At 66.6% G+C, this 54,625-nt stretch carries 60 protein-coding genes, 4 tRNA genes and 2 pseudogenes (1 of these 66 cut by a window edge); 35 read left to right on the forward strand and 31 right to left on the reverse strand.

The features are described from left to right. Positions 1-199 precede the first annotated feature (199 nt). Genes hemE through AWC14_RS11970 form a run of 4 tightly spaced genes read left to right on the forward strand, consistent with a single transcriptional unit; the run spans position 200 to position 4,044 of the window. Positions 200-1,249 carry a uroporphyrinogen decarboxylase gene (gene hemE, locus AWC14_RS11955; RefSeq protein ID WP_045381966.1) on the forward strand — a complete coding sequence of 350 codons (1,050 nt, stop codon included), beginning with the start codon at positions 200-202 and terminating at the stop codon, positions 1,247-1,249. Next, positions 1,246-2,595, forward strand: a complete 1,350-nt coding sequence (locus AWC14_RS11960; protein ID WP_057003197.1) for a protoporphyrinogen oxidase — start codon at positions 1,246-1,248, stop codon at positions 2,593-2,595. The genes hemE and AWC14_RS11960 overlap by 4 nt, the downstream gene beginning before the upstream one ends. A 4-nt stretch (positions 2,596-2,599) precedes the next feature. Further along, positions 2,600-3,295, forward strand: coding sequence for a hydrogen peroxide-dependent heme synthase (gene hemQ, locus AWC14_RS11965; RefSeq protein WP_045381961.1), 696 nt, complete (start codon positions 2,600-2,602; stop codon positions 3,293-3,295). Further along, a complete protein-coding gene (locus AWC14_RS11970; RefSeq protein WP_045381958.1) occupies positions 3,292-4,044 on the forward strand; it encodes a class I SAM-dependent methyltransferase in 753 nt (250 codons plus the stop codon). Before hemQ ends, AWC14_RS11970 begins: the two co-directional genes overlap by 4 nt. A 66-nt stretch (positions 4,045-4,110) precedes the next feature. Here the strand turns inward: AWC14_RS11970 and msrB are convergent, their stop codons facing one another. The 4 genes from msrB to AWC14_RS11990 are packed head-to-tail and all read right to left on the reverse strand — an operon-like array spanning position 4,111 to position 8,142. Further along, positions 4,111-4,515, reverse strand: a complete 405-nt coding sequence (gene msrB / locus AWC14_RS11975) for a peptide-methionine (R)-S-oxide reductase MsrB (protein ID WP_045381955.1) — start codon at positions 4,513-4,515, stop codon at positions 4,111-4,113. Further along, the gene (aftC, locus tag AWC14_RS11980) at positions 4,512-5,783 is read right to left on the reverse strand and encodes an arabinofuranan 3-O-arabinosyltransferase (RefSeq protein WP_045381952.1); all 1,272 of its coding nucleotides are present in this window, start codon (positions 5,781-5,783) and stop codon (positions 4,512-4,514) included. The genes msrB and aftC overlap by 4 nt, the downstream gene beginning before the upstream one ends. A 12-nt stretch (positions 5,784-5,795) precedes the next feature. Further along, positions 5,796-7,355 (reverse strand): alpha/beta fold hydrolase, encoded by a 1,560-nt coding sequence (locus tag AWC14_RS11985; protein ID WP_045381949.1) that lies wholly within the window; start codon positions 7,353-7,355, stop codon positions 5,796-5,798. A gap of 16 nt (positions 7,356-7,371) precedes the next feature. After that, positions 7,372-8,142 (reverse strand): pyrimidine reductase family protein, encoded by a 771-nt coding sequence (locus AWC14_RS11990; protein WP_045381946.1) that lies wholly within the window; start codon positions 8,140-8,142, stop codon positions 7,372-7,374. Between AWC14_RS11990 and zapE the strand changes: the two genes are divergently transcribed. Then, entirely contained in the window at positions 8,141-9,196 is a 1,056-nt protein-coding gene (zapE, locus tag AWC14_RS11995) for a cell division protein ZapE (protein ID WP_045381943.1), read from the forward strand. The two genes, AWC14_RS11990 and zapE, sit on opposite strands and share 2 nt — an antisense overlap. On the opposite strand, the gene AWC14_RS29595 is transcribed toward zapE, so the two are convergent. The 3 genes from AWC14_RS29595 to AWC14_RS12005 are packed head-to-tail and all read right to left on the reverse strand — an operon-like array spanning position 9,177 to position 10,916. Next, the gene (locus AWC14_RS29595) at positions 9,177-9,662 is read right to left on the reverse strand and encodes a GNAT family N-acetyltransferase (RefSeq protein ID WP_045381940.1); all 486 of its coding nucleotides are present in this window, start codon (positions 9,660-9,662) and stop codon (positions 9,177-9,179) included. The genes zapE and AWC14_RS29595 overlap by 20 nt on opposite strands. Next, on the reverse strand, positions 9,650-10,156 hold the full coding sequence (locus AWC14_RS29600; protein ID WP_045381937.1) for a hypothetical protein: 507 nt from the start codon (positions 10,154-10,156) through the stop codon (positions 9,650-9,652). Before AWC14_RS29600 ends, AWC14_RS29595 begins: the two co-directional genes overlap by 13 nt. Positions 10,157-10,202: 46 nt before the next feature. Continuing rightward, positions 10,203-10,916, reverse strand: a complete 714-nt coding sequence (locus AWC14_RS12005; protein ID WP_045381934.1) for a Clp protease N-terminal domain-containing protein — start codon at positions 10,914-10,916, stop codon at positions 10,203-10,205. Positions 10,917-10,995: 79 nt separating this feature from the next. Between AWC14_RS12005 and AWC14_RS12010 the strand changes: the two genes are divergently transcribed. Beyond that, positions 10,996-11,358, forward strand: coding sequence for a DUF732 domain-containing protein (locus tag AWC14_RS12010; RefSeq protein ID WP_235215982.1), 363 nt, complete (start codon positions 10,996-10,998; stop codon positions 11,356-11,358). Between the two features lie 51 nt (positions 11,359-11,409). After that, the gene (locus tag AWC14_RS12015) at positions 11,410-12,093 is read left to right on the forward strand and encodes a cupin domain-containing protein (protein ID WP_045381928.1); all 684 of its coding nucleotides are present in this window, start codon (positions 11,410-11,412) and stop codon (positions 12,091-12,093) included. A 9-nt stretch (positions 12,094-12,102) separates the two neighbouring features. On the opposite strand, the gene AWC14_RS12020 is transcribed toward AWC14_RS12015, so the two are convergent. From AWC14_RS12020 to AWC14_RS12070, 10 genes are all read right to left on the reverse strand, one after another. Beyond that, entirely contained in the window at positions 12,103-12,429 is a 327-nt protein-coding gene (locus tag AWC14_RS12020; RefSeq protein ID WP_045381925.1) for a DUF732 domain-containing protein, read from the reverse strand. 645 nt (positions 12,430-13,074) lie between these two features. Further along, positions 13,075-13,299, reverse strand: coding sequence for a DUF4926 domain-containing protein (locus tag AWC14_RS12030; RefSeq protein ID WP_081968225.1), 225 nt, complete (start codon positions 13,297-13,299; stop codon positions 13,075-13,077). 15 nt (positions 13,300-13,314) lie between these two features. Continuing rightward, positions 13,315-14,667 carry a DUF6883 domain-containing protein gene (locus AWC14_RS12035; RefSeq protein WP_142281674.1) on the reverse strand — a complete coding sequence of 451 codons (1,353 nt, stop codon included), beginning with the start codon at positions 14,665-14,667 and terminating at the stop codon, positions 13,315-13,317. Next, positions 14,664-14,951, reverse strand: a complete 288-nt coding sequence (locus tag AWC14_RS12040; protein ID WP_045381919.1) for a WXG100 family type VII secretion target — start codon at positions 14,949-14,951, stop codon at positions 14,664-14,666. The genes AWC14_RS12035 and AWC14_RS12040 overlap by 4 nt, the downstream gene beginning before the upstream one ends. Continuing rightward, positions 14,948-15,250 carry a WXG100 family type VII secretion target gene (locus AWC14_RS12045; RefSeq protein WP_052425637.1) on the reverse strand — a complete coding sequence of 101 codons (303 nt, stop codon included), beginning with the start codon at positions 15,248-15,250 and terminating at the stop codon, positions 14,948-14,950. The genes AWC14_RS12040 and AWC14_RS12045 overlap by 4 nt, the downstream gene beginning before the upstream one ends. 156 nt (positions 15,251-15,406) lie before the next feature. Further along, entirely contained in the window at positions 15,407-17,374 is a 1,968-nt protein-coding gene (locus AWC14_RS12050) for an ATP-dependent nuclease (RefSeq protein ID WP_081968224.1), read from the reverse strand. A gap of 55 nt (positions 17,375-17,429) precedes the next feature. Beyond that, positions 17,430-17,951: a hypothetical protein gene (locus AWC14_RS12055; protein ID WP_142281675.1), complete on the reverse strand. Its 522-nt coding sequence runs from the start codon at positions 17,949-17,951 to the stop codon at positions 17,430-17,432. 216 nt (positions 17,952-18,167) lie between these two features. Next, positions 18,168-18,242, reverse strand: a tRNA-Val gene (locus AWC14_RS12060). 16 nt (positions 18,243-18,258) lie between these two features. After that, positions 18,259-18,332 (reverse strand) — tRNA-Cys (locus tag AWC14_RS12065). A 29-nt stretch (positions 18,333-18,361) separates the two neighbouring features. After that, positions 18,362-18,434 (reverse strand) — tRNA-Gly (locus AWC14_RS12070). 169 nt (positions 18,435-18,603) lie between these two features. Here AWC14_RS12070 and AWC14_RS12075 point away from each other — a divergent pair. The 4 genes from AWC14_RS12075 to AWC14_RS12085 all read left to right on the forward strand — a co-directional run bounded on the left by AWC14_RS12075 (position 18,604) and on the right by AWC14_RS12085 (position 20,390). After that, a tRNA-Val gene (locus AWC14_RS12075) sits at positions 18,604-18,675 on the forward strand. Positions 18,676-18,783: 108 nt separating this feature from the next. Continuing rightward, positions 18,784-18,948 carry a hypothetical protein gene (locus AWC14_RS28695; RefSeq protein ID WP_156419152.1) on the forward strand — a complete coding sequence of 55 codons (165 nt, stop codon included), beginning with the start codon at positions 18,784-18,786 and terminating at the stop codon, positions 18,946-18,948. A 76-nt stretch (positions 18,949-19,024) separates the two neighbouring features. Next, positions 19,025-19,984 (forward strand): WXG100 family type VII secretion target, encoded by a 960-nt coding sequence (locus AWC14_RS29605; protein WP_069601510.1) that lies wholly within the window; start codon positions 19,025-19,027, stop codon positions 19,982-19,984. A 22-nt stretch (positions 19,985-20,006) separates the two neighbouring features. Next, on the forward strand, positions 20,007-20,390 hold the full coding sequence (locus AWC14_RS12085; protein ID WP_052425636.1) for a hypothetical protein: 384 nt from the start codon (positions 20,007-20,009) through the stop codon (positions 20,388-20,390). A gap of 221 nt (positions 20,391-20,611) precedes the next feature. On the opposite strand, the gene AWC14_RS28700 is transcribed toward AWC14_RS12085, so the two are convergent. Further along, entirely contained in the window at positions 20,612-22,390 is a 1,779-nt protein-coding gene (locus AWC14_RS28700) for a DUF7159 family protein (protein ID WP_052425635.1), read from the reverse strand. Positions 22,391-22,524: 134 nt separating this feature from the next. Then, complete coding sequence (locus AWC14_RS12095; RefSeq protein WP_045381911.1) at positions 22,525-23,637, reverse strand: enolase C-terminal domain-like protein; 1,113 nt, start codon at positions 23,635-23,637, stop codon at positions 22,525-22,527. Between the two features lie 44 nt (positions 23,638-23,681). Here AWC14_RS12095 and AWC14_RS12100 point away from each other — a divergent pair, with 44 nt between their 5' ends. Continuing rightward, positions 23,682-25,451 carry a glycoside hydrolase family 15 protein gene (locus AWC14_RS12100; protein WP_045381909.1) on the forward strand — a complete coding sequence of 590 codons (1,770 nt, stop codon included), beginning with the start codon at positions 23,682-23,684 and terminating at the stop codon, positions 25,449-25,451. Between the two features lie 10 nt (positions 25,452-25,461). On the opposite strand, the gene AWC14_RS12105 is transcribed toward AWC14_RS12100, so the two are convergent. Beyond that, positions 25,462-27,414, reverse strand: a complete 1,953-nt coding sequence (locus tag AWC14_RS12105) for a SpoIIE family protein phosphatase (protein WP_045381907.1) — start codon at positions 27,412-27,414, stop codon at positions 25,462-25,464. Between the two features lie 111 nt (positions 27,415-27,525). On the opposite strand from AWC14_RS12105, the gene AWC14_RS12110 reads away from it, so the two are divergent. Genes AWC14_RS12110 through AWC14_RS12120 form a run of 3 tightly spaced genes read left to right on the forward strand, consistent with a single transcriptional unit; the run spans position 27,526 to position 29,812 of the window. Further along, on the forward strand, positions 27,526-28,011 hold the full coding sequence (locus AWC14_RS12110) for a hypothetical protein (protein WP_045381905.1): 486 nt from the start codon (positions 27,526-27,528) through the stop codon (positions 28,009-28,011). Then, positions 28,008-29,498 carry a molybdopterin-dependent oxidoreductase gene (locus AWC14_RS12115; protein ID WP_045382044.1) on the forward strand — a complete coding sequence of 497 codons (1,491 nt, stop codon included), beginning with the start codon at positions 28,008-28,010 and terminating at the stop codon, positions 29,496-29,498. Before AWC14_RS12110 ends, AWC14_RS12115 begins: the two co-directional genes overlap by 4 nt. Further along, positions 29,495-29,812 carry a hypothetical protein gene (locus AWC14_RS12120; RefSeq protein ID WP_045381902.1) on the forward strand — a complete coding sequence of 106 codons (318 nt, stop codon included), beginning with the start codon at positions 29,495-29,497 and terminating at the stop codon, positions 29,810-29,812. The genes AWC14_RS12115 and AWC14_RS12120 overlap by 4 nt, the downstream gene beginning before the upstream one ends. On the opposite strand, the gene AWC14_RS12125 is transcribed toward AWC14_RS12120, so the two are convergent. Continuing rightward, on the reverse strand, positions 29,748-30,116 hold the full coding sequence (locus AWC14_RS12125) for a hypothetical protein (protein WP_045381899.1): 369 nt from the start codon (positions 30,114-30,116) through the stop codon (positions 29,748-29,750). The two genes, AWC14_RS12120 and AWC14_RS12125, sit on opposite strands and share 65 nt — an antisense overlap. A 7-nt stretch (positions 30,117-30,123) precedes the next feature. Next, positions 30,124-31,161: a YncE family protein gene (locus tag AWC14_RS12130; protein WP_045381896.1), complete on the reverse strand. Its 1,038-nt coding sequence runs from the start codon at positions 31,159-31,161 to the stop codon at positions 30,124-30,126. A 127-nt stretch (positions 31,162-31,288) separates the two neighbouring features. Here AWC14_RS12130 and AWC14_RS12135 point away from each other — a divergent pair, with 127 nt between their 5' ends. From AWC14_RS12135 to AWC14_RS12150, 4 genes and pseudogenes are all read left to right on the forward strand, one after another. After that, a complete protein-coding gene (locus AWC14_RS12135) occupies positions 31,289-31,732 on the forward strand; it encodes a hemerythrin domain-containing protein (protein ID WP_045381893.1) in 444 nt (147 codons plus the stop codon). A 19-nt stretch (positions 31,733-31,751) separates the two neighbouring features. Continuing rightward, positions 31,752-32,409, forward strand: a pseudogene (locus tag AWC14_RS12140) (UdgX family uracil-DNA binding protein). 147 nt (positions 32,410-32,556) lie between these two features. Beyond that, complete coding sequence (locus AWC14_RS12145) at positions 32,557-34,365, forward strand: thiamine pyrophosphate-requiring protein (protein WP_045381890.1); 1,809 nt, start codon at positions 32,557-32,559, stop codon at positions 34,363-34,365. Between the two features lie 2 nt (positions 34,366-34,367). Then, a complete protein-coding gene (locus tag AWC14_RS12150) occupies positions 34,368-37,463 on the forward strand; it encodes an FAD-binding and (Fe-S)-binding domain-containing protein (RefSeq protein WP_045381887.1) in 3,096 nt (1,031 codons plus the stop codon). Between the two features lie 4 nt (positions 37,464-37,467). Here the strand turns inward: AWC14_RS12150 and AWC14_RS12155 are convergent, their stop codons facing one another. Next, a complete protein-coding gene (locus AWC14_RS12155; protein WP_045381884.1) occupies positions 37,468-38,832 on the reverse strand; it encodes a 13E12 repeat family protein in 1,365 nt (454 codons plus the stop codon). Between the two features lie 111 nt (positions 38,833-38,943). Further along, positions 38,944-39,954: an SDR family oxidoreductase gene (locus AWC14_RS12160; RefSeq protein ID WP_045381881.1), complete on the reverse strand. Its 1,011-nt coding sequence runs from the start codon at positions 39,952-39,954 to the stop codon at positions 38,944-38,946. An 89-nt stretch (positions 39,955-40,043) separates the two neighbouring features. On the opposite strand from AWC14_RS12160, the gene AWC14_RS12165 reads away from it, so the two are divergent. Genes AWC14_RS12165 through AWC14_RS12175 form a run of 3 tightly spaced genes read left to right on the forward strand, consistent with a single transcriptional unit; the run spans position 40,044 to position 41,456 of the window. After that, positions 40,044-40,361, forward strand: a complete 318-nt coding sequence (locus AWC14_RS12165) for an ArsR/SmtB family transcription factor (protein WP_045381879.1) — start codon at positions 40,044-40,046, stop codon at positions 40,359-40,361. Beyond that, positions 40,351-40,833, forward strand: a complete 483-nt coding sequence (locus AWC14_RS12170) for an SRPBCC family protein (protein ID WP_045381876.1) — start codon at positions 40,351-40,353, stop codon at positions 40,831-40,833. Before AWC14_RS12165 ends, AWC14_RS12170 begins: the two co-directional genes overlap by 11 nt. Then, positions 40,830-41,456 (forward strand): maleylpyruvate isomerase family mycothiol-dependent enzyme, encoded by a 627-nt coding sequence (locus AWC14_RS12175; RefSeq protein WP_045381873.1) that lies wholly within the window; start codon positions 40,830-40,832, stop codon positions 41,454-41,456. Before AWC14_RS12170 ends, AWC14_RS12175 begins: the two co-directional genes overlap by 4 nt. A 12-nt stretch (positions 41,457-41,468) precedes the next feature. Here AWC14_RS12175 and AWC14_RS12180 read toward each other — a convergent pair whose 3' ends face one another. From AWC14_RS12180 to AWC14_RS12195, 4 genes and pseudogenes are all read right to left on the reverse strand, one after another. Continuing rightward, positions 41,469-41,903, reverse strand: coding sequence for an anti-sigma factor antagonist (locus AWC14_RS12180; RefSeq protein WP_045381870.1), 435 nt, complete (start codon positions 41,901-41,903; stop codon positions 41,469-41,471). A 168-nt stretch (positions 41,904-42,071) separates the two neighbouring features. Next, complete coding sequence (locus tag AWC14_RS12185) at positions 42,072-42,728, reverse strand: DedA family protein (protein ID WP_045381867.1); 657 nt, start codon at positions 42,726-42,728, stop codon at positions 42,072-42,074. Beyond that, entirely contained in the window at positions 42,725-43,546 is an 822-nt protein-coding gene (locus AWC14_RS12190) for an HAD family hydrolase (RefSeq protein ID WP_045381865.1), read from the reverse strand. Before AWC14_RS12190 ends, AWC14_RS12185 begins: the two co-directional genes overlap by 4 nt. A gap of 22 nt (positions 43,547-43,568) precedes the next feature. Then, positions 43,569-44,223, reverse strand: a pseudogene (locus AWC14_RS12195) (hypothetical protein). A 314-nt stretch (positions 44,224-44,537) separates the two neighbouring features. Here AWC14_RS12195 and AWC14_RS12200 point away from each other — a divergent pair. Both AWC14_RS12200 and AWC14_RS12205 read left to right on the forward strand, forming a co-directional pair. Next, entirely contained in the window at positions 44,538-45,503 is a 966-nt protein-coding gene (locus AWC14_RS12200) for a Rieske (2Fe-2S) protein (protein ID WP_428838966.1), read from the forward strand. Next, entirely contained in the window at positions 45,500-45,985 is a 486-nt protein-coding gene (locus tag AWC14_RS12205) for a hemerythrin domain-containing protein (protein WP_045381862.1), read from the forward strand. The genes AWC14_RS12200 and AWC14_RS12205 overlap by 4 nt, the downstream gene beginning before the upstream one ends. A 13-nt stretch (positions 45,986-45,998) precedes the next feature. Here the strand turns inward: AWC14_RS12205 and AWC14_RS12210 are convergent, their stop codons facing one another. After that, a complete protein-coding gene (locus tag AWC14_RS12210; protein ID WP_045381860.1) occupies positions 45,999-46,760 on the reverse strand; it encodes a class I SAM-dependent methyltransferase in 762 nt (253 codons plus the stop codon). Between the two features lie 24 nt (positions 46,761-46,784). On the opposite strand from AWC14_RS12210, the gene pcaH reads away from it, so the two are divergent. From pcaH to pcaC, 5 genes are read left to right on the forward strand one after another with little or no spacing between them, the layout of a single operon-like run. After that, the gene (gene pcaH, locus AWC14_RS12215; protein ID WP_045381857.1) at positions 46,785-47,525 is read left to right on the forward strand and encodes a protocatechuate 3,4-dioxygenase subunit beta; all 741 of its coding nucleotides are present in this window, start codon (positions 46,785-46,787) and stop codon (positions 47,523-47,525) included. Next, on the forward strand, positions 47,518-48,045 hold the full coding sequence (gene pcaG, locus AWC14_RS12220; protein ID WP_057003201.1) for a protocatechuate 3,4-dioxygenase subunit alpha: 528 nt from the start codon (positions 47,518-47,520) through the stop codon (positions 48,043-48,045). Before pcaH ends, pcaG begins: the two co-directional genes overlap by 8 nt. Beyond that, complete coding sequence (locus AWC14_RS12225) at positions 48,042-49,262, forward strand: lyase family protein (RefSeq protein ID WP_045381855.1); 1,221 nt, start codon at positions 48,042-48,044, stop codon at positions 49,260-49,262. Before pcaG ends, AWC14_RS12225 begins: the two co-directional genes overlap by 4 nt. Continuing rightward, positions 49,259-50,038: an alpha/beta fold hydrolase gene (locus AWC14_RS12230; protein ID WP_045381852.1), complete on the forward strand. Its 780-nt coding sequence runs from the start codon at positions 49,259-49,261 to the stop codon at positions 50,036-50,038. The genes AWC14_RS12225 and AWC14_RS12230 overlap by 4 nt, the downstream gene beginning before the upstream one ends. A 28-nt stretch (positions 50,039-50,066) precedes the next feature. Then, the gene (pcaC, locus tag AWC14_RS12235; protein WP_045382038.1) at positions 50,067-50,420 is read left to right on the forward strand and encodes a 4-carboxymuconolactone decarboxylase; all 354 of its coding nucleotides are present in this window, start codon (positions 50,067-50,069) and stop codon (positions 50,418-50,420) included. Between the two features lie 73 nt (positions 50,421-50,493). Here pcaC and AWC14_RS12240 read toward each other — a convergent pair whose 3' ends face one another. After that, positions 50,494-51,090, reverse strand: a complete 597-nt coding sequence (locus tag AWC14_RS12240; RefSeq protein ID WP_045381849.1) for a DUF2249 domain-containing protein — start codon at positions 51,088-51,090, stop codon at positions 50,494-50,496. A 54-nt stretch (positions 51,091-51,144) separates the two neighbouring features. On the opposite strand from AWC14_RS12240, the gene fdxA reads away from it, so the two are divergent. Genes fdxA through AWC14_RS12265 form a run of 5 tightly spaced genes read left to right on the forward strand, consistent with a single transcriptional unit; the run spans position 51,145 to position 53,847 of the window. Continuing rightward, entirely contained in the window at positions 51,145-51,483 is a 339-nt protein-coding gene (gene fdxA, locus AWC14_RS12245) for a ferredoxin (protein WP_045381847.1), read from the forward strand. Then, positions 51,480-52,118 (forward strand): helix-turn-helix transcriptional regulator, encoded by a 639-nt coding sequence (locus AWC14_RS12250; protein WP_045381844.1) that lies wholly within the window; start codon positions 51,480-51,482, stop codon positions 52,116-52,118. Before fdxA ends, AWC14_RS12250 begins: the two co-directional genes overlap by 4 nt. Beyond that, positions 52,115-52,540, forward strand: coding sequence for a hypothetical protein (locus tag AWC14_RS12255; protein WP_045381840.1), 426 nt, complete (start codon positions 52,115-52,117; stop codon positions 52,538-52,540). The genes AWC14_RS12250 and AWC14_RS12255 overlap by 4 nt, the downstream gene beginning before the upstream one ends. A gap of 23 nt (positions 52,541-52,563) precedes the next feature. Then, complete coding sequence (locus AWC14_RS12260; RefSeq protein WP_045381837.1) at positions 52,564-52,896, forward strand: cupin domain-containing protein; 333 nt, start codon at positions 52,564-52,566, stop codon at positions 52,894-52,896. Positions 52,897-52,899: 3 nt separating this feature from the next. After that, the gene (locus AWC14_RS12265) at positions 52,900-53,847 is read left to right on the forward strand and encodes an NAD(P)H-dependent flavin oxidoreductase (protein ID WP_045381835.1); all 948 of its coding nucleotides are present in this window, start codon (positions 52,900-52,902) and stop codon (positions 53,845-53,847) included. A 6-nt stretch (positions 53,848-53,853) separates the two neighbouring features. Here the strand turns inward: AWC14_RS12265 and AWC14_RS12270 are convergent, their stop codons facing one another. Further along, a complete protein-coding gene (locus AWC14_RS12270) occupies positions 53,854-54,351 on the reverse strand; it encodes a DUF1990 domain-containing protein (protein ID WP_045382035.1) in 498 nt (165 codons plus the stop codon). Between the two features lie 58 nt (positions 54,352-54,409). Here AWC14_RS12270 and AWC14_RS12275 point away from each other — a divergent pair, with 58 nt between their 5' ends. Next, a protein-coding gene (locus AWC14_RS12275) for an aldo/keto reductase (RefSeq protein ID WP_045381833.1) crosses the window boundary here: on the forward strand, positions 54,410-54,625 show its beginning. Its footprint extends 660 nt past the window's final position; only the first 216 of its 876 coding nucleotides appear in the window; its start codon is at positions 54,410-54,412; its stop codon lies beyond the right edge, outside the window.

Below are 54,625 nucleotides of genomic sequence, written 5' to 3' on the forward strand. Positions count from 1 at the left end.
TGACAACCGCACCTGGCAACCCGAATCACCCCCGATCACCAAGTCGGCGGCTTGACATCTTCATTGAGAGTCCTTTCTGTGGCGACCCGCTGCGCCCGGCTTCGCCGCGCTTGCGATCGCCACGTCCTGCCGTCGGGTCGCGTAGGGCACATTCCCCAAATCGCCGCCGGGCACACGTCGCATGGCAGCATTGAGCCCAATGAGTAACCGTCGCGACCTTCCCGAGTCGCCGTACCTGGCGGCGGCCACGGGGCGCAAACCGCACCGCGTGCCCGTGTGGTTCATGCGACAGGCCGGCCGGTCGCTGCCCGAATACCGGGCGCTGCGTGCGCAGCACAGCATGATGGCGGCGTGTTTCGACGCCGAGCTGATCACCGAGATCACGCTGCAGCCGGTGCGCCGCCACGACGTCGACGCGGCGATCCTGTTCTCCGACATCGTGGTGCCGCTGCGCGGCGCCGGGGTCGACCTGGACATCGTGCCCGACGTCGGGCCGGTGATCGAGACGCCGGTGCGCACGGCCGCCGACATTGCGGCGTTGAAACCCCTTGAGCCGCAACGTGTTCAGCCGGTAGCCGACGCTGTCGGGCTGCTGGTGGCCGCGCTCGGCGACGTGCCGCTGATCGGCTTCGCGGGCGCGCCGTTCACGCTGGCGTCCTACCTCGTCGAGGGCGGCCCGAGCCGCCACCACGCCCGCACCAAGGCGATGATGCTGGCCGAGCCGGACAGCTGGCATGCGCTGATGGAAAAGCTGACCGACCTCACCATCGACTTTTTGCGGGTGCAACTCGACGCCGGGGTGGACGCCGTCCAGGTGTTCGACTCCTGGGCCGGCGCGCTCTCGCTGCCCGACTACCGGCAGTATGTGCAGCCGCACAGCGCGCGGGTGTTCGCCGCGCTGGCTTCCGACGCCGTGCCGATGACGCATTTCGGGGTCGGCACCGCCGAACTGCTGGGCGCGATGTCGGCGTCAGGCGCGACGGTGGTGGGGGTGGACTGGCGAACGTCGCTGGTCGACGCCGCCGCGCGGGTTCAGCCCGGCACGGCGTTGCAGGGCAACCTCGATCCCGCGGTGCTGCTGGCGGGCTGGCCGGTGGTGCAGCGGGCGGCCCGTGCGGTCGTCGACGACGGGCGGCGCGCGGTCGACGCCGGTGCGTCCGGGCACATCTTCAACCTCGGCCACGGGGTGTTGCCGGACACCGACCCCGGGGTGCTGACCGAGCTGGTGTCGCTCGTCCACTCGCTATGACCGCCTCGTATTGCGTTGTCGGCGGGGGGATTTCGGGCTTGACCGCGGCCTACCGGCTGCGGCAGGCGGTCGGTGACGAGGCGACGATCACCCTGTTCGATCCGGCCGACCGGCTCGGCGGGGTGCTGCGCACCGAGACGCTGGCCGGACAGCCGATGGACGTGGGCGCCGAGGCGTTCGTCGTGCGCCGTCCCGAAGTGCCGGCGCTGCTGGCGTCGCTGGGCCTGGCCGGCCGTCAACTGGCGACCACCGGCGCGCGGCCGCTGATCTACAGCGGCGGCCGTCTGCACCCATTGCCGGAGCGGACCGTCGCCGGCATCCCGTCGTCGCCGGCGTCGGTGGCCAGGCTGGTCGACGACGCCACGGTCGCGCGAATCGAAACCGAGCCGCAGCACCTGTTGGACTGGCAACCCGGCAGCGATCCGTCGGTGGCCGAGCTGGTGGGCGAGCGGTTCGGCGAGCAGGTGGTGACCCGGTCGGTGGATCCGCTGCTGGCCGGCGTCTACGCGGGTTCGGCGGCCACGATCGGGCTGCGCTCGGCCGTCCCGGCGGTGGCGACGGCCCTGGACCGCGGCGCCACGAGCCTGACCGATGCCATAGCGCGGGCGCTGCCGCCGTCGACCGGCGGCCCGGTGTTCGGCGCGGTGGACGGCGGCTATCGGGTGCTGGTCGACGAGCTGGTCCGGCGCGCCCAGGTGAACTGGGTGCGGGCCGCGGTGAAGCGGATCGAGCCCGGCTGGGTGGTGCACGACGACACGGGCGCCCGGCGGCGCGCCGACGCCGTCGTGCTGGCTGTCCCGGTACCGCGGCTGGCCGACTTGGTCGAGGGCGTCGCGCCGCGTACCGCGGCCGCCGCGCGCCGGATCGTCAGCGCGTCCTCGGTGCTGGTGGCACTCGCGGTGCGGGCCGCGTTTCCGGAACACTCCGGTGTGCTGGCCGCCACCGGAGAACCGTTGCACGCCAAGGCAATTACGTTGTCGTCGCGCAAGTGGGGGCGCCGCGGCGATCTGGAACTGCTGCGGCTGTCGTTCGGCCGGTTCGGCGACAACCTGGCTGCAAGCGCTTCCGACGACGAGCTGCTGGCCTGGTCGATAGAGGACCTCGAGGCGGTGTTCGGTGTGGCCGCCGAACCGGTGGACGTCTGCGTGCGGCGCTGGATCGACGCGATGCCGCAGTACGGCCCGGGCCATGCCGACGTGGTCGCCGAGCTCCGGGCCGGGTTGCCGCCGACGATGGCGGTGGCGGGCAGCTATCTCGACGGCATCGGGGTGCCGGCCTGTGTCGCGGCGGCCGGCCGAGCCGCGTCGGAGCTGCTGAAGGCCTCGAAAACAGAAGTGGCACCATAGAGCCATGGCCCGCCTGGACTACGACGCCCTCAACTCCACCCTTCGCTACCTGATGTTTTCGGTGTTCTCCGTGCGGCCCGGAGCACTGGGTGACGAGCGGGACTCCGTCGTCGACGAGACCGCCACCTTCCTCAAGCAACAAGAAGAGCGTGGCGTGGTGGTGCGCGGCCTCTACGACGTCGCGGGCATGCGGGCCGACGCCGATTTCATGATCTGGACGCACGCCGAACGCGTCGAGGCGCTGCAGGGCACCTACGAAGATTTCCGTCGCACGACGGCATTGGGTCGGGCATCGACGCCGGTGTGGAGCAGTGTGGCGCTGCATCGGCCGGCCGAGTTCAACAAGAGCCACATCCCGGCGTTTCTGGCGGGCGAGGAACCGGGCGCCTACGTCTGCGTGTATCCCTTTGTGCGGTCCTACGAGTGGTACTTACTGCCCGACGAGGAGCGCCGCCGCATGCTCGCCGAGCACGGGATGGCCGCGCGCGAGTACAAGGACGTCCGCGCCAATACGGTGCCCGCGTTCGCGCTCGGCGACTACGAGTGGATCCTGGCGTTCGAGGCGCCCGAACTGCACCGCATCGTCGACCTGATGCGCGAGCTGCGCGCCACCGATGCGCGTCGGCACACCCGCGAGGAGACACCGTTTTTCACCGGGCCCCGGGTGCCCGTCGAGCAGCTGGTGAACGCCCTGCCATGACGGCCGCCTTCGACCCCCGCGACCCCACCCGGTTCGAAGAGATGTACCGCGACGAGCGGAGGTCGCACGGCTTGCCCACCGCCACCCCGTGGGACATCGGCGGCCCGCAACCGGTGGTCCAGCAACTCGTCGCGCTCGGCGCGATCAAGGGCGAGGTGCTCGACCCGGGCACCGGGCCCGGTCACCACGCCATCTACTACGCCTCCAAGGGCTACGCGGCGACCGGCATCGACGGGTCGGCGGGCGCCATCGAACGCGCCCGGGCGAACGCCCAAAAGGCCGGGGTGTCAGTCAATTTCGAGCTGGCCGACGCCACCAAACTGGACGGGTTCGACGGCCGGTTCGACACGGTGGTCGACTGCGCCTTCTACCACACCTTCAGCACCGAGCCTGAGTTGCAGCGGTCGTATGCCCGGGCCGTGCACCGCGCCACCAAACCGGGCGCGCGGCTGTACATGTTCGAGTTCGGCGAACACAACGTCAACGGCTTCAAAATGCTGCGATCGTTGTCGGAGAACGACTTTCGTGAGGTGCTTCCGGCGGCCGGCTGGGAGATCACGTATCTGGGTCCGACCACCTACCAGGTCAACATCAGCGCCGAGTCCATCGAGATGATGGCGGCGCGCAATCCCGACATGGCCGCCGAGGCGCAGAAGATGCTGGAACGGTTCCGCGCGATGGAGCCGTGGCTGGAGGGCGCCCGGGTGCACGCACCGTTCTGGGAATGCCACGCCACCCGAGTCGACTAGCGCGTCGAGTGTTGGATTGACGCCCGCGTTTCGTGATTTCGCGTGCCTCAAGCCCACATTCGACGGTTAAGAAGGCACCAGCTTCAGGCAGATCGAGTTGATGCAGTAGCGCTGGTCGGTGGGCGTCGGATAGCCCTCGCCTTCGAAGACGTGGCCCAGGTGGCTGTGGCAGTTGGCGCACAACACCTCGGTGCGGCGCATGCCCAGCGAGTCGTCGGGCCGCAGGATCACCGCGTCGGAATTCGCCGGGTCGAAGAACGACGGCCAGCCGCAGTGCGATTCGAACTTCTCGCTGCTGCGGAACAATTCGGCGCCGCAGGCCCGGCATTCATACACGCCCTCGGTCTTGGTGTCGGTGTACTCACCGGTGAACGGCGGCTCGGTGCCGGCCTGGCGCAGCACCGCGAACTCTTCTGGAGTCAGCTTCTGACGCCACTCGTCGTCGGTCAGTTGCACGCGTGGAGCACTCATGCATCCACGCTAGCGCTACTGCACACCGGCTGCTCGGCCGTCAGCCACGCCGGATCGATCCCCTCGTCGAGCCGGTTTTCCTCCTTGGCGTCCAGATAGCGGAAATACAGCACGCAGAAGATCACGATCAGCAGCAGCGACCAGCCGTAGGTGATCTTCAGGTATTCCAGCGGCCGGCCGACATACATCCAGTTGAACAGCAGCCAGCGGTCCATCGTCAAAAAGCCGTAGATGCCCAGCCACGCCGGCCAGTTGCGGATCACCGAGTTCGGCAGCACCACCGTCATCAGGAACGGGAACAGCATCATCGAGTAGTAGCCCTGGGCCAGCGATAGCACCAGCCACGACCACAGCAGCAGCACGCCGGACGACGTCAGCAGCCAAAACCGGGGATCGCGGGCCCGGTAGTAGCGGTACAGCAGCCACAGGCTGCCAATTGCGATCAGCGTGAACAGGATTCGCATGAACAGGATCAGCCAGGTCGGCAGTCCGAAGTACACGCCGTTGCCCAGGATCGAGCTGTTGAAGTAGTCACGCGTGCCCATGATGTAGGGCAGCGTGCGGGTGAAGAAGTCCATCGGATCGCTGACCAGCGGCAGCGCGGCGAGGTTGAACACCGCCGGCACCACCACACCGGCGACCACCGCACGCCACTGCCGGTTGAGCAACGGCAACAGCAGCAGTGGCGCCAGCACGGGCTTGACCACCAACGCCAACCCGATCGCGATCCCGGCCCACCACTGGTTGCCTGTCTTGGCGTCGAGCAGCCACCGGAAGAACAGCACCTCCAGCAGCAGAATGCAGCCGTTGATGTTGGTGAACACCAGCGTGTTGGTCACCGACTCGGTGCAGAATATCGCCAGCAGCAGCGCCGGAGCCGCCACCGAGGTGATCGTGAAGTTGAACATCCGCAGCAACAGATACGCCGCCAAAACAATCGCGACGGTGTTGCAGGCGATGAACAGATACCGAGACTCGGTGAACGGCAGGTACCCGAACGGCGCCATGATCAGCGTGCCGCCGGGCGGGTAGAGGTAGTGCGGGTCGACGTAGTCGAAGTGCTCGTTGTAGATGTCCCAGCCGTGCCGGAAGTTCAGCACCGCCCGGTAGACCGGCTTGAAGTCGTCGGTGATGTTGCCGTTGGTGGTCACCACGACGCTGCGGTGGATGATCGCCAGGATCGCGGCCGGCCACAACACCGACCGCAGGACGGTCGCGACGCTAGGCGCGCTGGTGCGGGGACGAAACAGGGAATCGAGCGCCGTCACCCGCGCAAAATATCAGGCGGGACAGTAGGTGTCGGTATCGGGCAGCTTGCCGCTCTCCAGGTAGCTGGTCAGCGGCGGCACCGCACACGAGGAGTAGATGGCCGCGCCGTGGCCGATGCCCTGCCACATCACCCGCTTGCTGGCCGCACCCGCGTTGATGATGGTGGCGGCCGCCGCGGCGACGCCTTCCGAGCCCACGATCGGGTCGTTTTGCGCACCCAGCAGCAGCGCGTTGACCTTGAGGCTTTTTGGCGGTTGCGGCGGCGAGCTGCTCGGCCAGTGCACGCATTTGACCAAGTTCAGCGCGGCGACGGTGCCGAACTGCGGGTAGAGCTTGGCCCAGGCGACCACCAGCTGACGCACTCGATCCGGCGTCGGGCGGTTGAGCGCGTCGCTGCAGACGTTGACGAACTGTCCGTCTGTGGCGCGGATTGATTCGGCCCGGTTGATCAGGCTCGTCAGCAGGTTGGTGTCACCGGAGCGGGCGTTGGCCAGCGCAGTGGCAAGGTCGTTGGTGGTGCTGACGCGGTCGCCGCTGGGGAAGCCCAGCGCGGTCGAGATGGCGTTGGCGACGGAAGCCACCGAGGCACCGGCGGGGCCGTGGCCGGCGCGGGCGTCGGCCAGCAGCGCGCTGACCGCCCCCTTCGGATCGGGACCCAGCGGGCAGTTCACCGCCGCGCATTGGGCGGCGAATGCGTCCAGGGAGTCCTGCTCGCCCTTGACCCGCTGCTCGGCGGCCGCCTCGGCGCCGACACCCAGCGGGATCGGGGAGTCCAGAATCAGCCGGGACACCTTGTCGGGGTGCGAGCCGGCGTAGGTCAGCGCCACCTGCGCGCCGTTGCCGATGCCGAGCAGCGCCAGCGACGGCACATCCCAGATGCTGCGCAGCCGCTCGATGTCGGTGGCCGAGTGCGTGTTGTCGTAGGCGGAGTCCCCGGGGGCGATGGTGTCGGTGCAGCTGGTGGTGGCGTTCTGGGTGACGTCGGCCAGGTTGGCCACCGGGTCGTCGCCGGCCTCGAACTGCGACTGGTCGCGCATCTCCTGGCGGTCGAACTGGTCGCGGCAATCGACCGGGCTCGACATGCCCATGCCGCGGCGGTCGACGGCGACGATCGGGTGGCCGCGCAGCACGTCGGCGCCCGCACGCGCCAGCCATACCGGCAGTTGCACCGACGACGGCAGATCCGAGCCGGTGGTGAACACCAGCGGACCGGCATCGGACGGCGTCTGCACCGATCGGGCGCGGACCACGCCGATGGTGAGCGTTCCCGCCGAGCCGTTGACGGGGTCCAGGTCGGCGTCGTAGTTCGCGCAGTCGAGTTTGACGCCGGGCGCAGGCGGGACCGCGGCGTCGCCGAAAACCCGGGAGGTGCAGTCATGCCACGACAGGTCGTTTTTCGGCGCGGCGATCGGCGGGGGACCGCCGGACGGATGAGTCGTCGTCGCCTTGCCTTGAGGGTGTGCCCCGGAGTTGGTGGCGAAGCGCGGATTGGCGGCCAGTCCGGGCACACAGCCGGACACCAACGCGGTCACCGCGATCAGGGCCGCGGCGAAGGTGACGGGCCGGCTCATGCGACCACAGTAACGATCAGCTCTTGACATAGCGGGTGTACAGGTAGCCGTCCTCGTCGCTGAGGACGTGGGCGCAGCGCATCGGCGTCTGCACCTGGCCAGGACCGGTCGCGATCCGGCGGGCCTGACCGCCGACCACACACGGCGCAATCGTCAGGCACAGCTCGTCGAGCAGGCCGCGCTCGACGAACGAGCTGAACAGCATCGGGCCGCCCTCGGTCAACACCCGATGCAGGCCGCGGTCGGTCAACGCCGCGAGCATGGTGGCTTCGTCGACGCGGCCCGGGTCGTCACGCGAGCAGTCGATGACCTCGGCGAGCCCGGCCAGCCGACTCTGCGTCTGCTCGGCGGCCGCCGTGCAGGTCAGCACCAGCGGCGGCACCTCGGTGCGGGTGAACACCTGCAACTCGCGGTCCAGGCGGCCCGACTTGGTGACGATCGCCAGCGGCGGGACTTCGCTTTGGCCGCGAGCCTGCCGATGCTGCCGCGAAGTGACGCTCGGGCGAGCGCCGGAGTAGCTCTCGATGCGGACCGTGCCCGCGCCGACGAGGATGACGTCGGCGAGTTCGCGCAGCAGGTTGAACAACGCCCGATCGATGGGACCACCCAGCTGGCCGGTGGTGCCGGCCACGGTGGCGCCGCCGTCGAGGCTGGCGATGAAGTTGGCCCGCACCCACGTCCGCCCGGCCGGGTAGGCGTACAGCTCGGACAGCTCGCCGTCGTCGAGTCGCCGGGCCGAACCCAACAATGTGAGCTGCGTCCCCGACTGTGGTCCCAGGTCGGACATGAGTTTGATTGCAGCACGTCGCTACAGTGCCTGCATGGGCCGGGTGGGACATCTGGTGGATCGGCACCCGAGCGTCTCCCCGGAGCGACTGATCGCCCAGCTGACGCCGCCGCCGACTTTCGCCGACGTCAGCTTCGCGTCGTATCACCCCGACCCGGCGGAGCCCAGCCAGTCCGCCGCCGTCGAGGCCTGCCAACGGTTTTGCGAGCACGCCGTCGAGCGCCGCGCGGGCCGCCGCAAGCTGTTCGGCAAACGCGAGGTGCTGCCCGGTGTCGGGCTCTATCTCGACGGCGGTTTCGGCGTCGGCAAGACGCACCTGCTGGCGTCCGCGTACCGCGCGTTGGGTGATCAGCGCAAGGCGTTCGCGACGTTCATGGAACTGACCCAGCTGGCCGGGGTGTTCGGTTTCGCCGAATGCATTGACCTGCTGGCCGATTACACGCTGGTCTGCATCGACGAGTTCGAGCTGGACGACCCGGGCAACACCACGCTGATCTCGCGAATGCTCTCCCAGCTGGTCGAGCGCGGCGTGTCGCTGGCGGCCACTTCGAACACGCTGCCGGAGCAGCTCGGCGAGGGCCGGTTTGCCGCCCAGGATTTTCTGCGCGAAATCCACACGCTGGCAAGCATTTTCACTGTGGTCCGGATCGACGGCCCGGACTACCGGCACCGCGACCTGCCGCCGGCGCCGGAGCCGCCGAGCGACGAACAGGTCGCCGGCTGGGCGGCGGGAGTCGACGGCGCCACGCTCGACGACTTCGACGCGCTGTGTGCGCATCTGGCCACCATGCACCCGTCGCGCTATCTGGCGTTGATCGAAGGCGTGACTGCAGTTTTCCTCACCGGCGTGCACGGCATCGACGACCAGAACGTGGCGCTGCGGCTGGTGGCTTTGACCGACCGGCTCTACGACGCCGGCATCCCGGTGACGGCGTCGGGGGAGAAGCTGGACCGCATCTTCAGCGAGGAGATGCTCGCCGGCGGATTCCGCAAGAAGTACCTGCGGGCCACGTCGCGGCTGCTGGCGCTGAGCGCTACAGCTCGCGAGCCATGACGTAGTCGTGCTCGACGGCAGCACCCACCCGGAATGTCCTGGTGCCGTCGACCCTAAAGCCGTGCTTGGTGTAAAAGCGCTGCGCGCGTTGGTTTTTCTGGTTGACTCCGAGCCATACGCGGCGGCCGCCCAATCCGGCGGCGGCTCGCAGTACTACGTGCATCAGCGCCGTCGACACCCCGGTGCCGTGATGCTCCGGCAGCACGTACAGCTTGGACAGCTCGACGCCGTCGTCGCCAACGAGCATGGCGTAGCCCACAATTCGCTCACCGCGGCGGGCGACGAGCACCACGCGTTTGGGGTCGGCCAGGTATTCGGCAAAGCGTGCGGCCGAGAGGTTCGCCTCGATGAACGCCGCCATGTCCTCGGCCGTCACCGATGGCGGGCACGCGAGCGGAAAGGTGTGCGCGGCAACCGCGGCGAGCTCGTCGACGTCGGCGGAGTCGGCCGCCGCTACAGGTTCCACTGCGCGAGGTGCACGCCCGTCTTCCTGTCCAGCAAGACGACGTTGGAGACAGGGTCGCGGTAGGCGTCCCAATACACGCCGCCGCGGACGACGGAACCTGCCGGCGCATTGCCCAGCACGACGTCCAGCGCGTCGGGTGCGTCGGAGGGCCGGGGCTTGTACGCGTCGGCGAACGGCGTGACGCCGACGAAGCTGAAGTCGGTCGCCATTTGGGACGGGGTGGGCACCCTGATCGCGTGGATCGCCACGTCGGCGCGTTCGACCGTGCTGTCGGGGAAGCTCTTGACCGGGACGCCGCTGCGCTGATAGCCGAAACCCGGCGGCGGATCGACGGGCTGGACGAAGCTGACCGTGACGTCGGCGATGATCTTGCCGGTGTCCACCCGCAGCGTGTCCCCGATGTGACCGATCGGCGCGTCGCCGGCCGACGCGGGGGGAGCGGCAACAAGCCCGGCGACAACGACGGTGATCAAGGCAACCAGCCAGCGGTGCATGTTCCCTCCTCGGCGACCTTCGCATGATGGCACATCCGCGAAGCGCTCAGTCCGTCTTCCCGGACACCAGGGATTCCAGCACCGCGGTCAGGTCGGCCTCCATCCGGACCTTGTCGATACCTGCACGGTGCAGCGGGCCCGCGCCGTCCTCCAGCTCGAGCAGTGCGAGCAAGAGGTGCTCTGTGCCAATGTAGTTGTGACCCAAGCGAAGTGCTTCGCGGAAGGTCAGCTCGAGCGCCTTGCGGGCCGGGCCGCTGAACGGGATAAGCGACGGCGGATTCTCGACTGCCGGCGGCAAAGTGACACTCGCGCGGACGGATTCGGCGTCGACCTGTTGCGCCGTCAGCAATTTGGTGGCCAGCGCCTCGGGGTCGCTGAGCACGCCCAGCACCAGGTGATCCGGAGTGATTTCCCCGTTGCGGGCCCCGTGCGCGGCATTCTGGGCGGCGACGACGGCGTTGCGCGCCCGGGGTGTGAAGCGCTCGAAACCCTGGTCGGGGTCGAGCGCCCGCGGCACGAAGCGCTTCTGGGCGGCCTGCTTGGTGACGCCCATGCTCTTGCCGATGTCGGTCCAGGAAGCGCCCGAGCGGCGGGCCTGGTCGACGAAGTGGCCGATCAAGTGGTCGGCGACCTCGCCGAGATGTTCGGCCGCCAGCACGGCGTCGCTGAGTTGGTCCAGCACGTCGGTGTGGACTTTCTTGATGGCGTTGATCAGCTCGTCGAGGCGGATCGGATGGGTAACGGATGTCGGGTCGGACATGCCGTCAACTCTAGGTTGACGACAGTGGATTCGTCAACCATGGGTTGACGTTCGCTGTCCGCGGGACAACCTCATCGGTGTGGTTGATGATGGAGCCATGAAGCTTCTACCGGTGCTGGCGGTCGTCGCCGCCATGGTTGGGTTCGCGGCGCCGGCGCATGCCGACCCGAGCGGCGTCGATGCAGACTTTCTCTCTGCGCTCAACAAGGCGGGCATCACTTACGCGAGCGCGGATCAAGCCGTCGAGGCCGGCAAAGCGGCGTGCCAACTGCTGGACCAGGGACAGTCGGACGTAGAAGTCGTCAAGAGGGTGACCGACCTCAATCCGGGATTCACGATCTCCGGTGCGGCCAAGTTCACTGCGATCGCGGCGAGCGCGTACTGCCCGCAATACGTGAATAGCGGCGGTGGCAATCCGAACGGCGGCGGCGACGCCAGTTAGCTTGGGCTAGAACGCCAACGGTCTCATCGGGCGCGAGCCTAGTATCCGTGGATGGCTATTAATCGACGCAAGGTGCTCGGGGGAGCCGGCCTTGCCGGGGCCGCAGCGCTGGGCGGAGCGGGTGTCGACCGCGCTTTGTCCAACAGCCCTTCCGGCTATCCAACAGTGAAGGACGAGCAAATGACCGACGACGCCGCACGCTTTGGTGACCCGCGGATACCGGCCGAGCTGATCACTGATCAATCGCATGTCTTCCGTCTTGGCGCGCTGCCCACCACGGATTTCGACGGGGGCTCGCTGCGCCAAGCGCACGAGGACAACTTCCCGATCCTCAAGGGCCAGCAGGCCAGCGTGGTGTTTGTGACGTTGCAGCCCGGCGGTATTCGTGAGCCGCATTGGCATCCGAGCGCGTGGGAGATCAGCGTGGTTGTCAGCGGTGTAGCTACTTGGACACTGCTTGACCCGCAGGGGCATGACGAGAGTTTTGATGCCCATCCCGGCGACGTGGTATTCGCGCCGCAGGGTTCGTTGCACTACTTCGAGAACAAGGGTCGCGAAGACCTGCACGTGATCATCGTCTTCAATGCCAGCACTCAAGAAGGTAAGGACGACATAGGGATTGGCGCATCGATCAGCAAGCTGCCGCCGCGCGTGCTGTCGGCGGTGTTCGGTGTGCCCGCCGAGACCTTCAACTCGTTCAAGAAGATCGACAAGTCGATCACGATCCTGAAGTAGGGAGCGCAGCTACTTGCTGTCGCCGCTTCCGCCCTGGATGTATTTGGGGCAGTACGCGACGGATGCGAGCGCGATGAACTTGGCCGCGTCCCGCTGTGCGAAACCGGGGTTAGCCTGCTGGAGTTGCGCGACGATGTCCGGCGCGCCTTTGCCGTCGTCGAGCATCCCGCACACCGCTTTGGCGCTCGCGACGGCGCGGTCCGGGCTCTGGTAGGAGATGCCGGCGTTCTTGAGCCCTTCCAGGAAGCCCGCATCGTCGCCGGAAGGTTCCGCGAACGCCGGCGCCGTCGAGCAGATCACCGCGGCAACGGCGGTTAGCGCGAGTAGTGGTCTCATCGGTTGCTCATTGTCGCACCGCGGCGGCGTTGTCGCTCGGCGGGCGATTCGCGGTGGAGGGCCGGGTGCCAAACTGACTAACCCCGATGACTTCGCGGGCTATCCTCGCTCGCGTTACCGAAACGGCGACACCAAGTTGGCGCGTGCTGTCGCTGGCTACGCGTACAGCAAGCAATTGCAAAAATCACCGACAGTTACGTCGAGGCAGCGGGTCTCGCAGACGACCTCGACGAACTCAACTCCCTGCCCAGCGGTGCCGTGCTGAAAACCGCGGTTACAGCCTTGTTCAGCCTGGCCATGCCACCAGAGCTGCGTAAGCTCATCGCAGGAACCTCGGACGCCACAGTGCGCTGGGTCGCCGACGATGAGGGTTCCAACCATCTGCACCCACCGGTCTTCGGCGGTCGCCCCCGGATAGTTCATCGTGATCGAGCAAGGGCGGCAAGGGGGTTGACCCGTTGGGTGGCCCGCCGCCCCGGGTGCCGCGCATGGTGCCTAAGGCGAGGCGTATTACGCGTGCATTTCCGAGGAGTCAACATGCCGCCTGTTGAACGCCTCCGGCGAAATGGACGCGCCTTTGGATGCTGATAGGTCAAACCGCTTTTGCGCCGCTCCTGCGACGCCATCATCGTCAGGTACGTGAGGCTACTTATCTGGACGCCGCACTACTTCTAGGTCATTTTCCGCGACGGTGACCAAGGCCTGGGTGACGCCGTCGGAGTCTGCAAATTCCACTTCATATGCTGGAGGGAGGTCTCTATCCGAATACTTCGTATAGTCCATGACGACGACGCCGCTCGAACCGGCCGGAAGGTTGTGTTCCGGCAGCGGCCGCAGTAACCGAACTACGTCGTACTCTTCGGGTTTCATATCATCTCAGTTCGTTCATCTGCTGGTGGGAATCGCAGTTACCAACCGCACAACGCCATCATTGTTCCGTATCCAAGCGAATGTCACGTCAATAGTCTTTCCATTTGCTCCTGTGATCGGTATAACTTGGTTGAACTTCGTTCCATATTGTGTAACCCCCGTTTCTACGGCTTTGCTTTCGTCAAACACTATTTGCCTTGCAAGGTCGGGCGCATTTTGTCGATTGAAACCAAGCGCTTGCTCAAACCAATTCGCCTTTGGTCCGCCCGCTTCATGGTCTGGATTAAGCAAGTACCTCTCAAGCTTGTCCATGACACTTTCTTGCGAAAGCCTGGCCGCCTCTGCCCCTTCGATCCCGCCAGCGCCGCCACGACCCGCCGTCTCTGCCGCGAAGATCGTTGGACGTGCCCTGAGAAGCGGACCCAATTCAGATATTGAGCGAGCAGCGGCGCCGGCTGCACTTACCGCCGGCATGGCCGACATCTCGGCCGCGGCCCGGAAAGCCCGAATAATTTCGGCGATGCGAGCCCCGGTGGCGGTCAGCCGACTGACATCGACGATCTTTGAGACGCCCTCGCTGGCGCCGGCAGTGAACGGAACCAGCACGGCCGCAACAACTTCTGTGACTGCGACGGTGGCGCCTAGCACCTCCATCTCATGGATGATCTTGTGATGGGCGTCGTCGATAGCTGATGCATAGTCATCGCAGCACTTGGCCGCGACGTCGCAACCGTCGGCAGCGGAGTTGAGCGCGTCGCGTGCCTTGTTGCAGTTGGCGACGATGGCCGGTATTTCCGGGGATTTCTGACGCGCTACGTAGAGTGTTGCGCTATTGGCAAGGAATGCTGCGGCGCGAAGCCCGGCTGCGGCGTTACGCCAGGCTTGAGCGGCATCGTGCAACTGGGCTTGGTGACCGTTAGGCCACACTTCGCCTTGCACGTATGCCTGAATTGTGTGCCACCACCCGGGCACGTCGCCGTGGCCACCTTCAGCCGACGGGATTTCCGGTTCCAGGAAAACTGGAACGCTGGCGGGGGGAACCGCGGGCGCGTTGGGGCTGTTGATCGCGGACTGCTGGTCGCCGTTGGCGTGGTTGACCGCGGTCGCGTGCAGCAGGTCGCTGACTTGTCCGGCAGCGATCACCGCCACCGAAGCGGACTCCATGACACCGCTGGCGCCGTCGCGCCCCCCACACAGCGGATCGTACTTCGAGGCCCACGCGTGCGCCCCGTTGTCGGTGCCGGCCATCCCGGCTGAGCCTTTAAGCACCCCGGCCAGCCGGGTGACCGCCGCGGCCGCCTCGTCGTGAACTTCCCGCCAGCCATCCCCCGCCTGTTTGATGGCCTGCGGCTCAACATCTTGGGTCACGGCCACATCGCGGTGTTGATCGCGATCACCTCGGTGTAGTTGCGGTGCGCTGTTTTGGCTGCCGCACGCAACTCGGCCACGGCTTCACGCATTTCCTCAGCTGCGGCCATCCATTCGTTGTGGCGGGCCTGATGCTGCTCGGCGGCACTGCCGAACCAACCTTCGTGTAGCTGCGCAATCTGCTGGTCAACATCTGCGGCAATGCTCTCGGCGCGCTGCTCGAACGCTTCAAGGCGATCAACGAATGCCGACAGCTCCTCCAGCTCGATGCGGTAGCGATTCATAAGCCGGCTGAGTCCAGTGCTTGCGCCGCGTCGTCATCCCCTGACTCGTAGAGGACAGCGGCGCGAGCCAACTTGTCCGCCGAATCCTTGAGCATCTCGGTCAGCTTCGACGCACCCTCGTGCCATTGATCCCACTTCGGCCGGTAAGCCGAAGCTGCGACACCGATCCAGCTGTGCGACAAGTTTTCCCACCCGTTGCGAAGGCGGTCGAGTTCCTCGTGTAACTCCACGGCGTGATTAGCGACGGTATGCGCCGCGTTGAAGGGGGCATCGGTGTTAACGCTCAGCGGTTCAGGCACTTTCGCGCTCCCTCCATGCGGGCCTGTCTGGCTGGACGATGCATCGTGTTCTCCCAGCATAAGCGAGGGCCAGGCATGGTTAAGCAGCAAGATTTCGGTGTAAACGCCTTTTGTCTCTGGATCTACAACCACGCCTGACAACGCCCGCTACGCGCATTACTGGTTCCCAGATGCCGTATCGACAAGGCGACGCCGAAGCTCTTCAAACGGCTCCGGGCGAACAGATTCATCGAGCCGAGCACGAGTGAAGAGAGCTTGTATCAGGTCTGCGGATGTTCGGAATCTCCCTATTTTTTGGGTGAGCCTGGCGATAACCGGCTTCGGGTCTACAAGGGTCTTCCAGTCCTGTGGCCATCTCGCGGTAAGCCTTTCGCGCTCTTCAGCAAGAACCGTCGTGACCAAGTCCGCACGCCGCGTATTGACCGCGGCATAGCGTCTTAGGTACTCCTCGGTTCGAGCAAATCGGTCCCCTGACGATGTATCGGGTACTTCTGGGGGTGGCACGCGCCTCTTCAGCTCGGAGTTCACCAGGTCTTCAAGAACGTCTCCCTGAAGTGGAGTCGCCGCTTCCTCAAGCCAACTGTCAATCTCTGCCAGAGTTACAGTCTCGCCAATGCCTTCTAAAGTGGCCCGGATTAATGGTGCGTCCAGCAGCATCGATTCGATTGCACGCCGTGGCCAGATGTGCATATTCGGGTAATCAGCAATTAGCTGCGAGCGTTCCGCGTCTGTCATAAGGTCCCTATCGCGCAGACAAAGCCACGGCAGCACTGAAGGGACCGATATCAAGGTCGACATGGAAGCCATAACCTTTTGAGCGTCGCCGGCAACGACCACATGAGCCTTCCCGATTTCCACGGGAAAGAGTAGCCGTAGCCATTGGGAGTCGGTATCTCCTTCCACGATGAGGAGCATATCGCTCTGAAATAGGTCAGCAGGGGTGATACCGAGGTCGGCAACCAGATCCACTTTCGCCGGATCGTCTTGAAGTTTCTGAACTTGGTTAGTGTCAATGTCCGATGGGGCATTGAGCTGAATGAGTCCACTGACTGGTGACGCCGCGATCAAATTGACTGAATGACTAACTACGAGTATCTGTGAGCGGTCAGCAAGATTGGCCATTGACTCGAACAACGCCGCTTGGAGCGTCGGGTGTAGATGCTGTTCAGGTTCATCGATGCATAGGACTCCGCCAGAGGCTGAAAGCCTGCGGACGAAGAACATCATTGCCAGCATCTCTTGCTCTCCACTGCTTAGCTCGGGCAGACCATGACGTTGTCCAGTTGGAAGCTCAATATGTATGTTGCTCCCGCGCGCCGGATCGTATTCAGGCAGCGAGAGCTGCTTGCCCGTCGCTGAATCAAAAGCGGATTTCAAAATGTTGTAGTCGTTTGGTATTGATAATCCCTGCCGAGCAGCAATGAACGACTGGTAGTCAAGTGTCACAAGATAACTCGAGACGCTGGGTAACGACATTGGCGCGCGTTGGTTGATGAATTGGTCCATCATCTGGTTGCGTTCTTGTTGCATCCTATCCAAATTTAACATCGTGAGGTCAACGTTCGGATTAGGAGTATTTGGCACTAGTCTGCTGGCCGGCAGAAAGTCGACAATACTAAAAGGATTATCACGTTGGAAGATGGCAGTCCTCAGCGTCCGCGAGACTAAACTTTCATTACCCCCTCCGGCTCCCGTGCGCTCCCAGTGCATACGGTAAGTAATCGGTTCATTCTGCGACAGTGGAGGGCCATTCTGCTGATGCCATTGGTGAACCACCAACCACTCGTCGTCCGTGAGGGTCATATCGAGTTCTATGGTCAACTGGTTTGACCATGGGCCCACCCTTTCGTGCATTTGGTACCGACCGGTCCAAGCACCGACGATTGCCTCTAAAATCAGCGACTTTCCCGCGCCATTCCGCCCGCTAATTGTGACTACCGGTTGCTTTTCTAGTTCATTGAGTTCGGCTCGCGCAATACCTTTGTAATTCAAAATCAAGATGCGGGAAAAACGCACATTCACCCCTTCGCGACGATTACGGGTCGATGTCCCCCTCGTTAAGCGAGAGTCCATCTGCATCATTGCAACTATGGCCGGTGTTTGCGCATGAATGCAGATCTGCATGTCATTGGTTTCACCTCAGCGACGCCAACTGTGCTCAGGTCAGCCGTGTCGGGCCTTATTCGCCGGGCTCGTACAGACGCCAATCGCCCACCGTGGGCGGCTCTTCAGCGTGGATGGGCAGCACGGTGAGCGCCTCCAGGTTTGCCGTCGCTACGACGAATTCTTGACCGGTACGCGTATCGGTGATGATCGTGAAAACGCCGTCAGACTCGGTGACAACGCGGACGGTCGAGTTGCCGACGAGGTCGAGGCACCAGCGCGGCAAGGCGGCCAGTCGCTTTAGGTGTGCTTCCACCTCGGCCACCGACGAGCACGACGGCACATCGTCAGCGTCAGCGCGTTGCTTCTCGTCGAAGCGCCACACCCGGAAAGTCGTCTCTGGCGGGTTATTGGTGCCGCCTTCGATGCCGAAAGTGCGCACCACGTTGTAGCCGAGCACTATGGACTTGGTCTGAAGGTCGTTGGCCTGTTGCTTCGCGGCGATGAAAGCATCCCGCATCGCGAAAATCTGGTCTCTGGTCGGAACCTGCCACGCCTCTACCAACGCAAGCCTCCTGCTCAGCGCACCTGCCGGCACAAGGCTACGCCCAGCTCAGCGCGCAAACCTGAAATGTCGTTCACCAATGCGATGCCGAGCGAGAAAGGGAAATTGGGTCGGCCGGAAGACGATTTCGACCGACATGGGGTTGTAGAGGCTGCCGCGACCGGTCGTTCTGCAGTGCGGGGAGTTCACGAGGAGTTCACGATCCAGGTTTCGTGGCCGTAAAAATAGCTTGTGACGTGCTTCAATAAGTGGTGCGCGGTACTGGGATTGAACCAGCGACCTCTTCCGTGTCAGGGAAGCGCTCTCCCGCTGAGCTAACCGCGCCCGGGTCAAAAAGAAATGGAGGTGGAGACGGGAATCGAACCCGTGTGCACGGCTTTGCAGGCCGTTGCCTCACCACTCGGCCACTCCACCGCTGGGGTTGATGCCACTTGCACCTTCCGAGCGGATGACGGGATTCGAACCCGCGACCCTCACCTTGGCAAGGTGATGCGCTACCAACTGCGCTACATCCGCGAGCCACGGACGAGATCGTCGCCCGTCGCGAAGCACGACGATAGTCCACCTAAGCGGGCGGCACAAATTTCTCGGTACGGCCCGGCGCGCCTTACCGCACGCAGGAGCAGCGCGTTCTCGGAAAACGCCGCCGCGTGCTAATCTTCGACCTCGTTCGCCTTTCGGCACCGGTCCTGTAGCTCAGCGGGAGAGCGTCCGCCTCACACGCGGAAGGTCGCTGGTTCGATCCCAGTCGGGACCACCCACATCGGCGCTCGTTGGGGTGTATCTTCGTCGGATTCCCTGCGCTCGTGCCAGATCGTCGCAGCAAACGTCCGACCGACGCTTGCGCGGACGAACATCTGCGGCCATGACCGCCGACGACATTGTGCGAGAACTGCGCGACTGCGCGGACCTGCTGGAGACGGTCACGAAACAGCCGGCGACCACGGCGCACAGCGAACCGCTCGGGGCCCACGACGCGCACCGGATCGTCACCGCACTGCAGATTGCGGCCGATCTGATCGAGCGATAGCAGCCCATCGCCCCGGCGTCTCGCCGGCCCCGCCGGCGTGCTGATACGGCGGCCCGGTCGTCGGTAGACTCCCCGCATGGCAGCGCAGCTGACCACCGATGCCGCCGCACTTGTCAGCGAGGCCGGCAATTTCCAGCGGATTGCCGACGAAATCAAGGCCGTCATTACCCGCGTCGAGCAGGCGGCCACTGCACTCGATAACCATTGGCAGGGCATCGCCGCCGACGCGGCCAAGCAGGCGCTAACGCGCTATCACGACGCGGCTACAGCGCAGGTGGGGTTGCTCAACGAAGTCAGCACCAACCTGCATACCGCGGGCGTGCAATACAGCGCGACCGACGATGAGCGGGCGGAGGCGATTGCCGCGGCGATGAGCAACGGCATGAACCGCGATGGCGAGCGGGAACATAACGGCGTTCAGCTCGTCGACTGGAAACAGGGACCAACCCAGACACCCGGCCCCGGGCATACGGGCCAAGACGTCCGCGATGCGATCAAGGATCTGCCCAAAGGCACCAAGGACAACTTCTCGGAAATCCGCAGTGAGCAGGATCTGCGTAACCTGTGGAACTGGGCTAGCGAAGGTGCATCAGAACATACCGGCAGCAGCTACCCGGGAACCGAGCGTGTGCTAGCTGACGGCACCATTATCGGGCTACGCGAAAGCGATAAATTCGGGACGACGATGGAGATCCATTCTCCGAATAACAAGGATTACGCGAAGGTCCACGTCAATACCGAAAGGGGCGGCGTGCCGAACATCCCGTCCGGTCGGGCGGGGTCGTCCGCCGGGGCGGCAGCTGGGGCGAATGCGCCAAGTGAGCCAGCGCCTGCTGGCCGTGCGCCTGCTGGGGCTGCGCCGGTCGAACCCGCGCCCCTGGAGCCGCCGGCCCCACGGCCAGCGCCAGCGATGCCCATGGGGCCGAACGATCCGAACGCTTTTCCGCATCCTGTTCAGCCGCCGCATAGCCATCATGGTCCACCCGTGCTCGGCAGAGACGACATGTCCGACCTGCCCGAATACGAGCCAGAATGATTGAGAACCAAGGATTGAGCGAATGACTACCGCACGCGACAAGGTCCGCGAGGAGTTGCTTACCGACGGCCTCGCTGATTATGTCGATCTTGGCGCCGTTGATTCCCAGGTCACCCGGCATAACCCGCAGGCGTCAGTGTCGGCGGTACAGCGTGAAACGTTGGAGACGATTCGCTCTCTGGTGAGTGATGGACTGTTCCAACTAGGGGCGCTGTCGGGGGAGCGTGGGAATTTCGTTGGCTGGGATGGGTCACTTGATGAGTTGATACAGAGGGTCTCCGACGTGTATGTAACTCAATATGACGATCCGCCTACGTGGGTTTGGGCTGTTTGGATGGAACTCACCGACAAGGGCGAGCGGGTTGCACGGGAAATTGAAGCGAGATCCAAAGATTCGCTGACGTAGTTGTGGTGCGCATAGAACGGGGTCACGGCGGCTGTAGTCTGGGCAATCCCTTGCGCTGCACCGATATTCGCGTAGCAGAATCCCGCTGCGGCGCAGCAAGGTTATAAGGTTGGGCGCTCTGGTCGTGTCGGCGCTCGGATACGGATCAAAGCATGCGGCAAGTGATTCGGGCTCGCACGAGTGTCGACATTGCCGCGGCGACATCTCGATTCTCCAAGCTCTCAGAACTTGAACGACGGCATCGTCGGCAGACTGAAGTGCGGCATCGACGGCATGGCGGGGGCCGCAGGCGCTGGCATTGAAGGCAACTGCGGCATGACCGGAGCCGGCATTGCGGGCATGGAAGGCGCTTGTGGCGCCGGCATCTGCGGTGCCTGAAAAAGGGGCAGGCGCATCGGCGGCTCGGGTGAGGGCATGCGCACCGGCGGCTCGGGAGCCACGTTCACCGGCGGCTGGGGTTCCGGCATCTGAATGGGCGGCGTCGGCAGGTGTATCGGCGGCGTCGGATCCCGCACCGGCGGCGTGGGCACGTGTATTGGTGAGCTCGGCAGCTTCCAAGGAGGTGTCGGGTCCTGTACGGGCGGCGGTTCGTGCACCGGCGGCGTCGGTACATGCACGGGCGGGCTCGGCTGCTGGACCGGTGGGGTCGGCACATGGACCGGCGGCGACGGCTGGCGAACCGGCGGGGTCGGCACATGAACCGGCGGCGTCGGCTGCCGCACGGGCGGCTGGGGAACCGGCAGGGTGATCGGAAGCTGGGGAACCGGCGCCTGAACCGGCGCGGGAGCCGGCACGTTGACGGGGGCGGGGACCGGGATCCGGATCGGCACGGGCACCGGCACAGGTGCGGGCACCGGCGCCGCAGGAGGCGGAGCCGGCGCAGGGGCAGCAAGCACAGGCGGCGCGGGCACCGCGAGCGGCCCAGGCGGCGCGACGGCATGAACCTGCGCGGGCTGCGGCACCGGCGCGGCCATGTGAGCCGCGGGCGGTTGCGGTTCCGCCACCGAAGCCGCCGGCGGCGCCGGCGCCGACTCGGTCGGCTCGATCAGCCTTTGCACCGGCGTGGGCAGCAATGCAACAGTCGGGCGAATCCCAAGTGCCAACGCGATTTCCAGCGCCAGCGCCGCGGTAACGAAGACGACGGCCAACGCGCTACCGACCAACAGCAATGGCCTGCGTCCCTCCCGGTTGGCAGCGAGGACAACAGTATCGGCCTCGTCGTCTGCGACGGCGCTGTACGCCATATCGTCCGAACCGCCATCCGAGAATGCCTCGAAATAGTAGGGGTTCACGACGCCGGTACCGGGATCCTGCGCGTAGGCCAACGCCGCCGTCGACGACGCGAACAACGGCGCGTTCGCCGACGCCAGTGCCGCACCGCGTGCCAGCGCGGTCTCCGGCTCCTCGGGCGCACTCACCGGCAGCCACGTCGTCGCCTCCAGCGCCGGCTTGATCGGCGCGACATCGACACCCGAGCCCACCAGGAACAAACCCTCCGGGCGGGTCTGCAGGCAAGCCAGGTCGGCGAGCATCGCCGCCAGCTCGCCCGCCACGTCGTCGCTGCGCAGCGGCCGGCGCTGCACGTCGGTGACCGACCCGTCGGAGGCATCGACGACGGCCAGCGTCGCCGTCTCGGGTTCGACGAACAACATCGCCGTCTGCTCGTAACCCATTGCCTGGCCTACGATTTGGGCCAGCGCCGCCGCAGCCAAAAACGCCGAGACCAGCATGACGTTCTCGATCTTGCGGGCGGCAAGCGCGTCACGCAGCGCGACCGCATCGGCGGGGTCGGTCCACGTCACTCCGGTCGACCTCAACTGGTAGCCGCCTTCGGTGGCACCTTCCCGAGTGCCCAGGATCGCCGCGATCACCTGATCCGGAGTGCTGCGGGCGGTGTCGAAATTGTCTTCCTCGACCGTGACGCCGTCGGCGTTCTCGCCCTCCACCAGCACCATGCGAATCGTCTTGGGAGCCATCGATACCCCGAGTACGATGTCCACTTCTCCTCCAACGTCTCTTGCCATCGAGCCACGGTCTGTGCGGAGGAGTGCACCGCGCGGGCCGCCACCTACATAGTTTGTCGGTCTAACAGCATTCGACGTTACAACGCCAGTATTTGAGCCAGCTGTGAATTTCAGGCCACCCGGAACTGTTCCAGGTCAGCCTGTTTGACGGTGAGGCCGTGTCCGGGCGCGCTTCGATCCGGCCGCAGCAAGCCGCCCGGCTCGGGGTCGATCGTGCCGTCGAACGCAAGCCCTTCGATGCGCACGTGATCGTGGAAGTACTCGAGATGACGCAGATGCCAGATGGCGGTGCCGACCTGCCCGCTGATCTGCGGCGCGCAATGCAACGACAAATCCATGCCGCGCGCGTCGCACAGCGCGGCGACCTTGAGCACACCGGTGATCCCCAGCGCGCGGGTGACATCGGCCTGCAGGCAGTCCACCGCGCCGGCGGCCAGCATCTGGTGGAAATACGGGAGGTGGTAGCCGTATTCGCCTGCCGCGATGTCCATTCCGGGCGGACCGTGCTCGGACAACTGGCGCAAGCCGTCGAGATCGTCAGAGCTCACCGGCTCTTCGAACCACCGCACGTCGTAGTCGGCGAAGCGCTGCGCCCACAGCAGCGCCTGCTTGCGGTTGTAGGCCCCGTTGGCGTCGACAAAGAGCTCGACGTCGTCGCCGATGGCCGAGCGGGCGGCCTGAACCCGGCCGATGTCGGCGTCCGGATCGCTGCCCACCTTCATCTTGACCCGCGGGATGCCCGCCCCGACCCAACCGCACAGCTGCTCGCGCAACGCGTCGTTGTCGTACGAGGTGAATCCGCCGCTGCCGTATATCGGGGTGGCGTCCTGCACCGCGCCCAGCGTGATGACCAATGGTTCGTCGAGCAGCCGTGCCCGCAAGTCCCACATCGCGATGTCGACCGCCGAGATAGCGCACGCAACCACGCCCGGCTTTCCGAGGTTGCGCACCGCGTGCTGCATGTCGGCCCACCGGGCCGGCGGCTGCAACGCGTCGCCGCCCTTGACGACGTCGGCCAGCTTGGAAGCCACGACGGTCGCGACGGCGGTGCCGCCGTACGTGTAGCCGGTGCCCACCTGGCCGCCGGCCCGCACGCTCACCAGCACGAAGGTGGTCGAATCCCACGCCAGCGTCCCGTCGGCTTCCGGCGCGTCGGTGGGAATGGTGTAGGCCGAGACGTCGACGGATTCGACGGGGATCGCTTCGGCGGCGCGCAACGTCATGCCGGGTGACTACCCGCAACGCAAACCGGGTATGCCCGAAGCCGATGGACGAAACCCCGCATGTGCTGCGCGAGTACGCGCTGCTCGCCGACGGCGAGCGCGGGATCGTCGTCGGGCCGCGCGGCGACTGCTGCTGGATGTGCTTGCCGCGCTGGGACAGTCCCGCGGTGTTCACCTCGCTGCTGGGCGGTGGCGGCCTGTACGCCGTCGCGCCGGACCACCCGCGCTACGTCTGGGGCGGGTACTACGAGAAGGGGTCGCTGATTTGGCGGTCGCGGTGGGTGACCACCGACGGCATCGTCGAATGCCGCGAGGCGCTGGCCTTCCCGGGCGACCCGCACACCGCGGTGGTGCTGCGACGCATCCGGGCGCTCGACAAGCCGATGCGCATGCAGATCACGCTCGACGTCCGCGCGGAATTCGGCGCCGAGCGCATGCACGGCCTCGCGCTGCACGACGGGGTGTGGACCGGGCGCTCGGGCCCGCACCGATTCCGCTGGGCGGGGGCGGCCGACGCGCAGCGCGGCGACGACGGATCGCTGGAGGCGATCGTGCACGTGGTCCCCGGCCACGACCACGACCTGGTACTGGAACTTTCCGACCGCGAGTTGTCGACGGACCCGGCGCGCCCCAACGACGCCTGGCGCAACACCGAAAGTGCTTGGACACAAGCGGTTCCGAAGGTCACCGGCACTCTGGCCGACGACGACACGACAACCGCCTACGCGGTGCTGCGCGGCATGACGAGCAGCGGCGGCGGGATGGTCGCCGCCGCGACGATGTCGCTGCCCGAGCGGGCCGAACAAGGCCGCAACTACGACTACCGCTATTGCTGGATCCGCGACCAGTGCTACGCCGGGCAGGCGGTAGCCGCCGCCGGCGCCCATCCGTTGCTCGACGAGGCCGTGCGGTTCGTCAGTGAACGCGTCCTCGCCGACGGCCCGCAGCTGAGGCCGGCCTATAGCGTCACCGGTGACCCGCCGCCCGACGAGCAGGACCTCGACCTGCCGGGCTATCCGGGTGGAGCGGTCAAGACCGGCAACTGGGTGACCAACCAGTTCCAGCTCGACCCGTTCGGCGAGGCGCTGCTGCTTCTCGCGGCGGCCGCCCGCTTGGACCGCCTCGACGGCCAGCATTGGCGGGCGGCGGAAACACTGGTCGACGCCATTGAGAAGCGGTGGCGCGAGCCCGACGCCGGTATCTGGGAAGTCGACGACCGGCGCTGGGCGCACTCCCGGCTGATCTGCGCGGCCGGACTGCGGCGCATCGGCGAAGTCGCGCCCACCCGCCTGGGCGCGGCGTGGCAGCGGCTGGCCGATCAGCTGATCACCGACGCCGACTCCGATTGCCTGCACCCGAGCGGCAGATGGCAACGCGCACCGGATGATTCGCGCATCGATGCCGCGCTTTTGACGCCGTCGATCCGTGGCGCGCTGCCGGCCAACGATCCACGCAGCATCGCCACCGTCGAGGCGGTGCGCACCGATCTTGGCCGGCACGGCTTCGTCTACCGGTTGCGCCCCGACGAACGCCCACTCGGCGAAGCCGAAGGTGCCTTCTTGCTGTGCGGATTCCTGATGGCGCTGGCCGATCATCAGCAGGGCAACGAACTGGCGGCTGTCCGGTGGTTCGAGCGCAACCGCACCGCCTGCGGCCCGCCCGGGCTGTTCACCGAGGAATTCGACGTAGAGCAGCGGCAGTTGCGCGGCAACCTGCCGCAGGCCTTTGTCCATGCGTTGCTGTTCGAGGCGGCGCATCGGCTCGCCGAGTCGGGTGGACCGGCCGTCGGCACCGGCACCGGAAAAGCCGGCTAGCCAACAGCTTTCAGTCCAGCACGGATTCGCCGGCGGCGATCGGCAACCGGACGAGCGACAAGACGTGGTGCGCCGGGCTTCCCGGCGGCGCGATCAGCACGCAGTCGGCGGTGTTGCGGCGGGCCTGGTGGTGGGCATCGGCCAGCGTGCTCACCCCGGCCGATCCGAGGTGGGTCACCGAACTCAGGTCGACAACCACCGGCTTGGTGCCGCCGCGGCTGTGCAGGGAGATCTGCTGCCCCAGCTTCGACGCGGTCAGCGAATCGACGTCGCCGACAACGACGATGCGTCCGTCGTCGTCGACCATGGTGCGGAATTCGTAGTCGATGCCGTGCTTGTCGGCGACGGGGCTCACCCGCGGGTCGGTGACGATCCGCGCCGGCCGGGTGAGCCGGTGGGTCAGCGCGGCCGTCGTGCCGTCGCTGCCACGCGTGACACGAATTTCCGAGACGAGCGCCTCGGCCACCGCCAGCCCGCGCCCGCCGCTGCGCGCCGAGTCGCCCTGTTCCTTCCATTGCCCGTGGTCGGTCACCCACGCCCGCAGGTTGCCGTGGCCGTCCAGCGCCGCCTGCACCACGATGCCGCCGGCCGTCTCGATCGGATAGGCGTGTTGGGCGGCGTTTTCGACGAACTCCGAGATCGCGTGCACGACATCCGACGTGTCCTCCGAATCGGCGCCGATGCCAGACAGCCAGTCGCGCAGCCGTGCCCGCACCGCACGGGCGGCCTCGAGGTTGGCGTCCACCGTCATCCGCAGCGGCGCCGGTGGCGTGCGCCGTTGTGCCGCAAGCAATGTCACGTCGTCGCTGTAGCCGGTGGTGCGCAGCAGCAGTTCCAACGTCTGTGAGCAGAGCCGGTCGATGGGCCGGCTCGCTTCGTCGAGCGGAAGCCCGCCGCCGCCGAGGATATTGGCGGCCAGATCGGCGAACTCGGCGGTGCTGGCCGCCAGCGGCCGGCCCGGGCGTTCGATCAGGCCGTCGCTGTAGAGCAGGACGGCGTCGCCGACGTCGAGGGTCTCGCTGCGCACCGGAAAGCCGGTCCCGCTGCCCAGCGGGCCCGCGCTGGTCGGTTCCAGATAGCGCGGTGTCGCATCGGTCGACACGACGAGAGGCGGCGGGTGTCCGGCGGTGCAGTACCGGAATGCGCCGGTGCTCAGGGTGAGTGCGCCGACGCACAGGGTGGACGATTTCGAGCCCGGCACCTGCTCGCGGAAGCGGTCGACGGCATCGAGCGCCTGGGCGATGTCGCGGCGGTCGAGCAGTTGCATCCGCAGCGCGGTGCGCAGTTGCGACATCACCGCGGCGGCTTCCACGCCGTGGCCGACGACGTCGCCGACGATGAGCACCAGCTGGTCACCGAGCGCTATCGCGTCGAACCAGTCGCCGCCGGCCGCGGTGTCTTCGGCGGCGACCAGGTACTCGGCGGCGATGTCGGCGCCGGGCAGCACCGGCACCGACGGCGCCAGCAAGGCCTGCTGCATGACGGTGGCCGAATCGCGGACATGGCGGTACCGGTCGGTCATCTCCTGGGCGCGCGCCTCGGCGGCGATCCGCTCCCGCACCCGGGCGGTGACGTCGTCGATGATGAACTGCACGCCCTCGATCGACCCGTCGGGGCGGCGGCGCGGGGTGGCGAGGAAGTCGAAGAACCGTTCCTGAATCGTGCCGGAGCCGTCGATGTCGAGGTGTAGACGCCACTCGCTCGCCGATTGCGGCTCGCCGGTTCGATACACCCGGTCGAGCATCTCGTGGATCTGTTGGCCCTCGAGCTCGGGGGCGACCTCGAGCAGCGGCTTACCGACCGCGGTGACCCGCGGAAACATGTTGCGATAGGCCTCGTTGACCGCGACGTAGCGATGGTCGGGACCCTCGAAGCCGACCAGGACGGTCGGGACGCTGTCGAACACGCGCCGAACGTCGTCGGCGTTGCCGACGGTGTTGTCCCAGTCCATTTCGGCGGGCATAGGCCGTCCCTCCTGCCGCAGCCTTCGGCTGGCCCCGCACAGCGAGGCTATCAACCCGCGTTGCAACCGGTCGCTGGTTTGCCACGACGTGGCGCGGGGTACGTAGCCGCCGTGGGTCTTGTTGTGCGCCTGTGGGAACGCAGCCGGCTGTATCAGATCCTGCGACTGGGCGGCTGGGTCGCCTTCGACCTGCCGCGTACGGTGACCGCGCTGGGCGGCCTACTGCTGCTGGGCATCGTGGCGGCACACGTCTACGTCCTGACCCGGGAGCCGGCGCTGCCGGCGTATTTCGTCGTCTACGCCGTCGCGCTGATCGTGGGCGCTCTGGTGGCCGCCGGTGCCATGTGGCTCGCTGTGAATCCCCGTGTCCCGCAGCTGGGTTGGCTTGCCGGCGACGTGGTTTCGGTGATCTTCCTTGTGCTGTATCTGGTCAGCCGGGCCGCCAGCCTGCCGGGGTTGGTGGCTTTGACCGGCCGCTGGGACGTTGCCCCCGGCTCTTTTGCGGCGGCGTTCGCACTGGGCTTCATCGCGGTGCACTTCTCGGTGCTGCTGGGCATCAACGTGGCGTACCCGCAACGGCAGAATTGGCGCGACTGATGACATTCGACTATCCGGTGTGGCTGCGGGTCGACCACTGGCTCAACGTGCTGTTCTTGACGTTGCTGTTGCGCAGCGGGATCGAGATCCTCGGCACGCACCCCAAGCTGTATTGGAACGACGACAGCAAGCCGGGCAGCGAGTGGGCGCGCTTCACCACCAAGGAAATGCCGACCGACAAGCTCTACGACACCCTGGACGAGGAGGAGCATTACAGCTCGATCGTCGCCCTGCCCGGTCACAAGAAGCTCGGCATGGGCCGGCACTGGCACTTTTTCGCCGTGATCGGATGGATTCTGGTCGGCCTGTCGTACTACATCCTGCTGTTCGCGACCGGTCAGTGGCACCGGTACTGGCCCTATTCGTGGTCGATCTTCCCCGAGGCGTGGAACGACATCGTCGCCTACATGACGTTCAACCTGCCGTCGTTGTTGCCCAGCGAGCCGCTTGACGCCATCCAAAAGTTGACGTACGCCGCCGTCATCTTCCTGCTCGCGCCCTTCCAGATCCTGACCGGCGCCGCCCAATCGCCCGCCGTCGAGGCGCGGTTCCCGTGGTACGTCCGCATGTGGGGTGGCCGGCAGTGGGCGCGCAGCCTGCATTTCTTCGGGTTGGTCGCCTTCCTCGTCTTCATCGTGATCCACCTGTCGATGGTCTTCTTCTGGGGCTGGGGTCAGCTGACCGCGGCCATGATCTTCGGCTCGGTCCGCAACGTCAACTGGGCCACGTTCTTGTCGTTTGTGATCATCGGTGCGATCGTCGCCGTGCACGTCGCGGCGACGGTGTGGAGCCTGAAACGGCCGGTGCAGGTCCACAAGATCCTGGGCGCGATCAACACCCGCGTCAAGCTGATGCTGTTGCGCCCGTTGGACTCCCGGCAGAACTATCCGGTGAGCAAGCTGTCCAGGGAACACCGCGTCAACGGCAAGCCGCCGTGCTCCGACGAGTACAAGGTGATGGCGGTACACAACTTCGTCGACTGGCGGCTGCGGGTCGGCGGCCTGGTCGAAAAACCGGTGACCCTGGACCTGGACGCGCTGCGCGCGCTGGCCGAACCGGAAACGCAACGGGTGATGCACAACTGTGTGCAGGGCTGGACCAGCATTGGCCAATGGAGCGGCATCCATCTGAGCCGGCTGCTGGCGGAGGTCAAGCCGCTGCCGCAGGCGCGCTATATCTGTTTTCTGACCATGCAGGACAACAGCCGCGACGAGCCCAGCTCCGACGGGCTGGGCCAGTTCTACGAAGTGATGGATCTGGAACTGGCGTACAAGCCGCAGACCATCCTGGCCTACGAGATGAACGGGCATCCGCTGCCGATCAAACACGGTGCGCCGCTGCGGTTGCGGGTGGAGACCCAGGTCGGGTTCAAGATGGCCAAGTGGATCAACCAGATCGAGTTCGTCGACGACCACCGCGGAATCGGCATGGGCTTGGGCGGCTGGCGCGAGGACAACATCCATTACGACAAGGATGTGGAGATATGACCGACTGGATTCGCCCCGAGTTGATTCGGCTGGAACCCGTCGAGTGCGACAAGGTGCTGGAGCACCTCAAGGCCAAGGGCGGACATTGCGAGGCTTGCGGCGCAACGGAATTCGACGTCGGCGACGCGCTGTACCTCGGATTCCTGTTCCTCGACGAAGACGACGACGCCTACATGGTGGCGCTGACGTGTCGGAATGCGGACTGCCCCAAGCCGCGGACCGGAATCAAGCTGCGGGAGAAGGACTTTTTCAGCCGCGACGCAACCGCAGCGCGCGCCGCGAGCTGGACCGTCGAGCTCCCCGATGCCGTTTAGCCTTGGCCGGCGGGGTATCGGTAAACACCGGCTGCGCCAACTCGAATCGGACGATCAGGTCAGATAGCCCGCGCAGCTCGTCGCACAGCGCTTGAAACCGGCGTTCGTCGGCCTCGTTGAGGATGCCCTGGGAGCTGTAGTGCACCAGCCGTCGCAGCCGCCCGGCCAGTGCGGCTCCCCACCGGATGGAGAAGTCGTAGGCTTCGCCCTCGGCGAGTTCCTTCTTCTGGCCCAGCTTCTTCAGCGCTTCGATCTGCTCGTTGAGTAGCTCGAAGTCGTCGTCGATGCCGATGGCTGTAGTCATGAGTACCTCACAGGTGCGGCTTGGCGACGCCCACCACGTACGGCGCGCCGCCCAAGGCGAGAAACACTCGGTGCGGACCGACGGCCATTCCGGACAGCGGCGCCGACTTCGCTTGGCCGCCTGGCAGATTCGCGCGGTAGTCGACGACGTGGATTATGTGCATGGTGTCGTTGGGGTAGCCGCCGTAGCTGTTCGCCTCCAGCGTCACCAGTTGCCGGTCGGTTGCTGCGTAGATCCTGGTGTCGTCGGTGCCGAGATAGCGCACCGGAGCCGACGGCAGTTGCGCGCGGCCGACCACTTCCAATCCTTTGCCGCCGCGGCGGGAGTCGACGGAGTAGAGCACGCTGTGCTGGTGGTCGGCGACGTACGTGCGAGTCACCTTCGTGCTGTTGCCGGCCGTCACCGTGACGTCCATAGCCAGGGCGCCGCGCTCCTCCGGCGGCGAGGAGGGTCCTTTGTAGTAGCGGATTCCCGACGGCCCGTACGCGTGGTAGTCGATTTCCCGACCGCGGTTAGAACCGTCGATCGAATCCGCGTGCTCGATCGTCGCGGCCGGCAACTTGCGGTAGCCGTACTGCTCTACCGGGGTCACCGTGGATCCGTCCGCCGACAGCGCGAGCAAGATCCGCATGCCGGCATCTTCAGTGAGATAGTCGGGAGCCGGGCCGGCGTCGAAGTGGGCGACGGTCCGCAGAGTGGCGATGTCGACCACGGCGACGCTGCCCCGCCGGGGCTGCGGCACGAAGACATGCCGATCGTCTCGCTGGCTGATCTGCAGGTTGCGTCCGGCGTCCAGTGGGCCAGAGACGGTGGTGTGGGCCGTGTCCGGATTCTCGGCGCCGCTGACCTTGGCCAGCCGGTGGTCGTCGGTGAGCCCGAGCAGGCTGTGGTTGCCGTACGACCACACCGGGTTGTGCAGCGCCGCGCCGACGGGGATCAGCGTCACCTCGGGTGCGCTCTCCGGCTGGCTCGGCGACGAACAACCCGCGACGACGGCCGCGCCCGCAGCTGTCGCGGCACACCACCGCCGCAATCCGGTGATCACGTTCGATGCAGTACCCCGGCAGCCGCGCCGCTACACCTGCTGCGTTTCGCTGGCTTAGGCGTCGGGTAGCCGTTAGTCGCGCGCACCACAGCCCGGCGCGCAAATCCAGATAACGCAGGAGGAAATCATGGCAGCGCCTGCCGCCAAGACACCGACCGATGTCGTCGAGTTCCTCGTCAGCCAACACGAGCAGATCAAGGAACTCTTCTCCGAGACGCTCAACGCCACCGGCAAGGACCGCAAGCAGCCGTTCGTCAAGCTCCGCCGACTGCTGGCCGTGCACGAAACCGCCGAAGAGGAAATCGTGCACCCGCGAGCCAAGCGCAAGCTGTCCAATGGCAGGGACGTCGTCGCGCACGCCGAGCAGGAAGAGAAGCAGGAATTCGCCAAGCTGCAGAAGGAATTGAGCAGCGATGAACGCGAGAAGATGGGCCGGGCCGCCAAGCTGGCCCAGGCGATCGCGCCGACGCGACCGCACGCCGGGGTGGAATCTCAAGTGGCCAATCTGATGGCCGGGCCGTTCGCCGCGATGCTGGACCGGGCGCGCGACGCCATCACCGGCAAGCGCTGAGTCGTGACATGACGGGTTGATGTCCATGGCTACCAGCGCGGCGCGCTACGTGCCGGAGGACCACAGCCTGGATTCGCTTGCGGCGGCAGCGAGCAACTGCCACGGCTGCTCGCTGTACAAGGATGCGTCGCAGACGGTTTTCGGGCATGGGCGGCCGGACGCGCCGATCATGCTGGTCGGTGAGCAGCCGGGGGACCGGGAGGACGTCGAGGGGCTGCCGTTCGTCGGCCCGGCCGGGCGGCTGCTGGCCCGTGCGCTCGAAAGACGCGGGCATCGATCCGGAGCTGACGTATCAAACCAACGCCGTCAAGCACTTCAAGTTCACCAGGAAGCAAGGCAAACGGCGGATCCACCAAAAGCCCAGCCGCACCGAAGTCGTCGCGTGCCAGCCGTGGCTTCTGTGCGAGATCGAGGCGGTGCAACCGGAAGTGATCGTGTGCCTGGGCGCAACCGCGGCACAGTCGCTGCTGGGCACCGCGTTCCGGGTCACCGCGCATCGCGGCGAAGTGCTTCAGCTGCCTGTCGATCTGGACATGAACCTGGAGCCGGAGCCGCGCGTCGTCGCCACCGTTCACCCATCGGCGATCGTGCGTGACCGCAGCGAGCGCCGGCAGGAGAACTACGCGTCATTCGTCGACGATCTGCGCAGCGCGCGCAGCGGAATAGCGGCTGTTTGACGCTCGTACTCGCGGGTACACGTCGACTGTGACCACCGGCGTCGTCACCGCCGCCGTGGCATCCATTTCCGCCGCCGTTGCTCCCTGCCGGCAGTCGGCGGCGATGCCGGTGGTCCACCTATGCCAATAAATCTCGAAGGAGTACCGATGCCCAAGACTGCCGACTTTATCCTTGATCGCTTGCGGGAGTGGGGAATTCACCGCATCTACGGATATCCGGGCGACGGTATTTTGTCGATGCTGGGCGCGCTGGACCGCGCCGGCGGGGATCCGGAGCTCATCCAGCCGCGGCACGAGGAGATGGGCGCGTTCATGGCAACCGCGCACGCGAAATTCACCGGGGAGATCGGTTGTTGTCTGGCCACCTCCGGCGGCGGGACCATCCATCTGCTCAACGGCCTCTACGACGCCAAGCTCGACCACCAGCCGGTGGTGGCGATCGTGGGCCAGCAGAAGCGGATGTCGCTGGGCGCGGCGTATCAGCAGGAGATCGACCCCAATTCGCTGTACAAGGACGTGTCTTCGGACTTCGTCCAGACGTGTATGGCGCCCGAGCAGGCCCGCCAGCTTGTCGACCGGGCATGCAAGGTCGCGCTGAACAACCGGACGGTGGCGACGATCATCCTGCCGGAGGACGTGGCGGAGGCCGATGCGGTGCCGTCCCCGCCGCGCATGCATGGCGCGGTGTTCACCGGCGTCGGCTGGACCAAGCCGCGGGTGATCCCGCCGGAGTCCGAGTTGCAGAAGGCGGCCGGAATCCTCAACGACGGCAAGAAAGTCGCGATCGTCATCGGCCAAGGTGCCGCCGAGGCGGCCGACGAGGTGGTTCAGACCGCAGAGCTGCTGGGCGCCGGTGTCGCCAAGGCGTCGCTCGGCCGGGCCGTGTTACCGGACGATCTGCCCTACGTCACCGGACCGATTGGGTTGCTCGGCTCCACCGCCAGCGAAACGATGATGTCCGACGCCGACACCCTGTTCTTCATCGGCACCAGCTTCCCCTACACGGAGTGGCTGCCCAAAGAAGGGCAATGCCGCGGCGTCGAGATCAACATCGACGGCCGGATGATCGGCACCCGCTATCCGATGGAGGCCAACCTCGTCGGAGGCTCCAAAGAGACGTTGCAGGAGCTGATTCCGCTGTTGAAGCGCAAGGACGACAGGTCGTGGCGGTCCAAGATCGAAAAAGAAGTGCAGACGTGGTGGGGCGTGCTGGACAAGCGCGCGCACGACAAGGCGGATCCGCTCAACCCGGAGCTGGTGGTGCATGAGCTGTCGAAACGCCTGCCCGACAACACGATCCTGACCACCGACGCGGGATCGGTGGCGAACTGGTGGGCACGGCACCTGAAGCTGCGGCCGGGCATGGCAGCCTCGCTGGCCGGCAACCTCGCCACCATGGGCCCGGGCACCCCGTACGCGATCAGCGCCAAGCTGGCCCACCCCGGCCGCCCGGTGATCGCGCTGATCGGTGACGGCGTGTTCCAGATGAACGGGATGGCCGAGATGATCACCGTCAAGCGGTACAAGGACCGGCTTTCCGACGGGCCGCTGATCTTCTGCGTGTTCAACAACGAAGACCTCAACCAGGTGACATGGGAACAGCGGGCAATGGGCGGTGAGCCGAAATTCGAAGGCTCACAGTATATTCCGGACGTCCCGTACGCGGAGTTCGCCAACCTGCTCGGCCTGACAGGCATTCGCTGCGACGACCCGGCGAAGATCGGGGACGCCTGGGACCGGGCGCTGGCCGCCAGCACACCGGTGGTGCTGGAAGTAGTGGTGGACAAGGACATTCCGCCCGTCCCGCCTCACATCAAGAAGATGATGGCCAAGAAGACGGCCAAGGCGGTGATGAAAGACCCCGATCGGGTCAGCATCGGCAAGAAGGGCGCCAAACAGAAGATGCACGAGTTCACCGAGTCGATCACGCAAACGGTCAAGGGCTCCGAGGACTAGGCATGACGCAGACTGTTCCGGCCCGTCCCGACACCCGCTTCGTCGCCGGGATGGCGTCCGTCGACCAGGTCAATGTCGCCGGGCTGGAAAGCCAGCTGCGTCGCCATGTCAGCGGAGAAGTGCGGTTCGACGCGGGCACCAAGGCGATGTACGCCAACGACGCGTCGAACTTCCGGCAGGTCCCGATCGGGGTGGTGGTCCCCAAGACGCTCGACGACGTCGTGCAGACTATGCGGGCCTGCCACGCCTATCATGCGCCGGTGCTGTGCCGCGGGGGTGGGACCAGCCTGTCGGGTGAAACCGTGAATGTGGCGGTGGTGATCGACTTTTCGAAGTATCTGACCGCCATCCTCGACATCGACGCCCGGGGCCGGCTGGTCACCGCCGAGACCGGGGTGATCAACGAGAACCTCAACCGCGCAACTGGTGAATACGGGCTGGTGTTCGGGCCGGACCCGTCGTCGCATTCGCGGTGCACCATCGGGGGCAACATCGGGAACAATTCCTGCGGGGTGCATTCCATCCAGGCCCACCTGTACGGGCCGGGACCGCGGACGTCGGACAACACCCATGCGATGGATGTCGTCACGTATGACGGCGCCCGCTTCACCGTCGGTGTCGACGAGGAGAAGGATCTCGACAGGATCATCGCCGCCGGGGGCCGCAAGGGCGAAATCTATGCTGCGCTGCGGGATTTGCGCGACGAGTACGCGGACGACATTCGCAAGGGGTTTCCTTCGGTGGACGAGATGCCGCGGCGGGTGTCCGGATACAACCTCGACGAGTTGCTGCCCGAGAAGGGTTTCAACGTCGCGCGGGCATTGGTGGGCACCGAGAGCACCTGCGCGGTGGCGCTGACCGCCACGCTGATGCTGACGCCGGCGATGCTGCACCGCACGCTGGTGGTGATCCACTACGACTCGACCGGCGAGGCCGGTGACGCGGGTCCGGACATCATGGCCTGGAAGCCGATCGGGCTGGAGGGCGTCGACCATGTGCTGGTTCACGACCAGAAGATCAAGGGCACCAACTCCTCGGGACTGCAGGCGCTGCCGCGGTCCGACGCGAGTGGGGCGTGGCTGTTCGTGCAGTTCGGCTCGGATACGCCCGGCGAGTCGCTGTCCCGCGCCGAGGAATTCGTCGGGTGGCTGAAAAAGAAGAAGCACGTCGACGACGACCGTATCGTGTTGGCCAAAAGCAAGCAGGACGGCGGCAACAGCGACGAGCTGTGGTCGATTCGCGAAGCGGGATTGGGCTCGACGGCGTTTCCGATCGACAGCAGCGATCACTGGCCGGGCTGGGAGGACTCGGCGGTGCCGCCGAATCGGATCGGCGACTACATCCGCGATCTGCAACAGCTGTACGCCGACCACGGCTTGCGCGGCGCCATGTACGGCCACTTCGGCGAGGGCTGTATCCACTCCCGGATCAATTTCGACTTGCGGCACAAGGACGGGCTGGCCAACTACCGGCACTTGATGGAGGCTGCCGGTGATCTGGTGGCCACCTACGGCGGGTCGATGTCGGGGGAGCACGGCGACGGCCAGCAGCGGGCCGAGTTGCTCGGCAAGCAGTACGGTCCGCGGCTGATCGAGGCGATGCGCAAGTTCAAGCTGATCTGGGACCCAGAGTGGAAGATGAACCCGGGCAAGGTCATCGACCCGTATCGCTTCGACGAGAACCTCAAGCTGGGCACGGACTACAACCCGTCGCGGCCCAAGGTGAAGTTCGCCTACACGCAGGACGGCGGCGACTTCTCGCATGCGGCGCTGCGGTGCGTCGGCGTCGGCAAATGCCGGGTGCCGGAGGCTCAGATGACCATGTGCCCGAGTTTTCAGGTGACGCGGGAAGAAAAGCACTCGACCCGCGGGCGCGCGCGACTGTTGTTCGAGATGCTGCGCGGGGAAGTGATCACCGACGGCTGGCAATCGTCAGAGGTGGCCGATGCGCTGGACCTGTGTTTAGCGTGCAAGGGCTACACCAGCGACTGCCCGGTCGACGTCGACATTCCCACGTACAAGGCCGAGTTCCTCTATCACCATTTCCGATCGCTGCGCCGGTGGCGGCCGCGGTACGCATACGCGTTCGGGTTCATCGACCAGGCGGCGAGGTTGGCCAGCGCGATGCCTGAGCTGGCGAATTTTGCCACCCAGACGCCGGTGCTGTCGCGAATAGCCAAGTTGGTGGGCGGAATTGACCGGCAGCGGCCGTTGCCGACGTTTGCGCCGATGACGCTGCAGAAATGGTTCGCCGACCGGCCGGTGGTCAACGAAAACGGGCCGCGGGTCATCCTGTTTCCGGACACGTTCAACAACCGGTTGCACACCGACGTCGGCGTGGCTTGTGTGGAGGCGATCGAGGCGGCCGGCTGGCGGGTGATGATGCCGACCGGCCACATCTGTTGTGGCAGGCCGCTGTACGACTACGGCTTCCTGGATGTCGCGGAGCGCTACCTGCGTGACGTGTTGGCGCAGTTGCGCGACGAGATCCGGTCCGGCACGCCGATCGTCGGCATGGAACCGAGTTGTCTGGCGGTGTTCAAGGACGAACTGCCCAAGCTGATGCCGCACGACGACGACGCGGATCGGTTGGTGCGCAACAGCTATCACTTCGCCGAGTTCTTGACGAAGTTCGACGTCGAGTTGCCTATTGTGTCGGGACAGCAGGCGCTGCTGTGGGGTCACTGCCACCAGCGGGCGACCGGCGGTGTGGACGCCGACCAGCAGGTCCTGGAGAAGATGGGCATCGACGTGGAGCCGGTCACCGGCGGCTGTTGCGGGCTGGCCGGCTCGTGGGGCTTCGAGGAAGGCAAATACGAGATCTCGATGGACTGCGGCGAACAGGCACTGCTGCCTGCGATCCGCAAAAACCCGGGGGCAGTGGTAGTGGCCAACGGCTTCTCCTGCCAGACGCAGATCAGCGATGCGGGAGCGGCGACACCGTTGCATCTAGGTCAAGTGATGGCGGGCGCTGTGCCTGCCCGCCCGTCGCCGCCGCGGCGCGTTCGGGCTGCCCGGGTGGCCGGTCCGGTCGCCGCGCTTGCGGTGGCGTGCGGGGGCGTCTCCTGGGCGTTGGCGTCCGTGCTCCGGAAGCGTTGAGCCGCTACGGGTCCTCGTCGTCTTCGTCGTCTCTGAGCAATTTCTCCGGGTGGTGGTATTGGTTGGTGCGTGGTTGGCCGTGGTCGAGGTGGGGTGGTGGGATCCATTCGGTGTGGCCTTTGGCGTTTGTGCGGGTGGTCCAGCCGTTGTCGGCGAGCGGGTGGTGGCCGCCGCAGCCGAAGGTGAGGTCGTTGACGTCGGTGGTGTGGCGTGTGGCGTAGGGGGTGCAGTGGTGGGCTTCGCAGTGGTAGCCGGGTACCGGGCAGTTGGGGAAGCTGCAGCCGCGGTCCTTGGTGTAGAGCACAATCCGCTGCGCGGGTGAGGCGAGGCGTTTGGTGTGGTAGAGCGCCAGCGCTTTGCCGTTGTCGAAGATGGTCAAGTAGTGGTGGGCGTGGGAGGCCAGCCGGATTACATCGGACATGGGCAGCAGCGTGCCGCCGCCGGTGAGGCCGTGTCCTGCGCCGGTTTCGAGCTCTTGCAGTGTGGTGGTGACGATGATGCTGGCCGGCAACCCGTTGTGCTGGCCGAGGTTTCCGGAGGCCAGCAGTGCGCGTAGCCCGGCCAGCAGCCCGTCGTGGTTGCGTTGATGGGTTCCGCGGCTATCCCGCTGGGCCGCCTCGTCGGGGGCTGGCCCGTCGAGGACCGGGGCCGCATCGTCGGGGTTGCACATGCCCGGGGCGGCGAGTTTGGCCCAGACCGCTTCGATGGTGGCGCGCAGCTGCGGGGTGATCCAGCCGCTCAGCGCTGACATGCCGTCGTGTTGCTGGCGGCCCAGGGTGAGGCCGCGCCGGCGGGCCCGGTCGTCGTCGGTGAAATCGCCGTCGGGGTTCAGGCAGTCCATCAGCCTGTCGGCCAGCTTGGATAGGTCGTCGGGGCGATGCTGCCCGGCCAGTTCGGCCAGATGGGCTTCGGCCTGTTCGGCGGTTTCGGCGTCGACGGCCTCGGGCAGCCGGTGCATGAAGCCGCGGATCACCGCCACATGGGCGGCCCCGATGGCGCCGGCGCGTTGGGCGGCGGCGGTGGCGGGCAACCGCGGCGCCAAGGGCTCGCCGGTCATCGCCTGGCGCGGGGCGAGGTCTTTGGCGTCGTGGATGCGCCGGCTGGCCTCGGCCGGGGTGATGCGCAGCCGCTCGGCCAGCGCAAAGCGCAGTGTGCCGCCCAGCTCGGTTTCGCTGGCTTGTTCGGCGAGCTGGTTGACCAGGGGGTGCTCGATCGCGGGCAGCCGGCGGCGCACCGTTTCGCAGCGTTCCAGCAGCGCCAAAACTTCCGGGGTGGTCAGCACGTCGAAGGACAGGTCGAGGGCGCGTTTGAGGTCGGCTTCGAGCGCGTCGAAGACCTCGACGATCTCTTCCCGGCAACTCGAACGCATGTTCGAATGCTATCACGCGCGCCGAACAAGCGCCACCACGATCCACAACCAAAACCACAGTGGCGCAAGTGATCCACGGTGGCTATTGGGACAGAAGATCAGTCCGACTGCTTAAAGCCGGCGTTGGCCCCAACTCGACGCGGCAAACAGGCTCGCCAGAAGACCGGCGCCCACCAACGACCGCCGATGGCGCGTCAGCCAGAACTGCGCGCTGTGCCCGTGTGACTGGTCGTCGAACACGCCATGCGCGCCATAATCCCTACCGCCCGGCCCGTCGGCGGGCTCCCACAGATTCGCCGAGCGATTCGGCTCGACCGTTTGATCGGTCTGCTGCGAGTCGTACCCGGTGCGCGCGAGGTATCGGTCCAACAGCGCCGGGGCGATCCGCTGCCCCATGATCGTGCCGACTGTGCTCGCCCCGACCCAATACTGCTTGCGCCGCGGATGGTCAAGCGCATGCAGGACGCCACGCGCCGCGACCTCGGGCTGATAGATCGGCGGCACCGGCTGCGGGTGCTTGTCCAAACGCGAAAGGACCCAAGAGAACTGGGGTGTGTTGACCGCCGGCATCTGCACGATGGTGACCCGCACTTTGCTCTTCTCGTGCATCAACTCGGTTCGCAGCGACTCGGTGAAGCCGTTGATGGCGTGCTTGGCGCCGCAGTACGCCGACTGAAGCGGAATCGCACGCTCGCCCAACGCCGATCCCACTTGCACGATGACGCCGGAGTTGCGTGGCCGAAACCGCTTGAGCGCGACCATCGTCCCGTACACGAAGCCGAGGTAGCTGATCTCGGTCACCCGGCGGAACTCCTCCGGCTTGATTTCCGCGAACGGCGCGAACACCGAGCTGAATGCGACATTGATCCACGCGTCGATTGGTCCGAACCTTTCCTCGACGTGCTGGGCGGCCCGTTCCACGGCGTCGTAGTCCGAGACGTCGGTCGGAATGGCCAGCGCCTCACCGCCTGCCGCGCGCACATCGGCGGCGGCTCCGTCCAAGCCGGTCTCGCCGCGCGCCAGCAGGCCGACCCGGGCGCCCCGCTGGCCGAGTAACTGCGCGGTGGCGCGACCGATTCCGGCGCTTGCCCCGGTGACGACGACGACTTGTGAATTTCCCATGCCCTAACGGTGTCCCGATCCGGTGACGAGTAAACGTTAGTCCACACGAACCGTTGACAGTCACTTACCGTTCGTGCAGACTTACCGACATGGCCGCGTCGGCGGACGTCGTGTTGGATGCGTTGGGAGATCGCACCCGGCGCGCGATCCTGGAAAAGCTGGCGGCGGGCCCGATTTCGGTTGGTCTGCTGGCCGACCAGTTGCCGGTGTCGCGCCCGGCTGTTTCCCAACACTTGCGGGTGCTCAAAGGCGCCGACCTCGTCGTCGAATCGGTCGCCGGCACCCGGCGGCTGTATCGCATCAACCAGTCGGGGCTGCGGGTCGTGCGCGACTACTTCGACCGGTTCTGGGAGACCACATTGGACAACTTCGCGATCCTGGCCGAAAGGAGCAAGGATGAGCACTGAATCCACCGTCGTCGAGGTTTCCCGTTCGCTGAGTGTGCCACTCGCGCAGGCCCGGGCCTTCGAGCTGTTCACCGCACGGATGACCGACTTCTGGCCCAAGGAACACTCGATCGGGAACTCCGAGCTCGCCGAAGTGGTCGTCGAACCCTACGGCGGCGGGCGCTGGTTCGAGCGCGGCGTCGACGGCAGCGAATGCCAGTGGGGCCGGGTGGCATCCTGGGAGCCGCCCCGAAAAGTCGTGCTGCTCTGGCAGATTGGCGCCGACTGGCAATTCGACCCGGATTTCGAAACCGAGGTCGAGGTGACGTTCACCCCGGAAGGCGCGGACCGCACGCGACTGGATCTGTGTCACCGCAACCTGCAACGCTACGGCGACCACACCGAGCAGATGCGGGCGATCTTCGACGATCCGGCCGGTTGGACCGGCACTCTGGCGAATTTCGCCGACCTCGTCACCGGTGCGGTGCAATGAACGACACGATGCAGATGGCCTGCGAGGAACGCGAGGACTTCGCGAAGCTGCTCGCCGGCCTCTCGCCCGCCCAATGGGAGCAGCCCACCCTGTGCGAGCGCTGGCGCGTGCGCGACGTCGTCGCCCACGTGCTCAGCTACGACGAGCTGAGCCGCTGGGAATCGGTGCGGCGCTTCCTCAAAGGCGGACTGGTGCCCGACCGCGTCAACGCAATCGGCGTCGCCGAGTACGCCACCCGCTCGCCCGAACAACTCACCGAGCTGATGCGTGCCTGTATCCCTCCCCGCGGCTTGATGTCGGCATTCGGCGGCATGCCCGCGCTCGTAGACGGCACAATCCACCAGCAGGACATTCGACGGCCGCTGGGTATCCCGCGCGCCATCCCGCCCCATCGCCTGCAACGGGTGTTGGACTTCGCGTTGCGTGCTCCCGCGGTGCGGGGCGCGTGGCGGGCCCGAGGCCTGCGCCTGGTTGCCACCGATCTGGATTGGTCGCACGGCGGCGGACCCGAAGTCAGCGGTCCGGGGGAGGCGCTACTGATGGCGATGGCAGCCCGGCCGGACGCGCTCAACCAGCTCAGTGGAGCAGGGAAAGAGGTTCTGGCCCAACGCATTAGCCGCTAGGCGGAAAAGGCTTTACCAGTCAGCCGATGTCGACAGCGCCGCGTCCACGGTGTCGTCGACGGGCAGCAGCCCACTGAGCCCGCATGCGCCGACGATCCTGGCGACACCCGGCTGACTGCTGACCAAACGCAGTTCGACGCCGCGCCTCCGGCAGCGCTCGGCCTCCTCGGCGAGGACCGCAAATGCGCAGCAGCCCATGAAATCCAGGCCGCTGGTGTCGATGACCAGCGCACCGGGTGGGAACGCGGCGGCGCCGGCCTCGCTGAGCAGGTGACGCCAGGTGGCTTCGTTCGAGGCGTCCACCTCGCCTCCGGCATGGACGACGAGTGCTGGGCCGGTTCGCTCGACGGTGGTCCGCAGCGTGCTGTGCGCATCGGCCAACTCGGAGACCAGCCGACTGCTCAACATCATGTGGCTAAATGATGCTTCGGCGGTGGCAAAGTTCATGGTGAACTCCTTTCGATCGGCGCTGCGCGCCGCGAAGGATGCCCGCCCTACGTGCCTGAAGACAGACGATGCATTTTTGGATCACATTCATATAACACCAGTTCAACCGCCCTGTCCATGGCCAGTTTCCTAAGAATCGAGCAGATGCCCTGGTCGCGCGGCCGTCGACTAGGCGGACGTCGGGTCCGATTCCTCGCTGTGCTCGGCCTCGTACTCCGCGATGGCTCGGGCAGTTCGTTTTCTCAGCAGGATCGCGGCGATCGTGCCGCCCACCACGGCGACCGCCAAGGCAACCCAGGAAAATCGCTCGAGCCAGCGTTCGGCCGCGATACCGGCGTAGTAGATCACCGCGGTGGTGCCGCCCGCCCAGCACACCGCGCCGGAAACATTCGCAAGCAGGAACCGCGGATACGGCATTTTCAACGCACCCGCCAACGGTCCGGCGAAGATCCGCAACAGCGCGATGAACCGGCCGAAAAACACCGCGTGCGAGCCCCATCGGTTGAAAATCCGCTCCGCGAGGCCGACGTGCCCGGGACCGAAGTGCCGCGGAAACCGGCGGCCCAGCCAGTCGAAAAGCGGCATGCCGAACCGCCGGCCGATCGTATAGCCGATCGAGTCACCGACAGCGGCGCCGATCACGCCGGCCGCGCCGACGCCGAGCGGGTTGACCGCCAGCTCATGGCGTGACGACAGCAGCGCCGCGGTGACCAGAACGATTTCGCCGGGCAGCGGGATCCCCAGGCTCTCCATCCCGACCACGCCGGCGACGATCAAATACACCGTCAGCGGCGGGATCGACTGCAGCAGAGCGTCGACACTCATGGGCGCGTCGCTTCAGGCAGGACGAAACGTTCGACCGCTTTCGCGAATCCGTCGCTGTCGTTGCTGTCGGTGACCTCGTCGGCGGCCTTCTTCACCCTTTCGTCGGCGTTGCCCATCGCGATGGTCAGCCCGGAGTGCTTGAACATCAGGATGTCGTTGGGCATGTCGCCGATCGTGGCGATCTGCTCGGGCGCGAGCTTGTATTGCGCCGCAAGATATTTCGCAACCGATCCTTTGTTGGCTTGCGGATGGGTGACGTCCAGGTAGTACGGCTGAGACGTCGACGCTGCAACGTGTTCCCCGAAGCGGTCCTGGACAGCCTTGGTGGCCGCCGCGACGGCGTCGTGATCGTCGCTCACCCCGACGATCTTGGCGACGGACTCGGTGTGGTCTTTGACGTCCTGCATGACCTTGGGTTCGAACTGCACGGTTTTCGTTTCCCGGTCCACGTGTGAGCCGTTCGGATCGGGGACAAACCAGTCGGCGCCTTGGTAGATCCACACGTCGAGGTCGAACGAGCCGATCACGTCGGCGATCGGGGCGACGAGGTCGTCGGGGAGCACCCTCTGTTCGATGACGGTCATGTCGGGCTTGACGAAGATACCGCCGTTGAAGCCGGCGATCGGCGTTTGCAAGTCCAGGGCATCGACCAGCATTGCCATGCCCTTGGGCGGACGTCCGCTGGTGACGGCGAACAGAACGTCGGCGTCGTGCAACTTGTGCACCGCCTCGATCGCCGCATCCGTCAGCCGCTTTTGTTGGTCCACCAGCGTTCCGTCGACATCGGCGAGCAGTAGACGAATTCGATCGGTGGCCACCCGACCGATGGTAGCCAGCCGGTCAGGCGACCCGGGACAACAGCTGTTGACGGCGGGTGGACGCCCAGTCGGCCATGTCGATTCCGCTCTCGACGTCGCACGCCGTCATCAGCAGCGCCGCCCGCGGAACCACCGCCAGGCCGTAATCACAGGTACGCCCGGGCGCGTTCATCGCCCAGACCAGCACGCCGTCGCCCGCCACGGCGAACCGGCTCAGCCGCATCGGTGCGGAGTCGCCGGTGGGCGCCACGCCGACGGCTTCGCTGTTGCAGGCGGACACCGTGCTGAAGCCATTCCACACCACGTCATGCGGATCCAGCGGTCTGCCGTAGACGTCGACCGATTCGGCATAGATAGAGCGCCGAGCTGCCGACACGGTAGGACGCATCGGCGTGATCGGAGGCGTTGATCGGCAGCAGCGGGGAGCCCTTGAACGCCAGGGCCGCCACGCATTCCGGCGGGTGGGCGCCGGCGAAGAGCTCGTCACCGCGTGAAGCCGTTGTCGCGGGACCCATCGGCGTGTGGTCGCCGTCGTGCAGCAGGAGGTCACGCGCCGACGGCAGCGGCTTGTGCGGTGCGGGAGGTGGACCCGGCACCGTCGTCGGGTGTCCAGCCACCGACGTCGTGCAGGCCGCCAGCATCACTGCGAGGCCGGCTACCCATGATTTCGCGGCCATGCTGTTCGTACGCTACCGCAGGCACCGTCTCTGACATGCAGAAAAGAGCCGATGCGCAGCAGCGGGGTGCGGATAACCTTCGCGTGAAGGTTAATGAAAGTCTTTCTGCCCCAAGGGCTTCCGTCGAGTTAACGGCTCCTGTGAGTTCGCTGCGCGATCTTGCGACCCGATAGCGCCGCGCCGGACCGGTCGGGTACCGTGTTCACGGCGCTGCACCGCATCTGCGTATAGTGTGGGCGCGTTTACTTGGGTTTTGCGAGATCGTGCGGGCACTATTGCCTGTTTATCTCCGTAATTGAGGAAGGATTGATGCCGTGGTCGAGGCCGCTCCGGAAAGTCGGTTGCAGAAGCGGGGGGCGCGGCTGCTGTCCTTCATCGGGCGTCAGGAGTGGCTGGATCGGCCCAGCTACCGGTTCGAGCATCTGCTCAGCTATGCCTTCAACGCGCTGGGCGGGGCCCGCGACCGAGTCTCCAACGCGCTGAACGGCGTTTGGCTCGGGCATCCGGTTCACCCGCCGCTGGCGTCGCTGACCAGTGGTGCGATCGGCACGACGGTGGGGTTGGACGCGCTCAGCCTGTTGCCGGGCCGGCCGAAATCGGAACTCATCGACGCGTCCCGGTTCGCTTCGCGTGCGCTGGGGCTCGGCATCCTGGCCAACCTGGGCTCGGCGGTCACCGGGGTGGCGGACTGGCAGCACACCCACGAGGAGGACCGCCGCATCGGCGCGGTGCACGGTCTGTTGAACCTGCTGGCGACGGGCCTGTATGTCGCGTCGTGGCTGGATCGGCGCCGGGGCCGGCACCGGCGCGGAATCGTGATCAGCGCTGTGGGTTACGCCATCACGGCCGGCAGCAGCTACATGGGCGGCGCTTTGGTGTTCGACTCGGGGATCGGCATCGACCAGTCCGGCCGACGGCTGCGCACGGCCGACTGGACACCGGTGTTGCCGGTGGAGTCGCTGAAGAACGGCAAGCCGCAACGCGTCGAGGTCGACGGGGTGGGTCTGGTGCTGTGCCGGACCGGCAGCAACGGGGAGGTCGCGGCGTTCGGCGAGTTCTGCCCGCACCTCGCCGCCCCGATGACCGACGGCTGGGTCGATCGCGGCCGGCTGGTGTGCCCGTGGCACGGCTCACGGTTCGACGTGTGCTCCGGCGAGGTGCTGCGAGGTCCCTCGGCGGCGCCGCTGCCGCGCTACCAGACGCGAATCAACGACGGGATGATCGAGTTGCGCGGCGACGGCCAGCACTCGCTCCCGGCAGGAGAAGGAGTGACCAAATGAACGCCTACACCGTGTTGCAAGATCACCACAAGACGCTCAAGGGGCTGGTGAAGAAGATCTACTCGACGCCGGCGAGCGCCCCGGAACGTCAGGACTACCTCGACGATCTGCTCGTCGAACTCGACATCCACTTTCGCATCGAGGACGACATCTACTATCCGGCGTTGGCCGCGGCCAGTACCTTGATCGCAATTGCGCACGCCGAGCATCGGCAGGTCATCGACCAGCTCTCGGTGCTGCTGCGCACCCCGCCGAGCGCGCCGACCTACGAGGACGAATGGCATTCGTTCGCAACGGTTTTGGAAGCGCACGCCGACGAGGAGGAGCGCGACATGATCCCGGTGCCACCGTCGGTGAAGATCAGCGACGCGGAACTGGTCGAGCTGGGCGACAAGATGGCAGCCCGCATCGAGGAGTTGCGCGAATCCACCGCGCACCGGCTGCGGGTGAAGGGCCGCAAGTCGCTGCTGCGGGCGCTGTAGTTTCGAATTCTGCTCAGCGGCGCCCGATTCCGGCGACCATCATCGGTGTGATAACGCGCATGTGCTCGCCGAAGCGGGCGGCGGCCGCGTCGGCGTCGGCTCCAGAGAGCAGACCGGCGTCGACGACGGCGTCGCGGATGCTCTCGAACGACAGCCGGAAGAAGTCGAAGCCGGGGGAGTCGGAGTCGATCACCCGGGCACGGCCCTCGCCGCGAATGTCGGCCAGCCCGGCGGCGGCCATGTCGGCGACGACGCGACGGCCGTAGCGCGGGTCGAAGCCGGCCTGCTGCATGAACGCCATCACCGACTCGGCCACCCGCTCGAACCGCGGATCGCCATCGTCGAATCCGAATGTGGTCCAGTCGTAATCCTCGATCACCAGCCAGCCGGCCGGCCGCAGCGACGCGACCAGCCGATCGATGATCTCCCTCCGCTCGGCGAGGTGTTCGAGCACCAGCCGCGCGTGGACCAAGTCGAACTCGTGCCACGGTAGCTCGTCGGCGCGGATGTCCATGCGCCGCACGTCGACCCTGTCGCCGGCGAGCGGCTCGACGAACCGCGTGTCGATATCGATTGCCGTGACGGTGGCACCGCGGCTCACCATCCACTGAACCAGCGAGCCGCCGCCGGCGCCGACCTCCAGGCATCGCCAGCCGCCGGTGATGCCGAGTCCGTCGAGCAGGGCTTGGCTTCCCGGATCCCACAGGCTTTCGATGCCGGCCAGCCGGGCCCGTTCTTCGGCGAAGCTCTGGTCGTAGACATAGCCACCCGCCACGCGCTAACGGTAGCGTCAGCTGTCATGGCGGCTGCAGCGGAGCGCGTCGCGTCCCAGCGTGACGTCACGGCGGAGATCGCGAGCATCGCAGCGCAGTACCAGGGCAACGACGAAACGCAGCCGCGGCTGAACTATCCGCCCTACCGCAGCAGCGCGCTGCGCCATCCGCACTCGCCGTTCGTCCGCGTCGACCCCGAGGAACTCGAGCGCGCCAGCCCGTGTTTCGGCTCCCACGACGTCGAACCGGGCGACGCGGACCTCACCGCCGGCCACGCCGGTGAGCCGATCGGCGAGCGCATCATCGTGACGGGGCGACTGCTCGACGCGGCGGGCCGGCCGATTGCGGGCCAGCTCATCGAGATCTGGCAGGCCAACGCCGCCGGCCGCTATCACCACGAGCGCAACCAGCATCCCGCGCCGATCGACCCGAACTTCACCGGCGTGGGCCGCTGCCTGACCCAAGCCGACGGAACGTACCGCTTCCTGACCATCAAGCCGGGCCCCTACCCGTGGCGCAACCACCACAATGCGTGGCGGCCCGCGCACATCCACTTCTCGGTATTCGGAACGGCTTTCACTCAGCGCCTGGTCACCCAGATGTACTTTCCGGGCGACCCGCTGTTCGCGTTGGACCCGATCTACCAGTCCGTGGTCGATCCCGTTGCGCGCCAACGGCTGATCGCGAGCTACGACCACGACCTCACCGAGCCCGAGTACGCGACCGGTTACCGGTGGGACATCGTACTGGACGACGCACATGAGTGAATTCGCATGCACCCCAGGGCAAACCGTCGGCCCGTTCTTCCACTGCGCGTTGCCGTATGACGGCGACAACCGATTGGTAGACGTTGATCACCCGGATGCCATCCGGTTGCACGGCACGGTGTACGACGGCGCCGGCGACGGTGTCCCGGACGCGCTGGTGGAACTCTGGCAACCCGGGCCCGACGGCAACGTCGTCGCGCAGCCCGGTTCGTTACGGCGTGCCAACGCGTTCACCGGGTGGGGCCGATGCGCGACCGACGTCACCGGCGGCTACAGCTTCACCACGCTGACACCGCCCTCGTTTTTCGCGGTCACCGTCTTTGCCCGGGGACTGTTGAACCGGTTGTTCACTCGCGCCTATCTGCCAAGCGTTGAGCTGGATCACCTGCCGGCCGGGCTCGACGCCGCGCGGCGCGACACCCTGGTCTGTGTGGCCGAGCCGACCGGGTACCGTTTCGACATCCACCTGCAAGGCGAGCGCGAGACGGTTTTCCTGGTGTATCACGGTGATCCACGATGACGAACCTGCTGTGGCCGGGCGATCACCGCGCCGATGACCTGATGACCGACCAGGCGCTGCTCGCCGCGATGGTGTCAGTGGAATCGGCCTGGCTGAACACACTGGTTGACGCGGGCCTGGCGCCGGTCGACGCGGTGGAGCTTCGCGGGCTGGTGCGGCCGCAGGACTGCGAAGCGCTGGCGCTCGGCGCCGAGGATGGCGGCAACCCGGTTCTCGGCCTGGTGGCCCTGCTGCGCGAACGCGCCGGGGAGCCGGTCGACCGCTGGATTCACCGCGGGCTCACCAGCCAGGACGTCCTCGACACCGCGCTGATGCTGGCTGTCCGTGGGGTGGTCGAAACGTTGACAGACCAACTCGCCGAACAGATTTCGACGCTTTCCACGCTCGCGACAACCCACCGGGCCACGCCGATGGTGGCCCGGACCCTGGCCCAGCATGCGGTGCCCACCACGTTCGGCGCCAAGGCCGCCGTGTGGCTGAACGGTGTGGTCGACGCCTACCGCCAACTCGAGGCGCTGAGCTTTCCGGCCCAGTTCGGCGGTGCCGCCGGAACACTCGCTGCGGCAACCGAATTGGCTGCGCTGGTCGGTCGCGACAACGCGGCCGGCGTCGCCGTCCAGATGGCGCACACCGCCGCGGCCGCGCTGGGTTTGGACGACCGGTTGCCGTGGCACACGGCGCGGGCTCCGGTCACCGCGGTCGGCGACGCTCTGGTCGGCTGCACGGACGCCTGGGGCCACATCGCCTCGGACGTCGTCACGCTGACCCGTCGGGAGATCGGCGAGCTGGGCGAGCCGGCTGCCGGCAGGCGCGGCGGGTCGTCGACGATGCCGGGCAAGCGTAATCCGGTGTTGTCCATCCTGATTCGTCGCGCCGCGATGGCCGCGCCGCCCCTGGCCGCGACGCTGCACACCGCCGCGGCGTCGGCCCACGACGAACGGCCCGACGGCGCCTGGCATGCCGAGTGGGACACCCTGCGCACACTGGCCCGCCGGACCGTGGTCGCCGGGTCGCAATGCGGCGAACTGCTCGCCGGGCTGGACGTCCACACCGAACAGATGGCGGGCAACCTGGCCGGCGCCGACGTCAGCGGCGAACAGCGTGCGATCGCCGAACTCGTCGAAAAGGAGCCGTCGCCAACGTATTTCGGCGCCGCCGACCTGCTGATCGACGAGAGCCTCGACCGCGCGCAACGGATCGTGAAGGACCGCCGGTGAGCGTCCCCACTATCCGCGGAGCAGAACTGGGCGGGACGCCGGACCTGCCGCTGCTGGTCGTCGGGCCGTCGCTGGGTACACCGGTCGGCACGTTGTGGTCGGCGGCGGCGCGGCGACTGGCGGAGACCTATCACGTCGTCGGCTGGGACCTGCCCGGCCACGGCGCCAGCCCGCCGCCGCGCGACGCCTTCACGATCGCGGACCTGGCCGCCGGTGTCGTCAAACTGGTGGACCGCACGTTGGGCAGCCAGAGGTTCACCTACGCCGGCGTCTCGGTCGCCGGCGCCGTAGGAATCCAGCTGCTGCTCGCGCACCCGCAGCGGGTCCTGGCTGCGGCGCTGATCTGCACCGCCGCCAGAATCGGCGATCCGGACGACTGGCATTCGCGGGCGCAGGTCGTTCGCACCGGCGGCACCGGCGAAGTCGTGTCCCGGTCTGTCCAGCGATGGTTCGCCCCAGGGTTTTTCGAGCGCGACCCGGAATCGGCGCGGGCACTGCTGGACGCGTTGCGCAGGGTGGACGACGACGGCTATGCCCGTACCTGCGAGGCGCTGGCCGAATTCGATGCCCGGGAGCGTCTCAGCGAGATCGATACCCCGATCGTCGCTGTGGCGGGGGCGCACGACATCGCGACCCCGCCGGACTCGGTCCGGTTCATTGCCAGCAATGTGAGCCGCGGCCGGTTCGTCCAGGTGCCCAACGCCGCGCACCTGGCGCCCGCAGAGCAGCCCGACCGCATCGCCAATGTGCTTGCCACGCTGAAGAGGTGGAGATGAATTGACCGACAGTTTGTACGACCGCGGGATGGCCGTGCGACGCGAGGTGCTCGGCGACGGGCATGTCGAGGGAGCCGAGGCCCGGACCACCGAGTTCACCCGCGACTTCCAAACGCTGATCACCGAATACGCCTGGGGCGCAATCTGGTCGCGTCCCGGCCTGGACCGCCGCAGCCGCTCGATGATCGCGCTGACCGCGCTGATCGCCCGCGGGCGCGACGACGAACTGGCGGCGCATATCCGGGCCGCGCTGCGCAACGGGCTGTCCCGTGACGAGATCAAAGAGGTGTTGCTGCAAACGGCGATCTACTGCAGCGTGCCCGACGCCAACAGCGCGTTCCGGATCGCGCAGGCCGTCTTCGACGACATCGACGGAAATTAGCGCCGGTTGTGCGGTTTCATACGCGACACGCCGGGTGCCGCGTATGAAACCGCACAGTCGCGGGCGAGCCGAGTCAGACTGCCTGTCGCACAGTCGGAGTCAACGGCAGGATCTCGCGCTTCTGGTGCACAGTCAGGTACCGCAGGCCGTCCGGGCCCGCGCGGAACGCCCGTCGGGACCGCTTCGGCAACCACAGCAGGGTGCCGGGGACCAGCTCGATCTCGCCCTGCTCGGTGACCAGCCGCCCGCTGCCGGACAGCACATGGATCAGCACGTCGACGTCGGCGCCGGCGTGCGCGTCGATCCCGCCGCCCGGCGCCAGCGCGATGACATTGGAATCCAGGTCGCGCTCGCGGACTTCCAGCTTCCACACCGCACCGGTCACATCGGGTTCGTCCGCGACCTCAGCAGTGTTGGCGAGGACTCGGGGGAGCGAGGTCGTGGTGAGTTTGGTGATCCGGATCCGCCAGACCTTCGGCCCCTTTTCCACGTACTCCCAGCCGTAGCTGCCGGGGTAGTCGGTTTCGAACTCGTCGCGCAGATGCCTGGGGTCGTGGTTGTTGACCAGTACGAACGATTCGCCGACGGCGAGCGCGCCGTAGGTGGCGAAGATCGTCGGGTGCTTCTGCGGCTTGGGCAACTCGCGGACGTCAAGTTCGGTCTCGGCCATGGATTTTCGGGCCCTCCCTAGTTTCTACAATATGGCTTGTGTAAACTCTAGCGCATGACGTACGTGATCGGGAAGCCATGTGTCGATGTGATGGACCGGGCCTGCGTCGACGAGTGCCCGGTCGACTGCATCTACGAGGGCGGGCGCGCCCTTTACATCCACCCCGACGAATGTGTGGATTGCGGTGCCTGTGAGCCGGTCTGCCCGGTCGAGGCGATCTACTACGAAGACGACCTTCCGCAGGATCTGCAGCCCTACCTGGCCGACAATGCCGCGTTCTTCAGCGAAACGCTACCGGGCCGAGACGAGCCGTTGGGCTCGCCGGGTGGAGCGGCCAAGATCGGGCCGCTCGGCGTGGACACCCCGTTGGTGGCTAACCTGCCGAAGGGATGAGCGCAATCAAGGAACCCGTCGGTGGCCGCCGCCGTGATGTGCTGCGGGTGCTGAAGGCGGCGGCCGCTCCGATGAGCATCGCCGCGATCGCCGACGAGCTGGGCGTGCATCCCAATACCGTGCGGTTCCATCTCGATTCGCTGCTCGGCGACGGTCGGGTGGAGCAAGTGATGCCGGAGCGCAAGGGACCGGGCCGCCCCGCGCTGCTGTTCCGCGCCACCCGCCAGATGGATCGCGGTGGTCCGCGGCGCTACCAGCTGCTGGCCGAAATCCTGGCGATGGGGCTCACCGCCGACGGGGACGCGCCCGGTAGGGCGCTGGCCGCCGGCCGCGCGTGGGGGCGGCAACTGGCACCGCGCGGGCGCGCCCGGGAGTCGGTCGATCACCTCGTCGACGTGCTCGATGACCTCGGGTTCGCCCCCGAGCGGCGCGGGCGCAAGCAGATCGGGTTGCGGCACTGCCCGTTCCTCGAGCTGGCCGAAGCGCGCGAAAGCGTGGTCTGTCCCATCCACTTGGGGCTCATGCAGGGCGCCTTGGAGAACTGGTCGGCGCCGGTCACCGTCGAGCGGCTGGACGCGTTCGCCGAGCCGGATTTGTGCCTGGCGCATTTGACCCGGCAGGAAGCGGCCCGGTGAATGCCGGACCGGCGATCGCCGTCGCGGTCACGTTCGTCTGGCTGGGCATGGTACTGGCCATCTCGTTCCTCGAAGCGCCGCTGAAATTCCGCGCGCCGAACGTCACGCTGCAGATCGGGCTCGGCATCGGGCGGCTGGTCTTCCGCGCGCTGAACACGGTCGAGGTCGTCTTGGCGGTGGTCATCCTGGCGGTCGTCGTTGCCGACCCGCCCGCGCCGGGTGTCATCGCGGGGTTCGTGATCGCGTTCGCCGCACTGGCCCTGCAGTTGGCGGCGGTGCGGCCGCGGCTGAACCGCCGGTCGGACAAGGTGCTCGCCGGCCTCGACGCGCCGCGCTCGCGCGGCCATTACGCGTATGTCGGCTTCGAGCTGATCAAGGTGATCGCCTTGGCCGGCGCCGGGATTCTTCTACTATCCAGCTGAAGACTTCGAAGAAAAGGACGTCCATGGAAACGATCTCGCTGACCAGCCTGGCCGACGAAAAGCTGGCCGAAGCCCGGGAGGCGCGCAGCGGGCGGGCCGCCCACACCCTGCACGGCGGGCACACCCACGAACTGCGGCAGACGGTCATGGCACTGCTGGCCGGCCGTGAGCTCTCCGAGCACGACAGCCCCGGACAGGCGTCGCTGCAGGTGCTCAAGGGGCACGTGCGGATCAGCGCCGGCGACGACTCGTGGGACGGCAAGGCCGGCGACTACGTCGTGATCCCGCCGCAACGGCATTCCCTGCAGGCGGTCGACGATTCGGTGGTCATGCTGACCGTCTTCAAGAGCCTCTAGCCGTTGCTGTCGACGCCCTGGTCGCGCGGCCTGGGGCTGGCCGTCCCGATCGTCAACGCGCCGATGGGCGGGGTGGCCGGCGGACGGCTGGCCGCTGCGGTGACCGCGGCGGGCGGACTGGGCATGGTCGGCATGGGCAGCGCCGGCTCAGCCGCGTCGCTGACCACCGAACTACGGCACGCGCGCGGCACATTCGGAATTGGCTTGGTGGACTGGGTGATTCGCCAAGAGCCGGAGCTGCTGGATGTGGCCCTGCAAGCGCGGCCCGCACTGCTGTCGGTCAGCTTCGGCACCGACCTGTCCTGGGTAGCGCGTGCTCATGACGCCGGAATCGCCACGGCCACACAGGTTTACGACGCCGACGGCGCCAGGCGGGCTGCCGACGCGGGGATAGACGTGCTGGTGGCGCGCGGCGGCGAAGGTGGCGGTCACGGAGTGGCCACGGTCGCGACGCTGCCGCTGCTGGACGCGGTCCTGGACGCGGTGCCGGTGCCGGTGCTGGCCGCCGGCGGAATCGGCTCGCCGCGAAGCCTCGCCGCGGTGCTGGCGGCCGGTGCTGCCGGCGCCTGGCTGGGTACCTGCCTGTCGGCCTGCTCGGAGGCGCTGACCACCGACGCCGTCCGCGCGGCGCTGATTGCCGCCCGCGAGACGGACACCACCCCGACCCGGGTGTTCGACGTCGGCCGCGGATACCCGTGGCCGCAGCGGTTTCCGTCCAGGGTGCTGCGCAACGACTTCGTCGCGCGATGGGACGGCCGCGAAGAGGACCTCGCCGACGACGCCGACGCGCGGGCCGAACTCGCCGAGGCGATCGCCGCGGAGGACTACCGGGTCGCTCCCGTCGACGCCGGGCAGGCCGTCGGGATGATCACCCGGGTAGAGCCCGTCGCCGACGTCATCGAGCGGCTGTGCACGGGCGCGGAACGCCTGCTGACCCGCTGGGTTTGCTAAAGCCGCTCACACCGCGCGGACGTAGCGCTTGGCGATGACCCGCTGGCCCAGTTTGGTGAGCGGGCCGCTGGCCTTGGCCCACCACGCCACCGGCCGGGAGAACGACGACACCTCGGCGAATACTGCGGCCGTCACCGGGTCGTGGCGGACCACGAACCGTTCCTCGCCGGACTCGGGGTGGCCGGGCAGCGTGCCGTAGGCGAAGCCGCGGACCTCCGGTTCGTCGACCACATACACCACCCGGCACGGTGCCCACAGGAAGCCGAGGCCGACCATCACCACCGCGCCGACCGTCACCGTTTCGCTGGTGGCCTTGACCCGCAACCCGGCGCCGCGCTGCATGCCCCAGTGCATGACGGCGTCGGCGACCTCGTCGAATCGCTTTTGGCCCGCGCCGATTTGGGTGGCATACCCGAGGTGGTGGTAGCCCGGTGGCGGCGGGCCGGCGGTGGCGCCCACTTCTGGATAGGTCAGTGGCAGATCGGTCAGTGTGTGCAAGTCCACGTGCTTCAGCTTGCCACGCGCTGCGGCCCCGAGGCAGGCGCGGCGTACGGTCGACAACGTGACTGCACAAACCGCAAAAGCTCAAGCATCCGGCACATTCACTCTCGGCGACATGACGGTCAACCGGCTGGGTTTCGGCGCCATGCGTCTGACCGGCAAGGGCGTGTGGGGCCCGCCCGCCGACCGCGCCGAAGCCGTGCGGGTGCTGCGTCGGGCGGTGGAACTCGGCGTCAACTTCATCGACACCGCCGACTCGTATGGCCCCTACATCTCC

This window comes from Mycobacterium kyorinense (assembly GCF_002101735.1).
Lineage (GTDB): Bacteria > Actinomycetota > Actinomycetes > Mycobacteriales > Mycobacteriaceae > Mycobacterium > Mycobacterium kyorinense.

What these genes read in the sequence shown, in the direction of transcription:
- AWC14_RS12225 (WP_045381855.1), top strand. Translation starts at nt 48,042, where the DNA reads ATGACGAACCTGCTGTGGCCGGGCGATCACCGCGCCGATGACCTGATG.
- AWC14_RS12100 (WP_045381909.1), top strand. Translation starts at nt 23,682, where the DNA reads ATGGACGAAACCCCGCATGTGCTGCGCGAGTACGCGCTGCTCGCCGAC.
- AWC14_RS12260 (WP_045381837.1), top strand. Translation starts at nt 52,564, where the DNA reads ATGGAAACGATCTCGCTGACCAGCCTGGCCGACGAAAAGCTGGCCGAA.
- AWC14_RS12250 (WP_045381844.1), top strand. Translation starts at nt 51,480, where the DNA reads ATGAGCGCAATCAAGGAACCCGTCGGTGGCCGCCGCCGTGATGTGCTG.
- AWC14_RS12050 (WP_081968224.1), bottom strand. Translation starts at nt 17,374, where the DNA reads ATGCAGATCTGCATTCATGCGCAAACACCGGCCATAGTTGCAATGATG.
- AWC14_RS12005 (WP_045381934.1), bottom strand. Translation starts at nt 10,916, where the DNA reads ATGTCCGACCCGACATCCGTTACCCATCCGATCCGCCTCGACGAGCTG.
- AWC14_RS29600 (WP_045381937.1), bottom strand. Translation starts at nt 10,156, where the DNA reads ATGCACCGCTGGCTGGTTGCCTTGATCACCGTCGTTGTCGCCGGGCTT.
- hemQ (WP_045381961.1), top strand. Translation starts at nt 2,600, where the DNA reads ATGGCCCGCCTGGACTACGACGCCCTCAACTCCACCCTTCGCTACCTG.
- msrB (WP_045381955.1), bottom strand. Translation starts at nt 4,515, where the DNA reads ATGAGTGCTCCACGCGTGCAACTGACCGACGACGAGTGGCGTCAGAAG.
- AWC14_RS12120 (WP_045381902.1), top strand. Translation starts at nt 29,495, where the DNA reads ATGACCGACTGGATTCGCCCCGAGTTGATTCGGCTGGAACCCGTCGAG.
- AWC14_RS28695 (WP_156419152.1), top strand. Translation starts at nt 18,784, where the DNA reads ATGACCGCCGACGACATTGTGCGAGAACTGCGCGACTGCGCGGACCTG.
- pcaC (WP_045382038.1), top strand. Translation starts at nt 50,067, where the DNA reads ATGGCCGTGCGACGCGAGGTGCTCGGCGACGGGCATGTCGAGGGAGCC.
- AWC14_RS12205 (WP_045381862.1), top strand. Translation starts at nt 45,500, where the DNA reads ATGAACGCCTACACCGTGTTGCAAGATCACCACAAGACGCTCAAGGGG.
- AWC14_RS12165 (WP_045381879.1), top strand. Translation starts at nt 40,044, where the DNA reads ATGGCCGCGTCGGCGGACGTCGTGTTGGATGCGTTGGGAGATCGCACC.
- AWC14_RS12155 (WP_045381884.1), bottom strand. Translation starts at nt 38,832, where the DNA reads ATGCGTTCGAGTTGCCGGGAAGAGATCGTCGAGGTCTTCGACGCGCTC.
- AWC14_RS29605 (WP_069601510.1), top strand. Translation starts at nt 19,025, where the DNA reads ATGGCAGCGCAGCTGACCACCGATGCCGCCGCACTTGTCAGCGAGGCC.
- zapE (WP_045381943.1), top strand. Translation starts at nt 8,141, where the DNA reads ATGAGTTTGATTGCAGCACGTCGCTACAGTGCCTGCATGGGCCGGGTG.
- AWC14_RS12020 (WP_045381925.1), bottom strand. Translation starts at nt 12,429, where the DNA reads ATGAGACCACTACTCGCGCTAACCGCCGTTGCCGCGGTGATCTGCTCG.
- AWC14_RS12240 (WP_045381849.1), bottom strand. Translation starts at nt 51,090, where the DNA reads ATGGCCGAGACCGAACTTGACGTCCGCGAGTTGCCCAAGCCGCAGAAG.
- AWC14_RS12135 (WP_045381893.1), top strand. Translation starts at nt 31,289, where the DNA reads ATGGCAGCGCCTGCCGCCAAGACACCGACCGATGTCGTCGAGTTCCTC.
- AWC14_RS11985 (WP_045381949.1), bottom strand. Translation starts at nt 7,355, where the DNA reads ATGAGCCGGCCCGTCACCTTCGCCGCGGCCCTGATCGCGGTGACCGCG.
- fdxA (WP_045381847.1), top strand. Translation starts at nt 51,145, where the DNA reads ATGACGTACGTGATCGGGAAGCCATGTGTCGATGTGATGGACCGGGCC.
- AWC14_RS12085 (WP_052425636.1), top strand. Translation starts at nt 20,007, where the DNA reads ATGACTACCGCACGCGACAAGGTCCGCGAGGAGTTGCTTACCGACGGC.
- pcaH (WP_045381857.1), top strand. Translation starts at nt 46,785, where the DNA reads ATGGCGGCTGCAGCGGAGCGCGTCGCGTCCCAGCGTGACGTCACGGCG.
- AWC14_RS12125 (WP_045381899.1), bottom strand. Translation starts at nt 30,116, where the DNA reads ATGACTACAGCCATCGGCATCGACGACGACTTCGAGCTACTCAACGAG.
- AWC14_RS12095 (WP_045381911.1), bottom strand. Translation starts at nt 23,637, where the DNA reads ATGACGTTGCGCGCCGCCGAAGCGATCCCCGTCGAATCCGTCGACGTC.
- AWC14_RS12170 (WP_045381876.1), top strand. Translation starts at nt 40,351, where the DNA reads ATGAGCACTGAATCCACCGTCGTCGAGGTTTCCCGTTCGCTGAGTGTG.
- AWC14_RS11990 (WP_045381946.1), bottom strand. Translation starts at nt 8,142, where the DNA reads ATGTCCGACCTGGGACCACAGTCGGGGACGCAGCTCACATTGTTGGGT.
- AWC14_RS12175 (WP_045381873.1), top strand. Translation starts at nt 40,830, where the DNA reads ATGAACGACACGATGCAGATGGCCTGCGAGGAACGCGAGGACTTCGCG.
- AWC14_RS12185 (WP_045381867.1), bottom strand. Translation starts at nt 42,728, where the DNA reads ATGAGTGTCGACGCTCTGCTGCAGTCGATCCCGCCGCTGACGGTGTAT.
- AWC14_RS12030 (WP_081968225.1), bottom strand. Translation starts at nt 13,299, where the DNA reads ATGAAACCCGAAGAGTACGACGTAGTTCGGTTACTGCGGCCGCTGCCG.
- AWC14_RS12160 (WP_045381881.1), bottom strand. Translation starts at nt 39,954, where the DNA reads ATGGGAAATTCACAAGTCGTCGTCGTCACCGGGGCAAGCGCCGGAATC.
- AWC14_RS12105 (WP_045381907.1), bottom strand. Translation starts at nt 27,414, where the DNA reads ATGCCCGCCGAAATGGACTGGGACAACACCGTCGGCAACGCCGACGAC.
- AWC14_RS12180 (WP_045381870.1), bottom strand. Translation starts at nt 41,903, where the DNA reads ATGAACTTTGCCACCGCCGAAGCATCATTTAGCCACATGATGTTGAGC.
- hemE (WP_045381966.1), top strand. Translation starts at nt 200, where the DNA reads ATGAGTAACCGTCGCGACCTTCCCGAGTCGCCGTACCTGGCGGCGGCC.
- AWC14_RS12015 (WP_045381928.1), top strand. Translation starts at nt 11,410, where the DNA reads ATGGCTATTAATCGACGCAAGGTGCTCGGGGGAGCCGGCCTTGCCGGG.
- AWC14_RS11960 (WP_057003197.1), top strand. Translation starts at nt 1,246, where the DNA reads ATGACCGCCTCGTATTGCGTTGTCGGCGGGGGGATTTCGGGCTTGACC.
- AWC14_RS11970 (WP_045381958.1), top strand. Translation starts at nt 3,292, where the DNA reads ATGACGGCCGCCTTCGACCCCCGCGACCCCACCCGGTTCGAAGAGATG.
- AWC14_RS12150 (WP_045381887.1), top strand. Translation starts at nt 34,368, where the DNA reads ATGACGCAGACTGTTCCGGCCCGTCCCGACACCCGCTTCGTCGCCGGG.
- AWC14_RS12040 (WP_045381919.1), bottom strand. Translation starts at nt 14,951, where the DNA reads ATGAATCGCTACCGCATCGAGCTGGAGGAGCTGTCGGCATTCGTTGAT.
- AWC14_RS12145 (WP_045381890.1), top strand. Translation starts at nt 32,557, where the DNA reads ATGCCCAAGACTGCCGACTTTATCCTTGATCGCTTGCGGGAGTGGGGA.
- pcaG (WP_057003201.1), top strand. Translation starts at nt 47,518, where the DNA reads ATGAGTGAATTCGCATGCACCCCAGGGCAAACCGTCGGCCCGTTCTTC.